32 protein-coding genes and 2 pseudogenes (1 of these 34 only partly in view) are annotated in these 48,581 nt (G+C 62.3%); 17 read left to right on the top strand and 17 right to left on the bottom strand.

Going from position 1 to position 48,581, the window contains the following annotated elements; translation table 11 throughout:
* The coding region (locus F758_RS0116955) for a transposase domain-containing protein (protein WP_024508977.1) at positions 1-231 on the top strand (231 nt) is incomplete at its 5' end.
* Positions 232-872: 641 nt separating this feature from the next.
* Here the strand turns inward: F758_RS0116955 and F758_RS0116950 are convergent.
* The 4 genes from F758_RS0116950 to F758_RS51415 all read right to left on the bottom strand — a co-directional run bounded on the left by F758_RS0116950 (position 873) and on the right by F758_RS51415 (position 6,173).
* Complete coding sequence (locus F758_RS0116950) at positions 873-4,217, bottom strand: AAA family ATPase (RefSeq protein WP_198026511.1); 3,345 nt, start codon at positions 4,215-4,217, stop codon at positions 873-875.
* Positions 4,218-4,363: 146 nt separating this feature from the next.
* A complete protein-coding gene (locus tag F758_RS0116945; RefSeq protein WP_198026510.1) occupies positions 4,364-5,236 on the bottom strand; it encodes a polyprenyl synthetase family protein in 873 nt (290 codons plus the stop codon).
* A 72-nt stretch (positions 5,237-5,308) separates the two neighbouring features.
* Positions 5,309-5,833: a hypothetical protein gene (locus tag F758_RS0116940; protein WP_024508974.1), complete on the bottom strand. Its 525-nt coding sequence runs from the start codon at positions 5,831-5,833 to the stop codon at positions 5,309-5,311.
* A 16-nt stretch (positions 5,834-5,849) separates the two neighbouring features.
* On the bottom strand, positions 5,850-6,173 hold the full coding sequence (locus F758_RS51415; protein WP_024508973.1) for a hypothetical protein: 324 nt from the start codon (positions 6,171-6,173) through the stop codon (positions 5,850-5,852).
* A gap of 69 nt (positions 6,174-6,242) precedes the next feature.
* Between F758_RS51415 and F758_RS0116930 the strand changes: the two genes are divergently transcribed.
* Positions 6,243-7,862, top strand: coding sequence for an FAD-dependent oxidoreductase (locus tag F758_RS0116930; protein WP_198026509.1), 1,620 nt, complete (start codon positions 6,243-6,245; stop codon positions 7,860-7,862).
* Positions 7,863-7,910: 48 nt separating this feature from the next.
* Here the strand turns inward: F758_RS0116930 and F758_RS0116925 are convergent, their stop codons facing one another.
* Complete coding sequence (locus F758_RS0116925; protein WP_157450043.1) at positions 7,911-8,891, bottom strand: hypothetical protein; 981 nt, start codon at positions 8,889-8,891, stop codon at positions 7,911-7,913.
* A gap of 2,016 nt (positions 8,892-10,907) precedes the next feature.
* Here F758_RS0116925 and F758_RS0116905 point away from each other — a divergent pair.
* The 3 genes from F758_RS0116905 to F758_RS0116895 are packed head-to-tail and all read left to right on the top strand — an operon-like array spanning position 10,908 to position 13,771.
* Positions 10,908-11,804, top strand: coding sequence for an efflux RND transporter periplasmic adaptor subunit (locus F758_RS0116905; protein ID WP_024508970.1), 897 nt, complete (start codon positions 10,908-10,910; stop codon positions 11,802-11,804).
* Between the two features lie 9 nt (positions 11,805-11,813).
* The gene (locus tag F758_RS0116900) at positions 11,814-12,539 is read left to right on the top strand and encodes an ABC transporter ATP-binding protein (RefSeq protein ID WP_024508969.1); all 726 of its coding nucleotides are present in this window, start codon (positions 11,814-11,816) and stop codon (positions 12,537-12,539) included.
* The gene (locus F758_RS0116895) at positions 12,536-13,771 is read left to right on the top strand and encodes an ABC transporter permease (protein ID WP_024508968.1); all 1,236 of its coding nucleotides are present in this window, start codon (positions 12,536-12,538) and stop codon (positions 13,769-13,771) included. The genes F758_RS0116900 and F758_RS0116895 overlap by 4 nt, the downstream gene beginning before the upstream one ends.
* Before the next feature lie 39 nt (positions 13,772-13,810).
* Here the strand turns inward: F758_RS0116895 and ftsZ are convergent, their stop codons facing one another.
* The 9 genes and pseudogenes from ftsZ to F758_RS44105 form a co-directional block, all read right to left on the bottom strand.
* Entirely contained in the window at positions 13,811-15,067 is a 1,257-nt protein-coding gene (ftsZ, locus tag F758_RS0116890; RefSeq protein WP_024508967.1) for a cell division protein FtsZ, read from the bottom strand.
* A gap of 164 nt (positions 15,068-15,231) precedes the next feature.
* Positions 15,232-15,582 carry a hypothetical protein gene (locus F758_RS44115; RefSeq protein WP_051386920.1) on the bottom strand — a complete coding sequence of 117 codons (351 nt, stop codon included), beginning with the start codon at positions 15,580-15,582 and terminating at the stop codon, positions 15,232-15,234.
* Positions 15,583-15,735: 153 nt separating this feature from the next.
* The gene (locus tag F758_RS0116880) at positions 15,736-27,996 is read right to left on the bottom strand and encodes a filamentous hemagglutinin family protein (RefSeq protein ID WP_084305462.1); all 12,261 of its coding nucleotides are present in this window, start codon (positions 27,994-27,996) and stop codon (positions 15,736-15,738) included.
* Between the two features lie 271 nt (positions 27,997-28,267).
* The gene (locus tag F758_RS0116875) at positions 28,268-29,239 is read right to left on the bottom strand and encodes a FecR family protein (protein WP_035722304.1); all 972 of its coding nucleotides are present in this window, start codon (positions 29,237-29,239) and stop codon (positions 28,268-28,270) included.
* 22 nt (positions 29,240-29,261) lie between these two features.
* The gene (locus F758_RS0116870; protein ID WP_245286513.1) at positions 29,262-29,789 is read right to left on the bottom strand and encodes an RNA polymerase sigma factor; all 528 of its coding nucleotides are present in this window, start codon (positions 29,787-29,789) and stop codon (positions 29,262-29,264) included.
* Between the two features lie 20 nt (positions 29,790-29,809).
* Positions 29,810-30,499, bottom strand: a complete 690-nt coding sequence (locus F758_RS44110) for an STN domain-containing protein (protein ID WP_024508963.1) — start codon at positions 30,497-30,499, stop codon at positions 29,810-29,812.
* 248 nt (positions 30,500-30,747) lie between these two features.
* A complete protein-coding gene (locus F758_RS52795) occupies positions 30,748-30,873 on the bottom strand; it encodes a hypothetical protein (RefSeq protein WP_283805864.1) in 126 nt (41 codons plus the stop codon).
* A pseudogene (locus F758_RS0116860) lies at positions 30,870-31,199 on the bottom strand (aspartate racemase/maleate isomerase family protein); the annotation flags it as partial. The pseudogene F758_RS0116860 and the gene F758_RS52795, both read right to left, overlap by 4 nt.
* Positions 31,196-31,639: an amidohydrolase family protein gene (locus F758_RS44105; RefSeq protein ID WP_024508961.1), complete on the bottom strand. Its 444-nt coding sequence runs from the start codon at positions 31,637-31,639 to the stop codon at positions 31,196-31,198. The gene F758_RS44105 and the pseudogene F758_RS0116860, both read right to left, overlap by 4 nt.
* A 240-nt stretch (positions 31,640-31,879) precedes the next feature.
* Between F758_RS44105 and F758_RS0116850 the strand changes: the two genes are divergently transcribed.
* The 3 genes from F758_RS0116850 to F758_RS46535 are packed head-to-tail and all read left to right on the top strand — an operon-like array spanning position 31,880 to position 33,857.
* Positions 31,880-32,764, top strand: a complete 885-nt coding sequence (locus tag F758_RS0116850) for a class I SAM-dependent methyltransferase (protein ID WP_035722252.1) — start codon at positions 31,880-31,882, stop codon at positions 32,762-32,764.
* Positions 32,761-33,450, top strand: coding sequence for a glycosyltransferase family 2 protein (locus F758_RS0116845; RefSeq protein ID WP_024508959.1), 690 nt, complete (start codon positions 32,761-32,763; stop codon positions 33,448-33,450). The genes F758_RS0116850 and F758_RS0116845 overlap by 4 nt, the downstream gene beginning before the upstream one ends.
* On the top strand, positions 33,447-33,857 hold the full coding sequence (locus tag F758_RS46535) for a DUF2304 domain-containing protein (RefSeq protein WP_024508958.1): 411 nt from the start codon (positions 33,447-33,449) through the stop codon (positions 33,855-33,857). The genes F758_RS0116845 and F758_RS46535 overlap by 4 nt, the downstream gene beginning before the upstream one ends.
* Positions 33,858-33,889: 32 nt before the next feature.
* On the opposite strand, the gene F758_RS0116835 is transcribed toward F758_RS46535, so the two are convergent.
* On the bottom strand, positions 33,890-35,587 hold the full coding sequence (locus F758_RS0116835) for a hypothetical protein (protein ID WP_024508957.1): 1,698 nt from the start codon (positions 35,585-35,587) through the stop codon (positions 33,890-33,892).
* A 547-nt stretch (positions 35,588-36,134) separates the two neighbouring features.
* Between F758_RS0116835 and galE the strand changes: the two are divergent.
* The 5 genes and pseudogenes from galE to F758_RS0116800 all read left to right on the top strand — a co-directional run.
* Positions 36,135-37,111, top strand: a pseudogene (galE, locus tag F758_RS47850) (UDP-glucose 4-epimerase GalE); the annotation flags it as partial.
* Positions 37,112-38,093: 982 nt separating this feature from the next.
* Positions 38,094-39,008 (top strand): ABC transporter permease, encoded by a 915-nt coding sequence (locus F758_RS0116815; RefSeq protein ID WP_024508955.1) that lies wholly within the window; start codon positions 38,094-38,096, stop codon positions 39,006-39,008.
* Positions 39,005-39,892, top strand: coding sequence for an ABC transporter permease (locus F758_RS0116810; RefSeq protein WP_024508954.1), 888 nt, complete (start codon positions 39,005-39,007; stop codon positions 39,890-39,892). The genes F758_RS0116815 and F758_RS0116810 overlap by 4 nt, the downstream gene beginning before the upstream one ends.
* Positions 39,892-40,872, top strand: a complete 981-nt coding sequence (locus F758_RS0116805) for an ABC transporter ATP-binding protein (RefSeq protein ID WP_024508953.1) — start codon at positions 39,892-39,894, stop codon at positions 40,870-40,872. Before F758_RS0116810 ends, F758_RS0116805 begins: the two co-directional genes overlap by 1 nt.
* Positions 40,869-41,879: an ABC transporter ATP-binding protein gene (locus tag F758_RS0116800; RefSeq protein WP_024508952.1), complete on the top strand. Its 1,011-nt coding sequence runs from the start codon at positions 40,869-40,871 to the stop codon at positions 41,877-41,879. Before F758_RS0116805 ends, F758_RS0116800 begins: the two co-directional genes overlap by 4 nt.
* On the opposite strand, the gene F758_RS0116795 is transcribed toward F758_RS0116800, so the two are convergent.
* Entirely contained in the window at positions 41,858-43,384 is a 1,527-nt protein-coding gene (locus F758_RS0116795; RefSeq protein WP_198026507.1) for an ABC transporter substrate-binding protein, read from the bottom strand. The genes F758_RS0116800 and F758_RS0116795 overlap by 22 nt on opposite strands.
* A gap of 253 nt (positions 43,385-43,637) precedes the next feature.
* On the opposite strand from F758_RS0116795, the gene F758_RS0116790 reads away from it, so the two are divergent.
* The 3 genes from F758_RS0116790 to F758_RS0116780 all read left to right on the top strand — a co-directional run bounded on the left by F758_RS0116790 (position 43,638) and on the right by F758_RS0116780 (position 46,107).
* Positions 43,638-44,051: a hypothetical protein gene (locus F758_RS0116790; RefSeq protein ID WP_024508950.1), complete on the top strand. Its 414-nt coding sequence runs from the start codon at positions 43,638-43,640 to the stop codon at positions 44,049-44,051.
* A gap of 68 nt (positions 44,052-44,119) precedes the next feature.
* The gene (locus F758_RS0116785; protein WP_035722291.1) at positions 44,120-45,349 is read left to right on the top strand and encodes a YcaO-like family protein; all 1,230 of its coding nucleotides are present in this window, start codon (positions 44,120-44,122) and stop codon (positions 45,347-45,349) included.
* On the top strand, positions 45,346-46,107 hold the full coding sequence (locus tag F758_RS0116780; RefSeq protein WP_024508948.1) for a TfuA-like protein: 762 nt from the start codon (positions 45,346-45,348) through the stop codon (positions 46,105-46,107). Before F758_RS0116785 ends, F758_RS0116780 begins: the two co-directional genes overlap by 4 nt.
* A 31-nt stretch (positions 46,108-46,138) precedes the next feature.
* Here the strand turns inward: F758_RS0116780 and F758_RS0116775 are convergent, their stop codons facing one another.
* Complete coding sequence (locus tag F758_RS0116775) at positions 46,139-47,224, bottom strand: hypothetical protein (RefSeq protein ID WP_024508947.1); 1,086 nt, start codon at positions 47,222-47,224, stop codon at positions 46,139-46,141.
* Positions 47,225-47,718: 494 nt separating this feature from the next.
* Here F758_RS0116775 and F758_RS44090 point away from each other — a divergent pair, with 494 nt between their 5' ends.
* Positions 47,719-48,581 carry the 5' end (the start) of an adenylate/guanylate cyclase domain-containing protein gene (locus F758_RS44090; protein ID WP_084305456.1) on the top strand. 2,467 nt of this gene lie beyond the right edge of the window, so only the first 863 of its 3,330 coding nucleotides appear in the window; its start codon is at positions 47,719-47,721; its stop codon lies beyond the right edge, outside the window.

The raw sequence follows: 48,581 nt of genomic DNA, 5'->3' as shown, positions 1-48,581 counted from the left end.
GGATTGGCTCTGGGCAGAAAGGCCTGGCTGTTCGCGGGATCCGACCGCGGCGCGCACCGGGCCGCCGTCATGCTCACCCTCATCATGACTGCGCGCCTCAACGACGTCGACCCCAAGGTCTGGCTCGCCGACGTCTTCAGACGCATCGCAGAAATCGCGCAATCCCGCCTGCACGAACTACTCCCGTGGGAGTGGAAAGCAAAAGGCCCCGCTGCGGCTCAGGCCGCCTGAAACCCTCGGCATCATCATAGCCGGCAACGACTATCCGCACGCCCGGGAATCCCGCGGTATTGGTCGTATGCTTACCCCCAAACTAGCCGAAATTGCACACGTTTGTACCCTTTTTGACCTCTCGGTGCACACGTAGCGCATTGGGGAGTGCACGCGACCATAGCCAGCTTCACTCAGTTGCCGTCCGGGAACTGGTGTGTCCAGGTCCGCCGCAAGAACCGGTACTTTCGCCGCCGCAAGGACGGTGAGGAATGGGCGTTCGACATCGAGCGGAATATCGATCGCAGCGGATCACCGAGACCAAAGGCTGCTGCACAGGCTCGTACGTTTGGCGACATCATCGGTCTTCATATCGAAGATATGCACGAGGTTGGCGCGATCGCATGCGGAGCGAAAGGCGCAGGTGCATTTCGCGCCTGTAAATGCCTTTCGAGCTTTGCGCCAAAGCTGGATTTGGTGGGGAGCGGCACAGTTGCAGTAGCGCCGCGCCTTGCGATCGCCGCTCCGACAGCAGCGATCCCCGAGAGTCGACATTTTGTGGTCCCCGCCCCCTGCAGAGCATGCGCCGATCATGCTGGAGCTATCCTGCCACGTCAGATCGCCTTAGCTACGCCCGCCTCGAGCAAGGCTGCGACGGCGCTTTACATACTGTTCAACACGTTGCGAGCCTGGCTCAGGTCCACGCTGTTGTGGCCGCTCGTAAACCGGCGGTAAACAGGCGCGAGCAGCGCGCGCGCGTCGTCAGACCGTCCGGCATCCCGCCAGACCCTTGCCAGACTTGTCGCGGTTCGCAGTTCGAACAGCCCCGCACTCTGCCGTCGCGCCGTTGCCAATCCTTTCTGGAACAACGCTTCCACCTCGGCGTGCGGCGCGCCTTGGGCCAACTTTGTGCAGGCTTGTACGCGAAATCCTTCCGCGTCGCTGTAATGTTGACCGGTCGCCTCCGCCTCCGCCGCTGCCTGATCCAACAAAGCGATCGCCTGCTCGTTTCGATGATTCTGCATCAGAATTTCCGCTTCGCTGATGAGGAACAATGGTTTCCAGATCCTAGTCTGCATCCTTCCGAGAATATCCGCACCGCGCCGCATCCGCGCCAGACCGCTATCCAATGCGCCTGTTCTGGCCGAGGCCCAGCCGAGAAGCGCCTCCGCGAAACCTTCCCAATAGAAGACATGATGGCGATTCATGATCTCAACCAGCTCTTCAGCGAGTGACATAACGGTGGCAGGATCCTGATCGACCATTGCTTTCATCGCGCAATGATGAATTGCATAGCAGCTTGTCGGGTAGTGCCCCCTCTCGCGAGCCTCCTGCAAACTGCGCGCGCATACTTCCTCGGCCTCGTCCAGACGACCGAGCTGCTGCGCGGCGATTGAATACTGCCCAAGGGTCGTGGGACGCGGAATCGTGAGATAGTTGCCAAGCGTCATCGCCGTGCCTGCGCGCTCAAATTGGTCTATCACCTCGAGGAACCGCTCGCGCGCTGTGACGAGTTCACCGCTCGCCAAAGCGACCATTGCTTTGATCCGAATCCCCTGTGCAGTCGATGTCGCATCTCCCTCACTGCGCGCCAACTCGAGAAAACTTTCAACGTACTCATGGGTGCGCGGAAAGTCGCAGCGTACCAAAGCGCCGCCCGCCCGGCCCCATAGGAAGCGCAACAACTGTCTCGTTTCTCCAAGGTCCTGACCAAGTTCAAGCAACCGGGCGTAATTCCGGTCCACTTCTGTCCCTGAATAGCCATGCGTCGCGTATAACGGTTCGATCAGGGCAATCCGTAGCGCGAATTCGCGGCGGTGGACTGATGAATTATCCGAAAGCTGCGTCAGGAGCTTCAATGCTCGATCGAACTGGCTGACCGCTTCGATGTTGTTGGACCGCTGCGCAGAACGTAAAGCAGCCCGCTCCCACCAATCGATTGCTTCAATAACAAGGCCTGCTTCGCTGAAGTGATGGGCCAATAATTCCGGCTGCACCTCCGCGATCTGGGAGAACCTGCTCTGCAACGTCTCTGCAATACGCTGGTGGAGCTTCTGACGACGGCTGATCAGCAACGTCGAATAGGCCGCCTCCTGCACGAGAGCGTGCTTGAAGGTATAAGTCACATCCGGGGGACTGCCTCCGGCGCTGATCAGGTCTGCCGCCTCGAGCAGCGTCAACGCGGCTTCAAGCTCTTTGGGATTGGAAGGCACCACCGCAGCCAGCAACTCAAACGAGAACTCACGCCCGATGGCCGCACCAATCTGGGCAACCGCTTTGCTCTCCGTCAGACGGTCAAGACGGGCAAGCAATGAATCCCGAAGTGTTACCGGTATGCTCAGCTCGCCCGGTCCCAGCTTATAGAAGTCGGCATTCGCGTCATACGTACTGGACTCGATGACGACCTTGGTCAATTCTTCAATGAACAAGGGCATTCCATCTGTCTTGGCGACGATCTGATCAAGGACCATCACGGGCAAATCTTTCCGCGCCACCCGCTTGACCAGCTCGTTCGACTGCTCCCGGCTCAGTCGGTTTAGACTAAGCGACGCAACCCGGTCACGACCGCTCCACGGGGGGCTATAGTCCGGCCGGTGCGTGATGACACCCAGGATTCGGGCGCCGTGGTGCCGGCCTAAACCGCGGGTGATCGCCTCAACCGTCGTTGGATCAATCCAGTGCGCATCCTCCAGAATCCATAGCACCGCCTTCCGCTTCGACAGGTTCACCAGCCAATCATCCAGCGCTTCAAGTGTCCGGCTTTTCATCTCCTCAGGCGGCGCTTCGTACCTCGGCAGGCGATCGCCAAAGGGTATCGACAGCAGCGTGGCAAAAAGCGCAATCGTTTCGGGCCGCACATTTCCGGACCTCTGTACCGCGGCGATGAGACGATTCAGCTTCTCGTCCGACTCCATGTTGATCGTCAGTCCAAGCCCGCGCTCGAAATTGGCGATAATCGGATGCAGCGCACTCGCGGTATGGAAGGGCGAGCATTGCAGACGGATGATGAAATGGCCATCGGCCGCAATCCGACTCGCAAAGGCCGCGCACAATCGCGACTTCCCGATCCCTGCTTCGCCCGACAACAAGATGATCTGACGCTCCCCTTCGCAGGCGGCCTGCCATCGCTCGAGCAACAGTGAAAGCTCATTCTCTCGGCCAACCGTTTCCGTCAGGTCGGCTTGGTGTTTGGCATCGAAGCGAATTCTGACCGCCGTCTCCCGCAGCGCGCGCCAGACCGGTCTCGGGCCCGGCAGACCTTTCAAATCGCACATGCCGAGGTACTCGAGCTCGAACATGCCTTCGATCAACCTGCGCGTGCTCCCGGCGACCACGACCCCGTCCGGCGGAGCAAGAGCCTGCAGCCGTGCGGCCAATGCCGGGGTTTCTCCAACAACCGACTCTTCCCTAGCGGCGCCCTCACCCAAAAGGTCACCAACCACAACAAGGCCTGTCGCGATGCCGGTCCGCACACGCAGCGTCACATCGGGCAGCGTGACCAGCCCTGGCACAACTCGGCTGAGTTCCAGGCCAGCGCGTACGGCCCGTTCCGCGGCGTCTTCCAGGGCTGCAGGATAGCCAAAATAGGCGATCATTCCGTCTCCGGTGTATTTGGCAATGAAGCCGCCAAGAGACGTTACGACGTTCGCACACGCGTCGATGTAGACACCCATGACCCTGCGCAGATCTTCCGGATCGAGTCGAGCGGCAAGGGTCGTCGACCCAACCATGTCGCAATTGAGCACGGTCAACTGTCGTCTCTCGGCGTCGAACCGCGTTCGCACCGACTTCTCGGCGGCGTGTTCGGTCCCCTCCCTCCCCAGCAGCGCGTCGATCGCCTTCAACAGTTTCTTGCGGTGCCCAAGCGGTACACCAAGCCGCGTCAGGTCATTATCCGTCAGGTCGGGCAGAACGTCGGGGTCGATCGCCTGCTCGGAAAACAGGGCTCGATACTGGCCAAGCCCAACTCCTTCAAGCCACGTATTCACATCCAGACTCTGGATCACACTGGGTGCTCCAGAGGTCTGTCGTTCACTTTCCCGCTCCGGTCCCGGCAATGCTCCACCTCACCGCATTCGCAATGCGAGTCCAAAGATGAGCGTGCCACTTGGCTGAGGCCTCTTTCAGTCCCACGCAAAGGCCTGTACGCAATTCAATAGCGGCTCAATTGCCGAGTTTGCTCGATAAGGGCGAGCAATGGCAAGGGGTTGGAGGCGAAGGCTCGCGCCTCGTTCCTAGCCTCTTCGGCGATTTTGTCGAGATAGCTCTCTGCTTCGGGCAGCTTGGCCACAAAATACCTGCCCAGCTCTGCCAATTCCCCTTCCTGCGGCGAGCAAAATATATTGGCCACTCCCGGATCGCGGATGGCCAGCGCAGCTGGCAATGTCAGGATGCCGTCGCGCAAGTCCTCCTCCCCGCCGCCTCCGAGTGCGGCCAGGCCTTTCACATCACCGACATCGTCGCAACCATGATAGAGCAGCCCCAAGAGGCCTCCGAAGGTCCGCAGCCGGCCCGAGCGATCGCCTAAGCAGGCGCACACTTCGAACATCGAGCCGGTGTCCTCGCCTGCGATCTTGCGCCAGTCCTCAACTCCCAGCGGCTGACGCCGAAGCCGCCACTGCATGCACTCAGCCACGCCCAGCCTCTTGAGCAATTCGGAGAATAACGCGATACCCGCCAGATCGTCCTTCAGCTGCAGATAACCCTCTGCCACGATGTAGCCCGAAGTCATCAGAGCCGATAGTTCGCCGAACTGGATGTGCATCGTAGCTCGCCCCCTTCGGGTCGGGGAACGATCGACGATGTCATCGATAATAAGGGAAACGTTGTGAAACAGTTCGATCACCAAGGCCGATTGCATGATGCGCTCGGGGATCGGTCCATCGTGCACCGCACGATAACAGGAGAAGATCGTCAACGGACGAAAGTATTTTGATCCGGTCAGGAACTGCCATTTTAGCGCTTCGCGCAGCTCCTCGCTGCAACCGTCAATCCAGCGTGCAATGCGCTCGCGCAGCTGCGCCATCTCAGCCTCGAAGCCAAGCCGCGCGATGACAGATTGCGTCGATTTCTCTTGCATGTTTGTAACGTACTGCCTTTAGATTTTGCTGCGCCAACGCCTGCGGTAGGGTCCGGATTGGTCGGATGGCTGAAAGCTCTGCGCTAAGCTTTCAGCTAACATGCCGAACTCGCTTTGCAGGAGGCGCGCCTCTTTAGTCGCCAAGTCCCCCACCTCACGCAGCAGTGCACGCACCTCATCGACTTCGACGAGGCGCTCCGATCCAGCCACGCTGCCATCGATCCCCTCTCCGCCCAGGGCCTGAATTGACCTCGCCTGATAGTTTCCAAGAATCTGAGCCAAGTTGAGCCAATAGCTGATCGACCTGTTTGTGGCGATCATCGTTGCGTGGCCCATCGGCAGCACGAAATCAGTGATCACTGAACCCCGTTGACCGCCCCGGGGCAAATCGGCCGCCGCTCCGCCACCTGGGTTGACAAATCCCTGCCGATTGGCGGTGGCTAATGCCAACCAGGCATCCCGCATTGCAAGGAAAAGTCCGGTGACGGGGTCGCGGTCCGATTGGCCGCGATCCGAATCGGGCATGTCTTCTGCTTTCGACATTTTGGCTCTGCAATCCTCAAACTACGCTGCGTCGTCCACGCAAACCGTCATATCGCGAAAGAAACGACAGCATCGAAATCCGCGGCAAACCAGCAAGGGCACGGCAGAAATCTGCCGACCCTGGGAGCAAGTGTCCGGTGATCTCAGAGCTAGCGCCCGGCTGCGTCGGCCTGACGCCCACGCCTTTGGGCCGAATTTCCGCGGCAAATGTTGCGGCTGCTGCCTGATACTGCTGCGCCAACAGCGAGGTGCAGCGAGCGGTCACATCAGCAAACGCGCCCAGCGCTGCCGATTGGGCCAAAAGCATCTCACCTAGGATTGTGCGATAGCCTGCCTGCATCCGGGCAATTCCGTTGATTTGCAATCAATGAGAGGCGACACTCTTAACTCCGCACAGTTCGAGGCCAAGATGCCAGAAGTAACAATTGTTGGCTCCGGCTTAGCCGGCATCTCCGCAGCCACCAGGCTCATGGAGCAGGGTTTCAACATCACGCTATACGAACAAAATAATTTCCTCGGCGGCAAGCTCGGCGCCCACAAGGACGACGACAAACCGGACCCGCACGAGCATTGCTACCATATGTATCTGAATTGGTACAATAATTTCTGGAGGTTGATGACCGAGATCGGCGCCATCGGCAAATTCAAGCCGAGCCCTGTCATAGGCTGCCGCCTTCCGGGCGACAAGCAGACCCAAACCCGGCCATATCTCACCAATCCCGGATCGCCTGCGACGATCATAACCAATATGCTGAACGGGATCGCGTCCCCCGCGGACCAATTTCTGTCGGCCTATTCGCTGCTCGATCTCATCGGCACTCATTCGACATCTGGCGATGTGCTGGAGCAAACCTCTGTCAGCAATTTCTTTCGAACCAGAGGCTACGCCAGTGAGGGTTCACTGGCAGCCTCTGCTCGCACGTTGGCGGAGGCCTTCGCTTCTCCGAGCTACCTTTCGTCGGCACGAAGCTATCAGAGCCTGGTCAAGTACGGATATCGCCAACCAACACCTTCGCTGTGGCTGCTCACGCAGAACACCAACGATGCGATTTTCGAACCCTGGAAGAAATACCTCGAAGCACGTGCAAAGGATCTTGGGCGTGTTCTCAAAATTCAATGCCTGACGCGGGTCGAAAAGCTTCATTTGACTGATGGCCAGGTGAGAAAATTGACGCTCGGTAAAATGCCCGACAACGTGACGACCGAGCGGGGCAAACAGCGGAAGCCGACCAAGACATGGGAGGTCGAGCTTCCCGGTGATCTGGTCCTCGCCGTGCCGCCGCGCGCGCTCGGTCGCCTCGTTAGTCCTGAAGTCGCTCACTGCGCGCCCGGGATTGAAAATGTCCGCCTCTTGCGATCGGAGCCAATGATTTCGCTCGACGTGTATTTTAAGCGAAAAATCACCGGCATAACCGATAACATCACGCTGCTCCTGGACTCGAACTACACACTGAGCTTTCTCGACAACTCACAGGTTTGGAAAGATCTCCCTGCGGGAGGCACTGCTCTCAACATCATTGCTTCAAACGCCGATCTGATTGCCGATTACCCGAACCACGTCATTTTGGATATCATGCTCAAGGAGCTGCAACGCTTCCTCGATTTCGAATTCGACCCTGCGACAGGTGACCAGAACTTGCGCAACGACGATGTAGATTACAGCCGCTGCCATGTTCAAACCAATGTCGGCGAAGAGCTCTTCGTCAACCAGGTCGGCAGCTGGGAGCATCGTCCAAAGGCGACTTGCGAAATTCCCAACCTCTTTCTCGCCGGTGACTTCTGCCAGAGCTTCGTCGATGTGGTCACGGTAGAAGGCGCTGTGGTGACTGGGCTGCTTGCGGCCGAGGCTTTGCGCCGCAAGCATGGGATTGGCGCGCCGATCGAGATCATCCGGCCGGAGAGCTATCCGGCGTTTCTGCCCGCGATGCTCGCGGCGGCTCTACGCCCGGCGGCCTTTGCGGCAAAGGCGGTCTCGGTGGCCGATTCCATGATGCGCGCACAATTTTCCAGGATCTTCCCCAACGGCTGAGCCCTGCACACCCGGGCTCACTGGGGCAGTGATAGTCAGGCAAGATAGTCAGGCAAGATTCAACGGCCGGGGCGCACCGAACACGGCGGTCTGCCGCTCCGTCCAGCCATTTGCAGCCGGCAGCCTGTCGGCGATGTCGAAACCGCGCAGCGTCTCGCATAAGCAAGGGGCTTTGCCGTCGCCGCACAGGCACTCGCCATCTCCCGCCGCGCCTAACTGCAGCTTCACCGATCCGCCGATCTGCGTCCCCTCTCCGCTGCCACTTTTCGTGGTCAAAGCCCAGCAGGTCCGCCCATTGCGCTGGGAGATGGAAAAGATCGGCTGATCCGACGACCGTCCAATACCGAACCGCGGAAACGAGACCGACAGCACCTTGCCATTCCTGTCGGACAAGCCGAATAGCGCCTCGTCCGCGGCATAGCGAACCGCGAGCTTGGGGCACAGGATCTTGTCTAACCCCCATATGACGCGCGCCGCCTCTTTGGTGAACTGCTGCGTCACGACAATCGCCAAGTAGTAGGTGAACAACTGCCTTGCGGGATCGCCGTTCGCGGTCACCGTCAACGCAACAACAAATTCCGGATAACAGCCAAAATCACTGTTGCGATAATCTACTCCGATAATCGTGAGCGGCGTCCTCCCGCCGCCGGCGTCGAACGCCGACACGAACTCGTTCGCCGTGCCCAATGCGCGGTTAGCCATCTCGGTCCTCACGAAATACATCGCCCACCCCTGCGAAGCGTCCAGAACCCGCGCCGGCATCGCGAAGGGTTTGCCGTCGACTTCGAAATGCTCGTGCTCGCCTTCAAGCCCCGCGTCCTCGGCCCCAATGTACGGCTCCAAATGCGCATGTGAGCGCCGCGTCAAATCCATCGCCGTCTTCTCGGCAACCGACGGCGCTATCGCCGCCAACTCGCTCAAGCAATTCACATAGCCGCTAGCCAAGCCTCGCAGCAACTGCGCTGGCGGCGCGGACGCCATCACGCCCTGGACGAAACGCTCGGCCTCGCGCCCAAAGCTGCGACTCACGATTGTCCACCATTGACCCCATGCCTCCGCGCCGAAACGAAACGCCGCCTCGCCCAAGGTCAACAGACCCTCACCGCTCGATCTCGGACGATGTCCTGAAGGAGGAGGAATAAGCGACATGCGGAAACTCCTGGCCAACTCCGATCGAGCGATCAGCTTGCGGCTAACGTGACGCGCCAATGGAAGATATCGCGACAAAGCCGCTGATGGAAAACGGGAGCGGCATCGAGGTGACCTCCCATATGGGACAAAGTGCTGGAGTAAACCTGAACGAGGGTCGCCACGTAATCAACTTTCGATTGATCAAGGACCTCAGTCGAAGACGTCCGAGATTAAACAGTAAAGATTTGCGCGGAACAATGCGCGTAGAGGAAAGAAAAAATGCCTTCGTATCGGCGGCTTATAGCCCTGGCGCGCTTAACGCTTGGTGCGCTCGGAGGGCGGTTGCATTTGCTGCGATTTCAATGGTTTAGAGAGGCGGCAATGGAATCAGGTGCCTTTTTCCGCCTAGGAGCGCATTTGTAGGCGCCCAAATCGGGCTCCTTCAGAACAAGTTTGGCACGAGCCGCTGAGAGCCCATTTAGTTCGGCTGTACAAAGCTCATGCCGTTTCAAGCGCCTGCACCCGGGACCTGTCTGATCCAGATCAAGTCACCATTTGGCCAGTACGACTTTGCGGTACAATGAGCGCGGCAAGCCAGGCGAGCGGGCTTCTCCGGGCGGCACTCTTCAGTGTCGTGATAAGTTGACGTCCGCGACATCATCCGCTCTTGAGGACTCTCAATTGTTGAAGCTGATACGGATCGAAATGGCAACGCTTCTGCAACGACAAGTGCGTCAGTCAGTGTCGGCCGACCGACGATGTCGTCGCTTGTCGATGTAGATGTCGGCTTCGCCATCTACTCCGGACGCATTGCCGTATTGCTGCGCGACCTTTCTGACTCCGAAGATCTGTGATGACGGCCGCGCCAGCCGATCATTTCGCTATTTGGTCAAAGGTCCGGCGGTGATCGCTCAACAGAGTCAGCCCGTCACCCGTTCCTGACTTTCTTGTCAGAAACTAACAAACAAATACATGCGTCGATAAACTTGCCTTCAGCGATGCGCTGGTTTGGTTTGAGCCAAATAATTTTGAGAAAATTTCACGTGCCGCCGGAACGTGGAGGGACGAATTGCATCTAAGGATAGCCAACGACGCGGGGCGGATGAGGTCAGCGTCAATGGAAAGGAGTCAATTCCAACGAAGAGAAATATCAAGGAGCAGCTGATGAGAGAGCTCGCAATCGCTTTGGCAACCAGTACGTCATTACTTGCATGGGGCTCAGTCGGGTACGCATCTGACCATCTATTTACGGCCGTAGGCGCCGGCGGTCTGACCACTTCTAGCCAGCCGTTTTTGAACGGGACAAATAATCCCGGGAGATCGGGCCTCATCGTTCCTGGTCAAGGGAGCCCGCTTTCAGGTGCAGATCATACGACACCCGCAGTGGAAGCCGATAACTTGCTCACACATCATTTCACACAGCCAAACATGAACGCAAATCCCGGCAACGGCGTCCTGAACACGCCACCGCCGGTCACCCAAGGCAAGACGGCGCCATCGAGCAACAGTCCGCATACGGCTGTTTTCGTGCCTTGACGGCTCAAAGCCGAGACAAGTGAACAGCGCCGCTTGGTAATGATTTGGCGGCGCGATCAAGAAGGCTATCAGCGCAACGCATCCGGGCTTGTTTTCCGGCGTTCGCGACAGCCGGCCTATGTGCTTCGGAATTCAAACGCGCGGCAAGGCCGCGCGTTTGTCCGGGTTTGAACATCGATCCCGGCGGAGCCCGGATCGACCACGTGCTAACCCCGTTGACGCGTTACGCACGTGAGTTACGGGAGGTTAGGCCCATTCGATTCGACACACAGCCCAGCATTTGTCGCAGACTCATCACACGCGCGTCTACTGGTGTCCTGGCGCTCGCTCTCGTGTATCCGCTGTGGGGGCCGGCAACGCCGGGACAGGAGCGCGGCGATGATCTTCGTTGCATCGCCGCTACGCGCGGCGACATTATATGAGGAGTCCAGGGCCGCCGTCGGAAGCGCAAAGGCTCACCAGAGCGAGGCGCTGCGTGATCTCCAGGTCAAGGCGACGTTAGCGAGAACCGGCGGCGTTTCCCTGCGCGACGCCGAGCACGCGCGGGCGAACGCAGAGGCTCTAGACGCGGAGCTGTCGGCTGCGAAAGCCCGCGAGCAAGTCAACGCGGCCGGAATTGCGCTCGCTCGTGCCTCCCTGGAGCGGGCTCGGCTCGACCTACAGCGAACCACGATCAGATCTCCTATTGATGGCGTAGTCATTCGGCGTAGCGTCGAGCTTGGCCAAACCGTCGCCGCTACCCTGCAGGCGCCTACGCTATTTACGATCGCGCGCGATCTGTCGGACATGCGCGTCAATGCTTCGGTCAGCGAGGCGGATATCGGCGCGGTAAGAACCGGACAGCGGGCCCTGTTCAGCGTCGACTCGCATCCGGGTCGTACATTCGAGGGCCGCGTGCTTGAGATACGCAAAGCTCCGCAAATGGTGCAGAACGTAGTAACCTACACCGTCATGATCTCGGCGCCCAACCCGGATGGGCTGCTGTTTCCTGGGATGACTGCAGATACGAGGATCGCGATTGAGGAGCGGCGGAACGTAGTTGTCGTCCCGAATGCAGCGCTGAATTTTCGCCCGAGAGGAGCCGACGCAGCAAAGCCCGAACCCGGTAAGGGAGTGGTCTGGGTGCGCAGATCGGCAGGTCATCTGGACCCTGCAACCGTTTCTTTGGGCGCGACGAGTGATTCGCTCACCCAGATCGTGTCCTCCGACATCAACGTCGGCGACCAAATTGCAGTCGGATATCAAAGCAAATCTCATGCGGTATTTGGCCAATAGGCTGCACAGATGAAACCGCTGGTCGTGCTCGATCGCATTTTCAAGGAGCATAGGCTGGGCGGCCAGGCCGTCCAGGCCCTCGCTCGGGTATCGATGGAGATTCATCGCGGAGAATTCGTCGCCGTGACAGGGCCGTCGGGGTCTGGAAAATCAACGTTGCTATCCATTCTTGGGTGCCTCGACCGTCCCTCGCGAGGCGACTATCTCCTCGACGGTGAAAAGATTCTCCAGCTTCCCCGGAGGCGTCTCGCTGAACTGCGAAACCGCCGCATCGGCTTCGTCTTTCAGAGCTTCAATCTGCTACCGGATTTGACAGCGCTCGAGAACGTTGGGCTGCCGCTATTCTACCGCCACGAGCGGCTGCGGAATGCCGCAGCGAGAGCCAGGATGGCGCTAGAGCAGGTTGGGCTTAGCGGGCGAACTGATCACTCGCCCGCGCAGCTTTCGGGCGGCGAGCAGCAGCGCGTCGCCATCGCGCGCGCCATCGTCAACGACCCCGATCTGCTTCTCGCCGACGAACCTACCGGCGCGCTGGACACGGCGACACGTGATATGATCCTCGCGCTCTTAGTCAAACTCAATCGCATCGGCCTGACCGTGCTGCTCGTAACCCACGACAGCGAAGTGGCCGCGCACGCGCAGCGGACTATCAGGCTACGAGACGGACAAATCGTCGGCGACTCGGGAATGGCCATCGGGCAACGCCATAGCATTTCCCTGGAGGCGGTCCGATGAGGTCATTGAGCTACATCCTTTTCGCCGTCCGCTCGCTGCGGGCTCACCTGATGCGTTCCATGCTGGCGGTTATCGGCATCATCATCGGGATCGCTGCCGTGTCGGTCGTGGTTGCGCTGGCGGAGGGTGCGCGCGCGGAAGTATCCAGACAGATCGCATCGCTTGGATCAAACCTGCTGCTTGTGCAGCCCGGCGCCCAGGTTACCCAGGGTGTCCGCCGGCCCGCCGGGAGCAGCCTTTCACTCACTGCGGGCGACGCTGTTGCCGTCGCGCGCGAGGTCCCGGAGGTAGTGATCGCCGCGCCATTCGTGGGCGACCAAGAGACCGTCATCTCCGGAGACACCAACTGGTCAACTCTCCTGGCCGGAGTAACGCCCAACTTTTTCGATGCGCGCGGCTGGACGCCGGCGGAAGGGCAGTTGTTCCGTACCGAGCAGGTTGCCTCAGCCGCAAAGGTGGCCGTCATCGGCAGGACTCTTGCACGTGAACTATTCCACGGCGGCGAAGCATTGGGCCAATTCGTCCGCATCGGACGAACCTCTTATGCCGTGATTGGAGTGCTCGCAGAGAAGGGGCAAGACTTTACCGGTCGTGACCAGGATGATGTCATGTTCATTCCACTGTCGTCCGCGAAGAAATTCACCATCGGCCGCGCACAGGCCAACCCGGATGCTGTCCACACGATCCTGGTGAAAACCGAGTCGGCCGACACGATGGGCGAAGCAGGATCCTGGATTAGCCGGGTTCTACGACAACGCCATAAGATTGCGGAAGGCAAGCCTGATGATTTTCGCGTTCAAAACCTGGTCCAAATCGCCCACACACGAGACAAGACTTATCGCCAATTCACATTACTCGTTTCCGCGCTCGCGGGAATTTCGCTCCTTGTGGGCGGCATCGGGGTCATGAACATCATGCTCATTGCCGTCTCCGAACGAACAAATGAAATCGGGGTTCGACTTGTTGTAGGTGCGTGCCCAGCAGATATCCGCAGACAATTCCTCTTGGAGGCAATCCTGCTATGCGGCATTGGCGGCCTGCTCGGTCTTGCAACGGGGTACGTCGGCGCGCGGGTCATCCCATTGGCGCTTGGTTGGCCGGTTGAGTTCAACGAGGCGATGGCGGTGATCGCGCTCGCGTGCTCGACCCTTATCGGTATCGCTTTCGGCTTCCTGCCCGCCGAGCGGGCTGCACGATTGGAGCCCTCGGTCGCGCTGAGGCACAGCGGATAGCGGCTGGCAAGCAGATCAGCCTTTCGCGATGTCGAAGGCTCAGTTAGCTCTGCAGCCCAAAAAAGCCGGGATATCGATAATGGCTTGCTCGATTGAATTGCGTACAGCGGAGGAGCGACCGTACGGATCGCGGCCCCGTGGAGCCGCATGGCCCGCATATTCCGAAGTCAGCTTTGTCGGCGGCCCTTGGGGGTGGTGGCCCACTGGGCGGAGCGCCGGACTGGTCAATTGCGTTGATTGTGGCCGCGGCGCACTACTCTCGGCGATGCCACCGTCATTGCGCAACCTGCGGGCGAGTTCAGCGAGTGACCCTGCTGGTTGCGTCTGGCGCGTCGCGCCAAGATTATCGATGCCGGTTGCCACCACCGAGACGCGGACGATACCTTCCAGGCTTTCATCGAAAGTGGCGCCGACGATGACATTGGCGTCCTCATCGACCTGTTCGCGAATGCGGGTCGCGGCTTCGTCGACCTCGAACAACATGAGATCCTTGCCGCCGGTGATGGAGATTATGAGACCACTGGCGCGCTTGATCGAGGGGTCCTCGATCAATGGATTGGAAATGGCGCCCACAGCGGCATCGAGCACGCGCTTCGCGCCGGCAGCCTCGCCCCTGCCCATCATGGCTTTGCCCTTCTCGCGCATTACGGTGAGAATGTCGGCAAAATCGAGATTGATCAGACCTTGCTTGACTATAAGGTCGCTAATGCAGGCCACACCCGAATAAAGCACTTGATCAGCCAGAGCGAAGGCATTGGCGAAAGTGGTCTTCTCGTTCGCCACCCGGAACAGGTTCTGGTTTGGGATGACCAGCAGGGTATCCACCTCCTTGAGCAGTTCCGCGATGCCAGCTTCGGCAAAGCGCATGCGGCGCTGGCCCTCGAAGTGGAATGGCTTGGTGACTACTCCGATGGTGAGGATGCCAAGCTGACGCGCAGTTTTGGCTATAACAGGCGCTGCCCCGGTGCCGGTACCGCCGCCCATGCCGGCAGTGACAAACACCATGTGTGCGCCGGTCAAATGATCCTGGATCGTATCAATTGCTTCTTCGGCTGCGGCGCGCCCCACTTCGGGCTGCGCGCCGGCGCCCAGACCTCGGGTTACGTGGGCGCCCATCTGGATAATGCGCTCGGCTCTCGAACTGGCGAGCGCCTGTGCGTCGGTATTAGCGACGATAAATTCGACGCCTTGCAGCCCGGATGCGATCATGTTGTTGACGGCATTGCCGCCGGCACCGCCGACCCCAAACACGGCAATGCGCGCCTTCATCTCGCAAATATCGGCAATGTTGGCCATTTCTGCCTCTCGATTTCTCTGGCGAGCAGGGAACCAGATACGGACGACTATTTACCCGCCTTGCGGTCTGCTGCCACTGTTTCCACGGCTAGATGGGCGAGTCGGCGTGCAGCTTGTCCGTGACCATCAACCGAGGCACCTCGGCCAACGGTCAGCAGAGGAACTTAAAGCTGCGCCGCAGCCTCCTTGGCCGCCGTGGTCTCCGCAGTCGCCTGCAGCAGCTCAACCATGAGCCGATCGGCGCGCTCACGCTCGAAATCGGCCCGGTGACCGGCTGTCGTTGCTTCGAGTCGCGCGGTCTCCGCCTGCAATGCCACGATCTTTGCCGCCAGAACGACGTTGCCTGGTGGTCGTGGCGTATGCCGTATCTCTGCGAGATCGACGCTCACCGAGGATTTGCCATCGTTCGAAAGTGCGCGCCTTAACCGGAGCCGCCTGGCAAGCGAACGAGCAGCCTGCGGCGAGAATGTCAGGGGCGCGCCAAGTACGTCATAGATCGGTGTTTCAACCTGCATCGGCTGTTCTCCTGGAACGAACCGGGCTGTCTCCTAACCGGAAAGTAACCGCAGGCTAGGCCGCGATGGTTAAGGGATCGTTAACAGTGAGCACGAATCCCCCACTTGAGCGGACCGCCGCCGAGCATATTTCCAAGAGGCACCAATCAATGGCTACTGGACCAGACGTTTCCGCTCCTCCGAAGTGAGCTGATCGATCGCATCTTGGTCGAGAGAGCCTGCGCCGATGACCTGGACCGGGCTGTCCGGATTTTGCGAGCGGCGTTGATTTGGATCGCGATCGCGACGGTCCTGCTCGTCCGATGGGTTCGCACCTCCGCCGCCATAGCCTAGCACCTCGACGATGATGACCGAGGGCTGGCCGTTGTTGTTCGGCTGTGTCGGCGCGGCGGCCTGCTGGGTCGCCGCGGTGGTGTTGGCGGAGAGTGAAAGCTGGCCGGTCGGCGCCGCTACGGTCGGAAGGCCGGCTGCGGTGCCCTGCACCTGGATGTTGGCGGCGTTGACGATCTGCAGCGCCGCGAGGTTGATGTTGCCTGATACGCGGATGCCGGCTTCGCCCGCGTCGATGGTGCCGAGCGGGGCGATCAGGTCGACATCGCTCGGCGGCGTGCCCGGGATGGTCGCGAGCGCGGCAATGCCGGCGCCGCTCGCCGGTGTGGCCGGCGATTGGCTGATGTTGCCGTAGTTATCATAATTCAAGAGCGGCGGCGTGAAGATCGTGGTCGTCTTCGAGCCGCGGCCGGCGTTGATGTCGCCGGTGGCCGACCAGGCGAGAATGTTGCCGCCGAAGGTCGTCATGATGCGGCTCTGGCCAAGCAGAATGCTGCCCAGCGAATAGATGTCGATGTCGCTGTTGCGTCCCTGCGTGATCAGGCCGGCGCCGGCGCCCGGCGTCACGCCTTCCACGCCGACGATGGTCTGCCCGCCCGGATCGAGGATCTGGATGGCGCCGCCGAACTGGGTGTGGATACCGGCATCAGCAAGATACGTATTGCCCAAGGCATCCTTCGTGAAACCGCTAATCATCGTAAGACCACCGGCGTAGGTGATCGGGTTGCCATGCGCATCCTGATCCGGGAACAGCGTCGCGATCGCCTCGCGGCCGCGCAGATAGCTCCTGAAACGCGGGCTGCTGGCGTCGTTGTACTCGCGGCCACCGAGGGTGAGCTCCTCATAGAAGATCTGGCGCACGAACACACCCTGCTGCTCGCTTGGCAAAGCGAGGAAATAGGCGAGTGCACCCGCCGGGCTGCCGGTGTAGCCGAAGCGCTGCTGCAACCACGTCAACAGCTCCTGGTCATAAGTCTTCACCACCTTGCCGCTGCCGGCGAGCGGGGTGCCGTCACCCGGAAGCTGATTGGCCGGATCGAAATAGAGCCTGGCGAAATCGGCATAGTCCGGACCCTTGGCGCCGACTCCGGTCAGCACCGTGATGCCGGCGCCGCCCGCGTCGTTGGCAGGATTGACCACATCGCCCACGCTGGTCAGCGAGCCGTAATAGCCCTGGTAAAGATTGCGCCCGGCCTGCACCTGAAGAAGCCCCGGACCGAGGATGTCGACCGACTGGTAGATGATGTCGCGACCGGCTTGCATCAGCGAAATGCCGTTGGGACTGGTGTTCAGGAATACGTCCCGCACCCCACCCGTGCCAATGATATCGCGCCCGGCGATGACCTCGAACGGCTTGGCCGCGAGATACCAGGTGCTGTGGGCAGGCGTGAAGCCCAGGGCGAAGCTGGAAGTCTCCGTGACCTTTTGGCCAAGTGTGAGATCGTCGATGTCGACGCCGGCGTAGACCAGCGCAGGCTGGGCGTCCCCTTGATGCAGATTGGAGACCGGCATGTCCTCGCCGAAGGCAATCGGGTTGAAATTATTGTTGCGGAAGGCCGCATCCGGCGCGGCGTTCGATCCCGACGATACACCGCCGGTTGAGAACACCGGATGGAACGGCGTCGCCAGCGTGCTCATATCCGCGCCCGACATCGCCACCACCTGGCCCGACCCATAGATCGAGCCGGCCGCGAGCAATTCGAGCTGGCCTGAGGGCGACGGGATCATCTCGAGAGGCAGGCCCGTCGAAGCCGCGCCGGGTTCGCCGAAACGGATATCGCCATTGGCGGCGGCCACGATCAGCGTGCCCGGATAAAAGCCGTTCGCATTCTGTATATTATTCGAGGTGCTCCCGGTCAGCGGCGCCACGTCGCCGCCCGCGGCGTAGAGGCCGATCGCGGTGGCCGGCGTCCACAGGGTGAAATTGGTATTGCCGCCACTGACCGCAACGGTCCCATTGGCCTGCGTATAGGGGCCGCCATTCACGTTGACCGAGGCCGCCATCCCGGCATCGCTCGCGCCGCCGAGCACGAGGTCACCGCGCGTGGCGATGTCGACCGTGCCGTCGCCCGGCGTGAAGGTCGGGCCCGGCGTGGCGATCGAACGCTTGATGGTATTGACATCGAGCGTGCGCGGATCGACCGAGGTCCAGGATGCGCTTCTGAAATCCTGTGCCAGCGCGCCGATCGACCCGGCATTGACGGTGATATCTCCGCGCAGATCGGTGACCGAGCCAAAATAATCGGAAGCCAAGTTCGACCCACTCAGGGGGTTCATGGAATTGAGGGTGCCCCCGACGCTGAGCGTCAGATCGCCGCCGCCGGTCTCCAGCAGCGTCCCGTCCGGCAACATCCGCCCGGTCGAGGCCACCGCGAGATCGAGCCCGGTCGAGGTAGTTGTGTTGCCGCCATTGGTCGCGCCAGCATTGCGGCCGGCGATCACCGTCAAATTGCCGCCGCCAAGGGTGCCGATGCCCTGGAAGCCGACCAGCGAATAGCCGGACGCGGACGAGGAAGTCTTGGCCCAGCCGCCGAAATTGATCCACCACGCCGTCGGATCCGGCGACGAGCCGCCACCGCCCTGGCTTCCGAACCAGTTGCCGATCCGGTCGGAATCCACCCAGCGGATGGAATTGTCGGCCATCTGGATATAGCCTGTGACATCCTGCTGCGCTGAGAGCAGCAGGTCGCCGCCATGCTCCGGATACCAAGCGTACGCCGCGCCGCCGCTCGTCTTTCCGATCAGATCGTAGGAATTGCTGCCATCAGAAGACAGGATCGGCGCCGATTGCGTTCCGGCCGTGTAAACGCCGTAGGGCGTGGCTTCGCCGAAGCTGCCGCCGGCGAGCAATTCGAGGCTGCCGGTGCCGGTGCGAAGTACGCTGAAGGAGCTGCCGTTCAGCGATGCGTTGTAAGCTGAAGCATTGAGCGTCAGATTGCCTTGACCGTTGAGCGCCTGCGTCGTCCGAAGCACGCGCTGATCGGCGGCCGCGAGATCAGCGCCTGCAGCCACACGGATCGAGGCCGAGAGCGAACCGGCCGGCAGCATGGACGCGGCCGGCGAGGTCGCGGCGGCCGATGGAATTGCGGGCCTCGTCACAATGGCGACGGTGGGCATGTTGGACGCTTCGAATGCGAACCCGTAGCTGTTGCTGGCGCTCAGGATCGTGCCCGCCGGAATCGTGTCTCCGGGATTGTAAGAATGATTGTTGCTGTCGACGAGATTGTTCCAATATTGAAACGTCCACCAATTATAGAAAGCATCATTCGGAATGGTCCAATCATTCACGACATAGACGTCCGTATTCTGATCCATCCAATAGGTGTAACCGTTCCTTGTATTTTGTTGGAAATACGAGGAGTTCGTGACGTCAAAGATCGTATAGGTAGCCGGCGCTGCCGGCGCGGACTTGAACCCGTCGGAAATGCTTCCCTGGATGGTCACGTTGCCGCCTGCGCGGATGACGAGGGCCATTGGCTCGCCGGCACCGTAGGTCGCCGACATCGGCTGGCGATCCGCGCTCGGTCCGTAGCGATATCCCGCGAGATCAATGTCGCCCGAAGTCGAAAGGTCGCCGCTCGAGGTAATCTCGACGCCCGGCCGCAGGTGGAAGGCGGAGCCGTAAGCGGTGAGGCCCGCGAGCTTGCCCGGCAGACCTGCCTGCTGACCTGCAGCACCGAGCGCCGCGTTGATGAAGGCCGTGCTCGCGGTGTCGTAGCCGTCGAGCGTCGCCTGGCTGATGGTGCTGCCATCAGGCAGGTCGTAGGTCCAGAACGCATTGAGCGCGATGCTGTTCGCTCCCCTGATCGTGAGCGAGCCCGTGGCGTTGATCGCGATGTTGCCCGATGTCTCGCCGGTGCGTGGGGCGTTCAGCACGACGTCGCCATAGTTGACGATTTGCTTGCCTGACGCATGATCGACGTTTTTCGGGTCGATCACGCGCAGGTCCATGGTCGCGCCGGAGTCCAGCTGCAGCACACCCTGCACCGTCGTCAGTTCGACATGTCCACGATTCTCAGCCTCGATCGGCTGGCCGTAATAGTCGACCTGCAGCACCGTGCCGTGAGCGTCGAGCACGGCGGTTGGATCCAGGATCAGGTCGTTGAGGGCGGACAGCCGGATCGTGCCCGGGGCTGGGCCCGACGCCTCGATGGTGCCGTTGACGTCAAGCGAGCCGCCGTCCACGGAGACGGTGACGCTGTGCGCCCTGACGCCATCGCCAATGGTTAGATTGCCAGTCTTGATATCGAAGCTGCGCGCATCGAAGAAGCCGCCCTGGTTCAATGTCACATTGAGCCCGGCAAAATCGGCAAGCGTGCCGGCGGTGACGCTGAAGTCGCCGCTGGTGTTGCTGCCGGTCGCGCTGCCCACGAGGCTGCCGCCGACCGCGACGTTGCCCTTGCCCGCGCCGATGGTGATCGAGCCGGCATTGGCATTGATCGCGGAGACGTTGATCACCGAGCCTGCGGCTTGCGTGAACCCGCCCTGCGCGCTGTTGAAGATCGCCGTGCCGCCGAAGCCGTAGACGGTCGCCTTCTGGATCCTCGAGGGCCGGCCGGAGAGGTCGACGCGGCTGGTGCCGCCAAGGGTGATGTCGTTGGTCGCATTCACCACCAGCTTGCCGCTCGGCAGCAGGATGGTGCTGGCGATGGCGACGCTGTCGCCAGTCAGATCGATCTCGGCGCCGGCGATCGTGGAGGTCGCCGTGCTCGGCGCGGACCCCGCGGGCACAGTGAGGCTGAGCGCGCCGCCGGCCGTGTAAGCCATGATCGACTTCTGCACCCCGGTCAGGAGCGGCGCCGACAGCGTCAGGTTGCCGCCGCTGCCGCTTTGGCCGAATATTGCGCCGGCCGCGGTGCTTGGCGCCTGGTAGACATAGAGCGAACTATTGCCGGCGGAGACGATCTGCGCGTTTGCGGTCAGGTTGACATTGCCGAAGCCGTAGATGACGCGGCTGGGCGTGGTGGTGTCCAAAGAGACAAACTTGCCGAAGTCGATTTCGCTCGCGACGAGATCGAGCGTGCCTGTGCCCGTGCCGAGCCCACCGGCCGCAAGCGCGGGCGGCGTCGCGCCGGCAATGCCATTCCAGGTGATCTTGCCGGCGGCAATGGTCGCGGTATCGCCTGCTGTCCCGTAGCCATAGATCGCCGGCGTGTTCAGCACGAGATCGATGCCGGTGCCGGTGGCATCGAGGCCGGTCGTTCCGAACAGGTTGATGGAGCTCGCAGCACTCAGCGTGATCTTCTGCAGCGCGGGCGCGGCATGGGTGGGATCGCCGTTGACCAGCGTGTCGAACAGAGCCTGATTGAACAGGAAGCCGGTCGGCGCGCCCGCCGCGGCAATCGTGCCGCCGTCGCCGATATTGATGCTGCCGACCGCGAGCGTGATGTTGCGCGAGCCGAAATGCGCGGATGGATCGATGCTCGACGCACCGTTGGTGGCGAAGGCCAGCGTGCCCTCGGAATAGAGCTGTGAGCCGGCCCCGATGGTGATTGTGCCGGAGCCGCCGTTCGAACCGAGAAAATCCAGGTTGCCGTTGGACAGCGCCAGCACCGTGGTGCCGAAGCTGGTGGTGTAGCCCATGCCGAGAGAAGTCGAATCGAACGGCGCAGGCCCCTGGCCGATGGTGCTGAGCGTGACGTTGTTGCCGATCGTGATGTTACCGCCCACCAGGAACAGCTCGCCGGCAGTCAGCGTCACACCGTCGCGGAGGAAAAGATCGCTCCCGCCCTGAAAGGTCACCACGCCGTTGACGATGCCATCGCGGCCGTTGATCATCAGCCGCGGGGCATCGATCGCATCGAGATCGGCTGCGCGGACCGACACGCCGGTAAAGCCCGACGTCGGGGCATCGACGTAGATCTCACCGACACCCTGGGCGACCAACTGGCCGGCAAACCCGCCTTGGCCGGCTCCGAACAGCGCCGTCCCGTCAAACGACAGCGCGCCGGTCGGCTGCGACGTGGAGGTGGACGGGATCTCGAACTTCACAACCAGCGTCTTGCCGTCCGCGGGCAGCAGCGGCCGCGCGCCGCCGAACTGTGTCGCAGAGGCGATCATGAAATCGCTGTAGCTCTCTTCGTTGTATTGCGAGTATTTGCGCACGGCCGTGCCGGGCGTGATCAGCACAATGGACGGCAGCGCGCTTTTGATGCCGGTGTTGGCGATCCCGGTATAAGCCGCAGTTGCGTAGGTGCCGTTGCCGATGGGTCCGGTGCCCATCTGCATTCTGCTGGTCGCGCCAAGTTCAACGCGATAGGCCCCGGGCAGCAGCGCGTAGTTCGACGGCAGCAGCGTATAGGTGCTGGCCGGCAGGCCCGGCACGCCGGCGGGAATGGTGATCTGTTGCCCGATGGCCGGATCGCCGGCGCCATTTTCCGGCGCGACGGGCGCATAAGCAGAGGCATAGCCCGGAACGATGGCGTAGACCTTGTCGGTTGCCTTGCTGACGGGCGTCGTCGGATTGGCGTTGGCGAGCGGCGTATTGAGTACATTGACCGAGCCGCCGCGACCCGAGATGAAGCCCGCGCCGGCTAAATTTCCTCCACCCGACAGGTCGAGCGTGGCGCCGCCCTGAACGTTGATCGATTGCCCATCCAGCATGATGCCGGAGACCGGCCAGCCGTCCGAGGTCAGGTTGGTCAGTCCCGTTGGACGAACACTCGACCCGTTGTAGCTGTAGGTCACGCCATCGATGGTGCCGCCATAGGGTATGATCATACCCGCCATCGAAACCGATGTCAGGCTGCCCGGCAGCACGTCGAGCCGTTGCGTCGGAATGCGATTGTCGAAAGGATTGTTGTTGCCGAGCACGACGGTGCCGAATGGCGCGCGAACGATGCCGCCCTGCTCGACAACAGGCGCGGCCAGCGTGAGGCTGCCGAACACGGACAGCGGTGCATCCGGGATGGTGTCGGTGCTGCGGCCGATGGTCAGCGTGGGCGGCTGGTCAGACTGCGCAGCCGTAAAATTGTTCTGCCCGGCGGTGACGATCGCGACAACGCCCGTGGCCGGATAGAGTTGGGCGGCGATCAGGTCGAGATTCCAGTCGGTCGAGAGCCTCGTCGTCTGCCCCGCGCCGGTGGCGAGGAAACGGATGTCGCCCTTGCTCACGAACCTGATGTCGGCAAAGCCGGGGGCATACATGCTGTTCGGCGCGGATGCCGAGAACAGGATCAGCCCCTGAATGTCGATCTGGTTGGCATCGGCCTCGAAGGTTGCCGCGGTCGGGATCACCGCCGCCGAAGGATTGTGAATGCTGCCGCTGTTGGTGCCATCAGGAACAGTCGCCAGCGGTTCGCGCAGGAGGATATAGGGTGCAGACAGCAGCACGTTGCCGGTCGGGACCGGTGCGGAAGGATCGGGCGTGCCCGGTACGGCCGGCCCCGACGTGAATGCAGCAGCCGTGAGCGCAATGCTTTGGCCAAGCGTGAGCGACACGTTGCCCGAGAACTGGATGTAGTCGCCCGAGCTCAGCGACAGCCTGCCGAAGCCGCCGGCCTTGACCATATCGGCGCTGACCGTGGCCTGGCCGAAGACCAGCGACGATGCGTCGGTCCCCGGGGCGATATCGGCCGGTAGTGAGGAGTCCGGTCGCGCCTGCGCCACGGTCATCACACTGGGAACGAGAACGTTCGCCGGCACGATGTTGTTGGGAAAGCTCTGCGTGATGAACGATGGCGTGATCAGCGAGATCGAGAGGCCGCCGCCCGCCGCGCCAAGTCCGCCGGCGGCAGCGTGCATGCTGCCGTCAAGATAGAGGCCGCTCGACGAGCTAAGTGCGATGGAGCCGCCATTGCTGGCAAGCGTCAGCGCGGTACCCGACGCAGTCGGCGACGTTCCGGCAGCCGAGTTGACCGTAATGCTGGCGCCGTCGGCGTCGAGTTCGGCGCCCGGGCGGAGGATCACGAAGGCCGCTCCGCCGCTGAGACCGATGCTGCCGCCATCGGTGACCATCCCATAGGCCCGGCCCATGATGTCGGAGGCCGTGTGGGTCTCGCCGGAAACGTCGACCTTGGCATTCGCGCCGATCCACACCGACAGGCCACGGCCGTTGCCCGCCGAATCAAAGTTGCGCAGTGCGTCCGTGCTGTTGTCGGTTTCGTTGACCAGGCTGATGTTGCCGCCGCGCGCGGTCAGACGGCCGTCGATCGTGATCTGGCCAACGGCATCGAGCTTGATGCCCTGTCCTGGATCGACGCTGATCGAGCCGCCGTCGGCCACCACGATCGCGCCGCCGCCGACGACCGCGCCGCCCGCGTCCCTGACCACGGAACGCAGCGTCACGCTGGCGCCGGCGCGCTGCGTCAGTGTGGCGGTGATCGGATTTTCCGTGAATAGCGGCGGCAGCCAGAGCGACATCGCGGACGCCGGATCGCTGCCGGACCGCGCGGCATAGCTGTTCGCCGTGAACTGATAGACCGGCATGGTCGGCGCGATGCTGGCGCCGGAGGCCACCACCAGGCCCAAGCCGGCGTTGATGTCGTAGCTGGAAAAGCCCGCGCTGAAGAACGAGGGACCGAGGCCCGGCGCCGGCGTCACGGCAACGGTCTGCGTCAGGACAGTGCCCGCCGGCATCACAGCGCCAGCGGCGTATGTCATCGGCCTGGCCTGCACCGACCCGGCCGCGTAGGTGACAGTGTAGGGGTAGACCGGAATGCCGCTCGGGAAGACATTGGAAGGAATGACGGCTCCCGCCGGAATGTGGCCCGTGCCGCTCCAGGCGGTGATGACGGTGCCCGCCGGGATCACGCTGCCCGGCCCCCAGAATTGCGTCTGGCCATTACTGTCCCGGCTCTGGAGGGCGTCCATGCCCTGCGGCACGGTCCAATCCGCACCGGTTGGCGCGGTCGGCACGGCGGCTATCGTGACGTCGACCGGGGTGGGCACGTCGTAGACCAGCGTTGTATGCGGCTCGATTAATGCAAAGGGCAACGGCTGCCCCGCCGGGATCGTGAGTGGCTGGGCCAGTCGCAGCGCGACTGGCGCCGTCGTGCCGGCGGCCAATGTGCCTCCAGCGAACGACGCACTATCACCAATGACGACGGCTCCGGGCGCGACCAGGTTACCAGGCGAGGACAGCGTGAGCGTGCCGCCGCCGTTGACGCCGTAGGCGCGGATCGTGCTCCCCAACGTCAGAGTTGCGCCCGCTGTAACGGCACCGCTGAAGGGATCGGCCGCGATGAGGGTGACGTTGCCGCCCTTGCCGCCTTGGGTCTTGCCGTTGGCGAGGATGGCGCCGCCCGAGGAGACATCGATGGTGCTGCCGCCGGTGAGCGTCAGGTCCCCCGTGGAATCGAAGGTGACGTCGCCGCCGTTGAGGAAGCCAAGACTCGACTGGCTATCAGGATCAGTCAGCGCGTTGACCCACAAGCCGCGCGCGTCGATGGTGGCGCCGGCCTCGAGCGTCAGTTCGGCCCCGCCGGCCGGTGTCGCGAGCAACACGGTGCTGTTGTTCGCGCCCTTGAGAATGTTGCCGACGCTGACGCTGCCTGAGCGTGCGGTGATATCGGCGGCGATATCGACGACGGGTGCCGTGAGCTTGATCTGCGCGCCCGGCGCAAATTGCAGCGGCGCATTGACCGAGATCTTGTTGCTGGTGTTGATGTTGAGGCCGCCGAGGCCGAAACCGTCGAGCGTCGGCGCATCGAACCAGGCGGTGTTGACGCGATCGGCCGGAAGCGCGCTGGTGGGATCAAGGCCCGCGGTAACCGGCGCGACATCATCAAACTTCACGTCAGTCGCATAAGCATTGGCAAGGCCATAGCCGTTGTACTGGCCGAGCGCGAGCGTGCCCGGCAGCGGGCCGGTGTTCTGCGTCAGCTTGTAGCCGTCGGTGACGCCGGAGGGTCGCGCATTGATCTGCTGCTGACCACTAATGACGTTGGCGACGATCGTGCCCTCGAACAGCGCAGTCGGGGTTGACAGATTGAGGCTGCCGGCATCGCGTCCGACGATGTAGCTGTCCTGCCAGACCGCGTTTCTGTTGCCGAGCGGGCTGAGATAGACCTCGGTCAAGGCCTTGTCCAGCTTGCCGTCGACGTAGTGCAGAACGGTGAAACCGTTGGCCACCGCGCTATAGGTCAGGTCGGATGGCGCATTGTTGATGTTGTAGATGTGGCCGTCGCTGCCGAGCAGCATCGTCTGTTGCAGATAGCCGCCCTGGTACTGCACCGAGCCGCCGGAGATGTTGAAGGTCGAGCCGGTCTGCGCCACCACCTGCGGGGCCGACAGCGTGATGCTGCCGCCGACCGCGGTCCACTCGCCGATCTTGTGGCCAGTATTGTTGAGATAGCCGGACACTTCGAGCAGGCCGCCGCCGGTGTAGTAGCGATCGCTGGCGTAGCCGCCGGTGCCAGCCGGCACCAGGGTGAGATCGCGGGCGTCGACCCAGACGTTGGCGTTGAGCAGCGTGCCGGTATCGCGGTTCGCCGGGGAATCGCGCAGCTCGTTGCCCTGGATGTTGACCGAGATGTCGTTCGCCGACATCGGCAGCACCACGCCCTGCGAGCCCGAAACGTCGATCGTCGCCCCGCTCTCGGCGAACACGCGCTGGCCCGCGTAAACCGCGACCTGGCCGCCTTGCGCCATCGTCTGCGAGCCGCTCTGGAAATCAACGAGACCGCCGGTGACGATCTCGATGCGCGAGAGATCCTTGCGGTCGGCAAGCATGGACAGATTGTCGAACTGGCCCACCGCTTGAGCGTTCGGTCCCGATGCGGCGATCAGCCCGTCGCGCTGCGAGTTCAGCGCCGTGGCATTCGGATCAAGACCCGGCAGCAGAGCCGCAACATCGGCCGTTTCCGGTAAGACAGCGGAAAGGCTGTTGCCGGTCAGTGTCACGCTGCCGGTCGCATCCGAAGCCGAGTTGAGGAGATGGATGGTACCGCGCTGGTTGACGGACGTGGTCGAGAGCAGCAGGCCGTCCTGCGCAATCGCGTGGCCGGCCAGCGTGATATCGCCCTGCCGGGCAAAGACGACGCCGCTGTTGTCGACGACGCCGCTCAGGCTGCCGGCATGATTGACCGGCGCGATCTCGTTGCCGCGCGTGGTCGAGTACTGATTGGAGCCGGTGGTGCTATAGCCCTGGCGCAAAATGAAGTCGTCGCCGGCGGCGAACTGCGCCTGCCCCATCGGCGTGACGACGACGCCAGCGTTGTCGACTTCGCTGCCCATCAGCAGCACGAAGCCGCCGCCGGAGGTCACCGACGAAGGCGTGGCGGTCGAGATCTGCGCGCCCGGTTCGACGATGACCTTGCCGGTGGCGCCGGTGAAGCTGGGCGCGTAGGTGCTCCCGGTCTGGGCGGAATAGATGCCCTTGCTCAGAAACTGCTGGTTGGCAATGTCGGCGGTCGACGCGATCAACGAGCCGACATTGATCTGGCTCGCGCCGCCGAGGATGATGCCGTTCTGGTTGATGACGAGCACCTGGCCCTGCGCATTGATGTTGCCGAGGATCTGGCTCGGGCCGAGATTGCCGGTGACGCGGTTCAGCGCGGTCCAGGTGCTGGCCTGCTGGTTGAAATTGACCGTGGTGTGCGCGCCGACATTGAACGTCGTCCAGCTCAGGATCGCCTGCGGCGCGGTCTGCTGGATGTTGACGTTGGTCTGGCCGCCGCTCGTGCTCTGGGTCGGCGCGTTGGCGCCGCTCCAGGTCGCATTCGGTGCGACTTGGAGGCCGGCCGGCATCAAGCCGTTCGGCACCACGACCTGCGGCAGCGTCCGCGAGGCGCCGCTGGCCTGCGCCGCGCTGCGGGCGGCGGCCTGCACCGCCTGCATTGATTGGAGCGCGCGCGTCAAACTGTTCTGGGTGCGCGTGGCCGCCGCGGCCGCCTGCTGTGCTGCTGCGCTCGCCGCATCGCTCGCGATCTGCGGCGCCGACGTCGCTCCCGTGTAGAAGCCGAGTGGCCGCGCCAGCGCACCGTTGCTGCTGGTCAGCACCAGCGCCATCAGGCTCGTGCCGGCCAGCCACGCCCTGCGGGTCGCCGAGCCATGCCTCGGCGGCCAAAGCGGCAAAGCGCGCGAGCGGTCACGGCGCGAGTGATGGGCGCGGCGGGCGCGAACACTTTTGTCACGAGGGGACATCGAATTTCCTCTTGAAACTTGGAGCGTCGAGTTAGCGGCGGGCGACGGCGTTGGCTGGCGCACCCATCGCGGACTTGAGGTGTTGGGCGCACGCAATTCGAATGTGCGGACAGTGGAGCAGTCCGCAGCCGCCCGCCGCAAGCCAGTTCACAAAAGCACCCATATGCGTCCCTCGTTATCGCCCCTTAAGACCGCTCGGGGCGCGAGGGACTGAACCAGCGTCACAAAAAATTCACGGAAATTAACGACTGGCGGAATTCGCGCGCAGCTTTCAGGAAAGAATGAGCACGCCGCCGGGAAGCGACGTGACCCGCGGGCCATAGGCTTCGCGCACCAGGGCGATCAGGTCGTCCAGGTGGTCGAGCGAAATCCGGGCTTCGACGCGACGCTTCCCCAGCGCCTCGTTCATCAGAACGATGCGCCCGGACCGATATCGGTTGACCTCCTCGATGACCTCGGACAGGGGCGTTCCCCGAAACACGAGGTGCCCTTCGCGCCAAGCCATGACGACGGTCGGATCGATAATCCTCTCGGAGCCGAACCCGCCGTCCGCATAGGAGATCTGTCGTCCCTCGCCGAGCGAAACCGATTGCCCGGAATAGTCGATCCCGACCGAGCCACGATGGCAGGTCACCGTTGTTCGCAAGCCGTCGCAACGAACGTCGAATTGAGCATCGCTGCCGTGTATCAGGCCTCCTGCGGAGCTAACGATCAGCGGCTGCGAAAGCTTCTGCGCGACCGTGATCGCGGCTTCTCCCGAGAGGAGTTCAACGCGCGGCTCATCGCCCTGGTGACGGATATTAAGGCTGGTGCGGGTATTCAGATCAATGGAGACGCCGTTTTCAATGGCGATCCGCTGTCGTTCGCCAGTCTCGGTGCGGTAGTCGGCAGCAAGTTCATAAGCAGACGGCCATAAGTTCAAAGGCGGCCGCATCGCCAAATAACCGGCCGCAACAATGGACGCGGCCATGCTCCCACCGAGGAATGCACGCCGTCCCAGCGCTGGCATGCCAGCGCTTTTCGCTTGGGCAAGAGCCCCGGATTTCACCATTGCCCGCGCGACCGGGCCGAGCCCCTCCCACAGCAGGTTCGCCTCGGCGAAAGCCTCCGCATGCGCAGAACTGCGGCCGCACCAGCGCCTCAACGCATCCGCATCGGCCGGCGTCGCGCGGCCCGACGTCAGCCGGAGCAGCCACTCCTGTGCTTCGCGCTCGAGCGTCTCGCGTCCGGGCTCCTCGGTCATGGTCGGGTCGCCTTCGTGCATCCTAATCCTTAGACGGTTTCCGGGCTCCGGGACCGAACCTGCGGATCACCTTTCTGTTCAGGCGCTGCGAACAATGTTGCAACGCAAAGAGGAGCTCCTTTTCGACCATCCGCGGCGAAATGCCGAAACGGTGCGCGATATCATCATGTTTCATTTCTCTGACGCGGGCGAGCAGGAAGATCTCCTTGCGACGCGGTGTCAGTTCATTCAACGCATCTTCCAGCGAGGCCATGTCCGCCCGCGCTTCTGCGATACGCTCAGGATCGAGCACGTCATCCACCATATGGCGCAGGGCCGCGATCTCTGCGTCGGTCAGCTTGCGGTTTTCCGCCTGCTTGCGATCAGCCGCAACGTTGAGCGCCATGCGAAACAGATAGGCTCGGGGACGCTCGACCAGTCCAACATCGCCGATACGGTCGATCCGAAGCCAGGTTTCATGCAGCACTTCCATTGCGAAGGTATTGGAGCCGAAGCGCCGACGCAAACGCGCCAGGAAATTCTGATAGCCGGACTCCAGTATCCGGCGCATGCGAGTCCTGGTTGCCTCTGTCATGGATGCAGAGGGGACTTGCCTGTACAGCTCCGGCTCGCCGCCTTCTGCTGCAATATCACGGTGAACGGCTGCGGCAATTCCCGCGGCGGCACCGCGACGCTGGCATTTGTCAGAACAGCCGTAATGGCGAGATCGCGCGCCTCATCGCCTGTCGAGCCCAGCAGATGTAATGCTTCAACGGCGCCGCGATCTCCGATCCATATCTGAAAAGCGGCGCGGTACGGCCCCGGACGGATCTCGTCGTTACGGCAGAGGGTCCACTCAAGCGCTCCCTGCAATTGCGAGAAGTAGATGTCGTATTCGACGCGATGCGCATTTGCCGGCTGCGCCATCTGGCTGGTCTCCTGCGACGCGCGGCCTAGCGTGAACGCATTATCACCTGAATAATGAATCGAGAACCCTGTCCCGGCCAAAATAATGCGCAACGCGTCCGACGGTGACAATCGCCCGTTGACCGGAGATGATTGCAATCCGCTGACGAGTTGTTCGTCCACCAATGCGGTCATGCCGCTTCTGTCCGCAAAACTGATGAGAGCGCTCGCCAGAGGCTGGGCCGGAATGTCGAAGCTGATCTTCCCACCCTGCGCACATCCCGCACGCAGGGCCAGCAGGGAGCAAAGAAGGACAATCAGGCCACGGCACGGCAGACAGGTCCAGATCGATCCGGCAATTGCCGCCTTCGACATGGATGCGAGCCGTCCTCATTTTCACAGAACTGTCACGATAACACCGCGGAACCTTAGATAGTCCCTATGACACGCGGATGTCAGATGCGCCGTGTCGGCGCGGTCGCGTGGAGGTGATCGCGCAGCGGTCCTCCGGAGGCGGCGTTTGACGAGAGGGACTCGCCCCCTCTACCTGACCCTTTGCTTATCCGAATCAGTTCAGACGGAGCTAGCGTGGGTCTGTCCAATCCATCATTGTGGCAGGTCGATCAGGCGACCTCGTCGCCCTGCGCGGCCGGTGTATCAACGCCGGGGTCGTCATCGCGCAGAGCTCGAGACGGATCAATGTCCCGTGGAATGTCGTGCAGCAGCGTGTGTCCTTGCGCCAGGCTCATGCGTGGACGCTCGCGGTGCGACGCGCCATGGCCTGATCGTCGAACGCGCCCGACAGTAGCGCGCCTGCACCGGGCACCCTGGTGCTGAGGTTCAAGGCCTTGAGCATGGCGTAGGTCGTGGCGACCGCCGCCGTGATCACGGACTTTCCGGTCCGCGCCTCGACCTCGGCGATCGACGGTAACGACGGCATTTGCACGCATGCCGACAAGACAACGGCATCTGCGTCCTTCACGTTCATTGCTTCGACGATCCCGGGGAGCTTCGCCGGATCATGACGTCCGACCTGGATGTTGTCAGGGATTTCGAGCGCCCGGGAGTCGGTCACCACCGAGCATCGCCGGGATTTCGGTCTCCTTCGTAGTATTCGAGCTCGGCACGATCTGACCGATACGAAAGACTCCCTGCATTGTCGTATCTCCGAGGGATAATCAGCCTTGTTTCAGGATGCGTTCCGCATTTCGTGAGCAGACCCGCTCCCGGGGTGTCATCCGACAGTGGAGCGCTTTCGATGAAATCGGCCGCAACCGCCGTCGACTCGTACGGACAGTCGACGGAGAACATGACGGCGTCGTTGCCCATTTCCGCGAGCGCGCAGGCAAGCGCCGCTGGAGAGCAGACCCCTGACGTGGTGATGACGATGTTGCGCCCGAAATACTCGGACGGCTGCGGCGCCAGTTTCACGTCGTGCGAATAGACAGCGAAGCGGCTGTCGAATCGCCACCGCAACATCGGCAGCCCCTCAGCAACGGAGCAAGGCTGCACCATCTGAATTCTTCTGAACGTGAGCCGCTGGGCGGATCAGGCGACCCGACGCATGGCTGTTGCTTGCTCGCACCCTCGGATGACCACCGCCTCACCATGCAACCGGCGAGAGTGTGGAGCATCCTCTATTTCGCAGCTGCCAAGCAGCCTGCGACACGGTGGCCGCTCGCCGAGCGGAACAGTTGGGCACCGGAGGCGTTTTTTCGCACTGAAAGAACGCCATTGGGCGGGACGCATGTGCAGATGCGCAACGACCGACCTCCGGTTACGCTTAACTGTCCCGCATGCAGTCGGGCGACGCCGCATCGGCTTCTTTACGTCAAGAACGGCTGCGACATCCTCCAATGTCGTGACTGCAGACTGGGGCGCACCGAGGCATCGAGGTTCGATCCCCTCGCCTATTATGACGAGGGCTACTTTTCCGGCCATCGGTCCGACGGCTACGCCGACTATCGCGGCGCCGAACCCGTGCTACGGCGCGAATTCGGCCGCATGGTCAACTTCATCCAGCGCCGCAAGCAAGGCTGCCTGCTCGAGATCGGTTGCGCCTACGGATTCTTTCTAGATGAAGCGCGCCGCGCCGGATTTGAGGTGAGCGGCATCGAGCCGGCGGAGGCGGCTGCTGCGCATGCTGGCGATCTCGGCTTGAACGTCGTTTGCGGTGTGGTGAGCGAAGCGACTCTCAAGTCGCTTGGCACGGCGGACGTCATCGTCCTCCTCGACGTCATCGAGCATCTGCCCGACCCGCGGGAAGCCCTTGCGCTGCTTGCCGACCATCTCCGACCGGACGGAATCATCGTGCTGACGACCGGAGACTTCGGTTCCTTGGCGGCGCGGTCGACAGGCGCGCACTGGCGCTTGATGACGCCTCCGCAGCACCTCTGGTTCTTCAACCGCGACAGCATCGCGCTTCTCGCCCGTTCGGTCGGCCTTTGCGTCGAGAGTTCCGATCACCCCTGGAAATTCGTGCCGTTCTCGCTGATCGCCTTCCAGGTCGGTCGCATGCTCGGCCGCAAGATCGCGGCCAGCCCGACCGGCAACCGGTTCGCCATTCCGGTGAACCTGTTCGACGCGATGCGCGTGGTCTTGAGCAAGGCGCCCCCAAATCCGGATACGAGCCTCCCATGACCGGCCGGATTCGCAATCCCTGGGTTGTTGTCGCGGCGTACAATGAAGCGCCGGTGGTCCGTGCCGTCGTATCCGGCATTCGCCGTGCCGGATATGCGGTCGTCGTGGTCGATGACGGCTCCGGCGACCGCACCGGCGACATCGCGCAGCTCGCAGGTGCAGTCGTCATCCGGCATCCGATCAATCTCGGACAGGGCGCTGCGCTGCAGACCGGCATCGACTACGCCCTCGCGCAGCGTGCGGATGCGCTCGTCACGTTCGACGCCGACGGCCAGCATTGCCCCGCGGCGATCGCGGCGCTGCTCGCGGCGATCGAGCAGCCCGGCATCGATTTCGCGCTCGGCAGCCGCTTTCTCACTGGCGCGACCGCAAACCTGCCGATGTCGCGCCGGATCTTGCTCAGCGCCGCGCTCTGGTTCACGCGCGCGAGCACCGGACTGCCGGTCACAGATACCCACAATGGCCTACGGGCGATGACCGCCCGCGGCGCCCGCGCGATCTCCTTGCGACAGAACCGAATGGCGCACGCGTCCGAGCTCCTGCACCAGATCGCGCAGAGCCGCCTGCGCTTTGTCGAGGTGCCGGTTAACATCGAATATAGCGCCTATTCGCTGGGCAAGGGTCAACGCATCAGCGATGCGCTGACCATCCTGATCGATCTGTTTGCGCGGAGGCTCTACCGATGATCGCACAGTTGTTGCTGACTGCCCTTCTGACGTTGGTTCTAGTCTACGCCTGGTCGGCGCATCGGACGGTGCCGATCATCGGCCTGCTCGCGAGCGGCGCTGCGCTCGCCGGCCTCTACTTCGTCTGGGTGCAGGAGCACGCTACAGCACTTGCGGCCCTCGTCGGAATCGGCCGCGGCTCCGACCTCGTCGTTTATATCTGGGTCGTTATCAGCCTGCTCATCGTGCTCAACTTGCATCTCAAGCTGCGGCTCCAACTCGACATGATCACGCGCCTGGCGCGCGCCGTGGCGATCGATCGCGCCAATGAAAGCCGGCGTGAGGCAGGCGCCCCGCGAAGACGTCGTCCGGTCCCGTTGAACCGAAAGGCCGAGGCGCTCCCGACCGAATTGCAGGCGAAGAAGTAGATGAGATTGCCAAGTCGGGGCGGGATTTGACCTCACTCGCCGAGCCCGCGACGATTGGCGTAGATTTCGGCGAACGGGCGGCCAAACCGCGTGACTTCATCAACCAGCACGGCCGTCGTGCCGACGGCACAAGGCCAACGCTCGGTGGCGATCAGGTAATCGGCCTTCTGCAGATCGGTTTCGACAATCCAGTTGCGACGGAACATCACGCCCGCAAATTGCTCGCGCCAGGCCAGGCACACCAGCACGCGCGGTGGATCGCCGGCGAACCGGCCTTCGGCGTCAATTCGATGCTCGAGGCGGCGCAGCGCCTCGGGAACCGCCATGCTCCAATAGTCGAGGTCGAATCGGCCGTGGGCGCCGGCCACGCCGCCTGCCAAACCGTTCATCGCGATATATTCGAGCGGATGCAGGATGACGAGCGTCACCACGATGGCAGCGGTGTGCGCGACCCCGACGGCCACCGGCACAATTGGGATGCGTCGCAAGAAGGGCAAGAGGCTCGCGAGCCCACGCGCGGCCACGATGGCGAGCATTGGGATCACGAACAATATATGGCGGACTCCGTCATAGAGCGTCGAGCCCTGCAGGATGAGCACTCCGACAGGCCCGAAAGCCGCCATGCTGACGACCAGCACCGCGCGCGATTTTGCAAGCTCAGCCGCAAGCGGTCGCAGTCCCACAACGCCAGACCGATGTAGGGCGCCGAACGTGGCGCGGGTCCACGACCCAGCAGCCCCGATCCAGACCGCCATGCCGAGCAATAGCAACGCCAAAAAGCCCTCAGGCAAGCGCGCCAGGAGCTGTCCGGGGATGTACCAGGCGGGCACGTTATCGGTGAACGTGCGCCGGCCCCAATTCTGGAATTCGAACGAGGTGTCGAGCTTGGCAAAATGCCTGTAGGCCTCGAGGAATTGTGTGAATGGATTTCCGATCTGCAGCCATGGCCAGAGTGCAATCGCCGTCAGCCAAGCGATGAGGATAACGAGCAGCGTATGCAAGGCGATCTGGCGCAAATTGCCATGGCCGGCGCGGCCATGGCGCAGCAGCGCCTCAAGCGCGCACAGGCTCATGCCGCCGACGAGATAGGCGTGCGTGATCACTCCGCCGGTGCGGGTCGCGATGGCGAGGCCGGTGGCAAGGCCCGTCGCCAGGGTCAGGCGCCAGCTCGGCTCCTCCTGCCGCACCATCAGGACGATCGCGAGCGTCGACCAGGTCATGACGAACAGGAACGGCACGTCGATCGGGGCGAAGAACAGGCTGCCGTACAGGAAACCGGTCAGCAGGCAGAGGGCGAGCGCCGTCAACCCAGCCCAGTACCCGACCGTGAGCCGTGCGATCGGCACGACGGCGGCGAGCCCAGCGAGGCCGAACAGGAAGGTCATCGCATGCCGGACCGTGATCGGGTTCGCGAGCTCAAGCCGCTGCACGGCCGCGACGAGCATCTGAAACCACGGTCCATACATCCACAGATAGTCTTCGACTGTCTCGAACTGAGACCGGTCCGCAAAGCCGCTCGTGTACCAGGCAAGCGCCTTGGGGCCGTAATCGTCGGTGTTGAATTCGTCGGTCGACACACCGTAATCGGCGGCGGTCACAAGCCCGATGACCAAGGCCAAGCCCAGCACAAGGAGCACGAGCAGCGTCTCGGCATGGCGAGCAAAAAATGCGAGGCCGAGTTTCGGCCACGCAATCCCGGAGCCGTCGTCATCGACCCGTTCAAGCGCCATGCATTGTCCTTAACTGGTTGCATGACAACGCACTCGTGCCGCTCGAAATGTGGCGGGAGTTCGCGCGGAGGAATCGCCAGCCAATTGAAGGTATCGAATGGGGCGCGGTGGCGAGCGTTTGGCAGCCGTCAACCTTGCGCACCTTGATCTGTCGGAGGCGAGCAACGCCTAGAATAGCATCGCTGCGTACCACCAATGCGATCGAGCGGCTGCACGAGGAGTTCAAGCGGCGGATCAAGACGCACATGTCCTCCCCTCGGCCAACCCGCGCCGGCCGGCATCACATCAGCGACATCACAACCAGCTCACTCGAGAACGAACCCCCAGCGTACCTCAAATGTTGTCTTGGCATGGGCTTCGATAACGCGCCTGAAGGGAACATTGTTCCGAACTTTCAAATCACGTCGCGCGTCGTTTCCACGGCGGCGCACGATCGCGAGAAACAGCAGTGGATCCTTAATCCCGATCCCGAGACTTTGTGCAGCACTTCACCAGAAATCACTCCTTTGGCGACAAAAAGAGAGTTCATTCTCCCTGGGCGATAGCAATGGCCATCCTTATCACCGGAGGTGCCGGATACATTGGGAGCCACATGGCGTACGAACTCGCTGATCGTGGCGAACAGCCCGTCGTGATCGACGATTTTTCGTCGGGCTTCGAATGGGCAATACCATCCGGAGTTCCGGTTTTCGTTGGCGACATCGGGGATCAGCGGCGAGTTGCGCCGCTGATCGCGAAGTATGGGATTTCGGAGATCATTCATTTTGCGGCGTCTGCCGTCGTTCCGGAGTCGGTTGCCGAACCGCTTCGATATTATCGCAACAACACGACAAATTCCCGAAGCCTGTTCGAGATCGCAATCAGGAGTGGAGTGCAGCGTTTCATCTTCTCCTCGACGGCTGCGGTGTACGGGAATTCGCCGGCAAATCCTGTCACGGAAGAGACCCCCGTTGCGCCCGTATCACCTTACGGCTCATCCAAATTCATGGCCGAAACAATGCTGCATGACGCTGCACGCGCTCATGGCCTACGCTACGTCATCTTGAGATATTTCAACGTAGCAGGCGCAGATCCTGCTCTGCGCACTGGGCAGGCAACGCGAGGGCAACGCATCTTATCAAGGTTGCAGCGGAAACTGCCGTCGGTCTGCGAGAAAAGATGCAGGTTTTCGGCACCGATTATCCCACGCCTGACGGGACCTGCATCCGCGACTATATCCACGTGAGCGACCTCGTAAACGCTCATTGTCACGCGCTTTCATACCTGCGCGGTGGTGGAGAGTCCCTGACGCTAAATTGCGGCTACGGTCGCGGCTTTTCGGTCTTGCAGGTGATCGACGCCATGCGGCACGAATCCGGAAACGACTTTCCCGTCGAACCTGCCGCCCGCCGACCTGGGGATCCGACGGAGATCGTGGCGTCGGCGGAACGAATGCGCAATCTGCTGGGCTGGCGCCCCCAATGGAACGATCTTTCCCTGATCGTCCGCCATGCGCTCCTTTGGGAACGCAAACTATTGGCACAAGGTAACGCAAGACTTCCCTCCAGAGGGGTCTCAGCTGGTCCCACTCCGTCCCATTGTCGGCAGGGTAAGGCGGACAAGCGTCCACTGCGCGGAAGTTCAACATTCATCCAAGAACAGGTGACGCGCCGGCAATGAGCCTGGTGATGGAAGCTGTGCCATGCCTCGTTGAGCGGTGAGCAATCAGTCAGCGAGAATGTCGTAGAACATCGCGGAAACTCGCAGCATGGCGGTCCCAAGAGGAATCGAACCCCTGTTTTGGCCTTGAGAGGGCCACGTCCAAGCAGTTTGCTTCGCGCGTAAGGTGATGGACAAGCACGTCAGCTACGGAAGGACCACCACGTACCAACTTCGGCTCGCGCCATGGGGACCGCTATGAGCCGAGTGACGTGTCAGTGTCGCACGCACTCTACTACAAGCTCCCAACCGGGCAGTCTCGCTTGCATATTGCTGCATCAAGGTGCGTTCGGCATGGCTTGGTTCATCGTGGTGGGATGCGGCTGACTGACCAAGGGGGCGCTCCGATGGGCGCAGCGGTTTAAGCTATCGGCGAAATTTTACGTGAATGTGTCACACGCCGGTCGTTGACGAGTTGGCACCGGCACGGACCGTGTGATCTCGGAAAATCAATGCCCATTCCGACAAATTTGGTCGTCCAACGTGACCAAGAGCCGTTCATCGCGTCAAATCGAATCGCCTCGATCTCCTCATGACCAGCGTTGCCTTCGATCATAAGCGCAACCGATCGCTTTGCGCTGAAGCACCTCAGCCTTGTCGAAAAATTGGAAAGAGCGAGACCAACAACCAACCCAAGATGAACTTGACGAGCTCTTTGACCACTTCGAAAGCAGTCGTCGACAATTTATGCCAATGGACCGTATCGCTCAGTATGCCGTTCGACAACTATGCGCCAGGGCGAGATTTGCCGACCCGAGGTCTGCATCTCAAACTTGCCGTAGTCCATCGGCTGACGTAGTTGTCGACAATGCTGTCGTTTATCCTCCGTAGGCTGTGGCTGGCCGCGCTGGTTTGCCTCACCGTCCTGGTCGTCAGCTTCACGCTGACACACCTGTCCGGCGATCTGGCCGCGTCGATCGCAGGACCAAACGCCACGGCCGCAGATATTGCGATCATTACCAAGAACTATGGCCTCGACCGGCCGCTGGTGGTGCAGTTTCTCGATTGGGCCAGCCACGCCGCCGAGGGCGATCTCGGCCGCTCCTACCTCTTTCACGCTCCAGTTTCAGGACTGATTCGCGACCGGCTTCCAGTAACGCTGACACTTGGCCTGACCGGCCTTACCATCGCGCTGCTGATAGCCCTGCCGCTCGGCATCCTCGCCGCAGTGCGTGAGGGCTCGGCGATTGACCGGGGGATCATGCTGGTGGCGCTTCTCGGGCAGGCGATGCCTGGCTTCTGGCTCGGCCTGGTCCTGATCGTCGTGTTCGGCCTCGACCTGCAATGGTTGCCGATATCGGGCATCGACACCTGGCAGGGCTATATCATGCCGGGATTCGTGCTGGCCTTCTCGGCCATCCCTGCGCTGATGCGTCTCACCCGGTCGGGGATGATCGAGGCGTTGTGCGCGGATTACATCCGCACCGCGCGCGCCAAGGGTCTGAGCCGGTCGATGATCATTCTCAAGCACGCCTTGCGCAACGCGGCCATGCCCGTGGTCTCGATCACAGCGGTGCAGCTCGGCTTCATGCTCGGAGGCTCCGTCGTGACGGAATCTGTGTTCGCGCTGCCGGGCCTCGGCTATCTCGCCTGGGAATCGATCACCAAGAACGACTTTCCGGTGGTTCAGGCCGTCGTGCTGTTCCTCGCCATCATCTATATCGTAGTGACACTGCTGGCGGACATGTTGAACGCGCTGCTCGATCCGAGGTTACGAGCATGAAAGCGGCTCACGACACTTACGCCCCGTCGAAGCGCTGGCGGCTGCCCACCTTTGGCCACTTCGCGACGCTGCTCGGAGCGGTGATCGTGGCTACCGCATTCCTGGTCGCGGTCTTCGCGCCCTATTTGACGCCGCACGATCCCTTTGCGCAGGATTTGAACCTGCGCCTCATTCCTCCGATATGGATGGAGGGCAGCCAGGCCACGCATCTGCTAGGCACCGACCAGATTGGGCGCGACTACCTGTCGCGCCTGATCTATGGCACGCGCATCTCCGTTCTGATCGGCGTGCTGACGGTCGTCACGTCCGGCATCATCGGCATCACGCTTGGCATCCTCGGCGGGTTCTATGGCGGGCGGATCGATGCCGTCGTAATGTTCGTGATCACCTGCCGCCTCTCAATTCCGCTGATCCTGGTGGCGCTGACGGTGGTGGCGCTGGTCGGCAGCTCGTTGACCGTGGTGATCCTCACGCTCGGGCTGCTGCTGTGGGAACGGTTCGCCGTGGTGGCGCGCACTACCACCATGCAGGTGCGGAACCTCGATTATATCGCCGCCGCACAGGCCGCCGGTGCCTCGCGCGCGCACATCCTCTTGCGCGAGGTGCTTCCCAACATCGCCAACCATCTTGTGGTGGTGGCGACGCTGGAGATGGCGCTCGCGATCCTGCTCGAAGCGGCGTTGTCATTCCTCGGGCTCGGCGTTCCGCAACCTCTGCCGAGTTGGGGGCTGATGATCGCCGAGGCCAAGGAGTACATGTTCTTCAGCCCGTGGGTGATCGTGGCTCCCGGCGTCGCGCTGTTCATTCTGGTGCTCGGCATCAATCTGCTGGGTGACGGGCTGCGCGACATGCTGCGCGCCGATTTGCGGCAATGGCGCTCGTGATGCCGAATGCAGTGCTGAGCATCGCGAACCTGCGCGTATCGTTCCCCCGGATGGAGGCGGTGCGCGGCGTCTCGCTCGCGCTCAACCGCGGTGAGGTACATTGCGTCGTCGGCGAGTCCGGGTGCGGCAAGTCCATTTCGGCGCTGTCGGTGATGAACCTGCTGCCGCGCGGTGCGGTCCGCAGCGCCGATCACATCCGCTTTCACGAGCACGATCTGCTCGGCATGTCGGAGCGGCAGATGGCCCGGCTGCGCGGCGACAAGATCGCGATGATTTTCCAGGAGCCGATGACGAGCCTGAACCCGGCCTACACGGTTGGTTCGCAAATGGCCGAAGTGTTCGAACGCCATCGGCGGACGACGCGGCGGCAGGCTCTGGACAGGGCGGCCGAATTGCTGGCCCGCGTCGGGATCACCGCGCCGGGCATGCGCCTCGCGCAATATCCGCATCAGCTCTCCGGTGGCCTGCGCCAGCGCATGATGATCGCCATGGCGCTGATGTGCGATCCGGAACTGCTGATCGCCGACGAACCCACGACGGCCCTCGATGTCACGGTGCAGGCGCAGATCCTGCGCCTGCTGCATAAGCTGCAGCAGGAGATGGGCCTGGCCCTGCTGCTGATCACACATGATTTCGGCATCGTGGCGCGCATGGCACAGCGTGTCTCGGTCATGTATGCCGGAGAAGTGGTCGAGAGCGGCCCAGTCGAGCAGATCTTCAAAGCGCCGACACACCCCTACACGCGAGGTCTGCTGGACTGCATTCCCGTGCCCGGCGTGACCAAGGCGGGCGAGCCCCTGGGCAGCATTCCGGGCGTCGTCCCTCGCATAGCGCCGGGCTTTTTGGGTTGCGGCTTTCGCGACCGCTGCACACTGGCGACGGCCGAATGCGCCGAGACCATGCGCTTGCGCGATGCGGGCGCCGATCACTTCTATCGCTGCAGGCTGCCGCCGAACTGGAAGCAGGGCACCGCGCCATGACGCACGCGATCGAAGTGCGCAACGTGTACCGGGAATTCCAGCAACGCAGCAGTCTCGGGCGCGCGCGGGGCGCGGTGTGCGCCGTCGACGGTGTGACATTCTCGGTTGCCGCAGGCGATGTGCTCGCCGTCGTCGGTGAATCCGGCTGCGGCAAGTCGACGTTGGCCCGCTTGATCATGGGGCTGTTGCCGCCAAGCTCCGGCGAGATCCTGGTCGATGGCCGCAGCCTCGTGTGCGTGGACCGGCGCGAACGCGCCCGTCTGATCCAGCCGGTGTTCCAAGACCCGTTCTCCTCGCTCAACCCGCGCCAGCGCGTGCGCGACATCGTCGGCCTGCCGCTGGCATCGCAAGGCGACCTGCCGAAGGCACGGCAGAGCGACCGCGTCATGGAGATGCTGGCGCGGGTTGGAATTTCCACCGAGATGGCCGAGCGGCTGCCTGGCCAACTCTCCGGCGGCCAGCGGCAGCGCGTCGCCATCGCCCGTGCGCTCGTGCTGCACCCACGCATCGTGGTGTGCGACGAGCCGACCAGTGCACTCGACGTCTCGGTGCAGGCGCAAATTATCAACCTGCTCGCGGAATTGCGGCGCGAGCTCGGGCTAACCTATCTCTTCATCAGCCACAATCTCGCGGTCGTCGAACATATCGCGACCGAAGTGGCGGTGATGTATCTTGGCCGGATCGTCGAGCACGCGCCGACGCAAGATTTGTTCCGGCAACCGATGCACCCCTATACGCAGGCGCTGTTCGCCTCCGTACTGACGCCGGATCCGGCGCTGGGCGTCCCCGATGTAGCTCTCGGCGACGCCTACCCCGATCCCACCAACATCCCCTCGGGCTGTCGTTTCCACCCCCGCTGCCCGAAGGCGTTTTCGGAATGCCCGGCAACTGAGCCGGACAACATCCGCAAGGATGGCCGTCTTGTCGAATGTCTGCTTGCGGTTGACAACCAGACGAGAGCAGATCGAGGAGACGGTTCGGTGGCTCACTTCCAGCTCGACAGGTAGAAGCGCGGCAGATCGTCCGGGAAGCCTTGAAAGCTCAGTTGTTTTGAAAAGGCGACGTAACGGACGGCACTAAACAGCGGCACGAACTCGGCCCGTTCGGTCGCGATCCGGATGGCCTCGCTGTAGGCGTGGCGGCGCACTTCCGGATCAAGCGTCGTTCCGGCCTTTTTCAAGAGCTCCTGCACGTCGGAATCGCGCGCATAATCGTCCAGCCCGCCGCCGAGGAAATAAGGCATGAAGGCAGAGACGTCGTTGATGGAGTTGCTGCCCCAACTGCCAGAATACAGCGGCGCCTCACCCGCTTCCGCCTTCTGGATGGCGGCGCCGATCTGCAGTTGCTGGATGCGCAGGTCGATGCCGACGGCCTTGAGGTAGTTCTGCAATGCAGCGTTGATCTGCGGCGTGTTGTAGGAAATCAGCTCGGTATCGAAGCCATTCGGATAGCCGGCTTCGGCCAGAAGCTGCTTCGCCCTGGCCGGATCGTAGGGGTATTTGACGGCCGCCGATACGTCGCAGCCGAACTGGCTCGGATAACACGGCGTGTCGATCACCTGAGAATCGCCCTGGATTAGCTGCTTGGCCATGGTTTGACGGTCGATCGCCGAGAGGATCGCCTGGCGGACCTTCAGCTTGGTCAGCGGATTATCGGTGCCGGTGCGGCCGGCCGCATCGATCGTCATGAAATAGACCCGCATCGTCCCGAAACGCAGCGCTTCCAGATTCGGCATCCTTGCGATATTGGCGAACTGATCGGCATTGTAGCCCCAGATCCAATCGGCCTTGCCGCCGAGCAACTCGGTTATTTCGGTCGTGGCGTCCGGCACCTCATGGATCTTGATGTAGCGGATCGCGGGCCGCCCTTTGGGGCTGCCGGCGTAGTGGCCGTCATATCGCTCCATCTCGATGTGCGTGGTGCCGTCCACCTTGGTGATCTTGTAGGGACCGGTGCCGATCGGGGCGCGGGAGAAGGCGTCGGAACCGACCTTCTCGCGATAGGCCCTTGGCCAGATCGGCGTCACCATGGCGAGGTATTCCATCACGGCGGGCGACACGCCGGTCAGTTTCACCCGCACCCGAAAGTCGTCGAGCTTCTCGGCGCCGGCGAACGACGAGTAGTAGGCGGGAATCGCCACCCGTTTGTCGTGGATGATCGTGTTGATCGTGTACACCACGTCGTCGGCGGTAAAGGGGTCGCCGTTCTGGAATGTGACGCCCTGGCGCAAGGTGAAGTCGATGGTGGTCGGATCCACCTGATGCCAAGAGGTCGCCAGCGCAGGCTTGATCTCCATCGTCACGGGATCGCGATAAACGAGGCAGTCGAAGGCCTGGAATGCCACGACCATGCCGGTGCGCTGCGAATTGTAATAGGGATCGACGTCAGGAATGGCTTCGCGCCAGGTGATGCGCAGCGTGTCGGTCGATTTTTCTGCAAACGCCGGCGCCACCGTCGCAAGCGTCATGCAGACCGCCGGTATCGCGTTACGAAGCCAAATAACCAATCGCATCTGTTTAGCCCCAATTCCGAAAAGCAGGGGTCGAGGAAAGACCAGCCCGGCAGCAGAAGCAACCCGCATGCCGCTGGATACGGGTTGGTGCCGCAGGTCGCTTGGTCTTCGAGGACCGACCGAGCGACCGAATGGGCCGCTTCGCGGGCCGCCGGCCCCTCGGCCACGCGGCATTTGAACCAGCTCACTTGACTCCGCGATACCGAGCCGTGTTCTATTCAACTCCCACATCCTGCCCGTGTGAGGGGGTCACATGCCGCGCGCGAAGCTGAAGAACGTCTGGTCGCACCTACCTGCTTGGGGAGCGCTGTTGCTGGGTTTCGGAACGCTGATTGGCGACGCCAGGGCGGACAGGCCTGCACTCGGGCCATCCGGAACGACGCCAGAGCCGTCGAGTCGATCGGCATCAAGGGCGGACGAAGTGTTGGTCAGGATCGACGGCGAGAAGATCTACATCTCGCAGGATGGCGACAGGTTCGAGGAATTGCGCCTGGGCGATAACCCCGAGGCTGCGTATTTGAAGACGCTTTTGCGCCATGAGGGCGCTGACGGACGCTCGGTGTCCGTTCCCGTCGGCTCGATGATCGTCGCAAGCGGCGGCGGGAGCGGCAAGGGCGAGAAGCCCAAGCATTCGCGGGCAACAGGCAATATCGGAAGCAGCAAATGATCCCGTTCTTGCAGCAACGCGACCACTAGGGACCGCCCTCTCCCATGGAGCGGCCGGATTTCGCCAACTTGGCGAATGGCCTCCATGGCCCGGTGCTCAAATCGTTCACGCATGGAACGCATCGAACGACCGCGCCGGAAGAGACGCTGGCGCGCGTAGCGCCGGTGGCACGGCAGATCGGCATCACCCGTCTGGGCAATGTGACGGGACTGGATCGGATCGGAATTCCGGTCACCGTCGCCGTTCGCCCGAATTCGCGGTCATTTTCGGTCTCGCAGGGCAAGGGCCTCGGACTTCCCCAGGCACTGGCCTCGGCCATGATGGAAGCGATCGAGCTGTTTCATGGCGAGAACCTCACGGAGCGCACGGTGGTCGCGAGCTTCCGCCGGCTCTCGGCGGAAACCCGCGCGGTGTCCCCCGACTTGCTCTGCGGCACCGGCATTCCGCTTCCCGATCAAGCCGAGATTGCCTGGATCAAGGGCTATGATCTGCTCGGCCGCGAGCCTTGTTGGGTGCCCTGGGAAGTGGTGCATACCGACTACACGCTGCCGACCAGTCACAGCGGCGAGCACTTTCTGTCCGGTACCAACGGATTGGCGTCCGGCAACCATCTCGCTGAAGCGATCAGCGCCGCCATTTGCGAGCTCGTCGAACGCGATGCCGTCGCCCTGTGGCATGCGCAGGACGTGCACGCGCGATCGCGCTGCCGGGTGGATGTCGCCTCCATTACCGACGATGATTGCCGTGGCCTGCTTGACCTCTACGAGAGGGCAAGAATCTCCCCCCGGCTTTGGGACGTCACGTCCGACCTCGCAATGCCCGCATTCATTTGCGACATCCCGGCTGCGACCGACGATCCCTCAGGCGGATTGAGACGATATCGAGGAGCCGGCTGCCACCCCAATCGGGCCATCGCGCTCGCCCGGGCCCTGACCGAAGCTGCACAAACCCGGCTCACCTATATCGCCGGTATCAGGGACGATCTCCTGGACTATACGGAGTCGGCAAGGGACAGACTGGGTGCAGCCCTGCTCGATGCGGCGTCACAAGCGGCCGAAGCACGCTCCTTTACGGACGTTACGAGCTTCGATGCGGATGACGTCACGGCGGACTTGCGGTGGGAGCTTGACCGATTGCGCGCGGTCGGCGTGGAACGGGCGGTCGCGGTCGATCTCACGCGTCCGGATCTTGGCATCCCCGTTGTCAGGATGGTGATCCCCGGCCTCGAATGGGATTGCACTCATCCCCGGTACGTTCCGGGCTCTCGGGCGCAAAGCGCCCGCGGTCGCGCCGAATGAGCGCCGTCATCTTTGCAGGGCCGTCACTGCCGCCGCACGTGCGCCCTCATGTGGCGGGGTTTGAATGGCGGCCGCCGCTGCGCCGCGGCGATCTCTATTTGGCCGCTTTGCAGCGGCCGGCGCTGATCGGCATCATCGACGGATATTTCGAAACCGTGCCGACGGTCTGGCACAAGGAAATCCTCTGGGCGATGGCGCAGGGCATCCATGTCTACGGCGCCGCCAGCATTGGAGCGCTGCGGGCGGCAGAGCTCGCCGAATTCGGCATGACGGGTATCGGTCATATCTACCGGAAATTCCGCGCCGGCGAATTGACCGATGACGATGAAGTAGCCGTTCTGCACGGGCCCGCTGAGGTCAACTATGTCCAGGTCACCGAGGCCATGGTGAATGTGCGTGCAACCGTCGACCGCGCGCGGAAGTCCGGCATCGTGGAGCCGGACCTCGCATCCGCCCTCGTCGAGACCGCCAAGTCGCTATTCTATAAGGACCGAACCTACGAGGCGATCCTGAAACGCGCGACCGGGCGCGGCCTTGCGCAAGCGGCACTGGATCGCTTCGCGGCGTGGCTCCCTCGCGGACTGGTTGATCAAAAGCGCATCGATGCGGAAGAGATGCTCCACGCCATGATGGGCCATCTCGAAGGCGGCGTGACCCCGCTTGAGGTAACTTACCAGTTCGCTCACACCTTCGCTTGGGAGGAGGCTCGCCAGCTCATCGAACGGGCAAGCGACGCGGCTTCGGACCCGCCCTCCTGAGTTGGGTGTCACATTCTCCGGGCCGCGTTCGTCATGGCTGACCCGTCAGGAACCCGAGCGCGCGCAAACACTCGACCTTCTTTGCCAAGACGTCGGAGTTGAGCAAGTCGGACACATTCACGTCCTGGCCACCCAGCCGAAATTCGATGGCCTGATTTGGTGTCGCATCGGCCAGCACTTTGTATTTGTACGTTTCAGCCACATCTTCGATGGGATTGGGAATCGCTGCAGGACTGGTGAATTCGTGGCTGCTGTACACGCTTCTAATCACGTCGTTTGCAGCCCCAACCCTGCCTTGCCGCGCCAGCGTTCTCAGTCGGCTCAGGCTGACATCAGGATTTTTCGGCCTGTTGTTGTATTGCTCGCCAAAATCGACCCATCGCCGCATGTTCTGATGAAACCGGCGCGAATCCCACGATGCGTTGATGAAGGCATCTTCGAAGCACGCGCTTTGCGGTGGACCGCTCACCTCCCGTCGCGGGTGGGCCGGGTCAACTCCATCCCCGTTGGAATCGGCGAGCAGGATGTGGCCGAGTTCGTGGGCTAGTCCGGCCAGAACCGTCAGCTCCGGATCGGCAGGAGCGGACGATCGCAAACGCAGCAGCCGCGCTCGATCAAATCGACCACGGAGTTGCACAAGCCTGTCCACCGTCTCGTTTTCTGTTTCGGCGACTGATTTCCTGGTCGCCAGCTCGGAGTCGGAGATGGCGAGATAAACGCCCTTGCCCGGCGGGCGGTCCGCGCCTTCCCAGAAGCCCCACCCCCATGGCCCCCAAAGGTTCGCCTTCGTCACGAACAACTGCGTCAACCGACACAGCTTGCCCTTCATGTAGTCCGGCGCCCGGCTATACGCCTTTGCCAGCACCTCCTTTTGCTGATCGGACACCTTGCGCTTGTCGCAAGCCGGGGGCCGGTATCCCCCGTCCATGCCAGCCCTCCCTGGATTATAGGAGGTGTAGCAGGCCTTCTCCGCAAACTTCTTGCCATCCGGGTCGCTGTCACACGTCCCTTGGAAATGACTGACAGGTGGTTCGGTTGGCTTAGGCCGCTCGGCGGCCTGCACCGAATAAGCCGCAATCATCAGAACGACAAACGTAAACAACGTGTTCGACTTCATCGCCACGCCTCCAATCCTCCCCGGGGTACCCGTCCGATAAGATCGGCCCGACACCCGGATGTGTTCTAGGGGCAGCCGATGATCACGTATTTGTGGAATTAGCCGCCCTGCCCTCTCGCCTATTCAACAACCACGCCGTGTGGGAATACAAGCCCAATTTCCTCATTTGCCGGTCGCCTGACGTATCGGCTGGATAGGCCTTTGACTTGTGGCCGGCGCCTTCTTGCCGGCATAACGGGCAGCATCAGCTTGCAATTTGTACCACCCTGGCGCCATAAAGTGCTGTTACGGCTGCGGCCGAGTGAATGCTTGCGTGGGTCTCCAACCGGCGCCGGCGCTCGAATTTCATTTACCGACGTATTTTTTTATTATGACGATAATCCTTCAAGGCTGCCTGCCGCAGGCACGTCCCACCACTGGAGCGCCAAACTGGCGCAGATGGGCACTGAACGGCGCCCGTGCTATCCTGATCCGCCAGGTCTGTAAGGTGTGGTATGGAGTGCCCTAACTGCCGCGCAGACGTCTCAGAACTTGCCAGGTTCTGCAGCCAGTGTGGATCGGCATTGGTGCTCAGCTGTCCTTCCTGTGGCAACAGCGAAGCGCACGGCTCGAAGTTCTGTGGCAAATGCGGCACGAGCCTCGCGGGCTCGGGCGGGGCTATTCGAAGTCCCGAACTCGCGCCAAGCCTGCCCCGAGCAGCGCTCGCCGAGCGTAGCCACCTCACGATAATGTTCTGTGACCTTGTCGGCTCGACGGCGCTGTCCGTCCGTCTCGACATCGAAGACTTTCACGAACTCATCGGCGCTTACCACAAGCGCGTTGCAGAGATTGTGCCCCGGTTCGGCGGCTTCGTATCCCGCCGCGTCGGTGACGGTGTCCTGGTCTATTTCGGTTATCCGGACGCTCATGAAGATGATCCCGAGCAGGCCGTGCGGGCCAGCCTGGCTTTGATCGAAGGCATCGGGCGCATTGAGAGCCCGGAGCCGCTTCAGATCAGGATTGGCATCGCCACCGGCCTCGTGGTGGTGGGTGACCTGATCGGATCGGGAAACGACGCGGAGGTTCTGGGCGAGGTACCCAATCTGGCCGCCCGGCTGCTTGCTCTGGCCGAGCCAAACATGATCATGATTGCCGAGAGCACACGGCGACAGATCGGGTCGATTTTTGCGCTGGAGGACCTCGGGTTCAAGGAACTCAAGGGCTTCACCGAGCCTCAACGCGCTTGGCGGGTGCTGGGCGAGAACCGCTTCAAGAGCCGTTTCGAAGCCCTGCGCTCGGCTGAGACACCGCTCGTCGATCGCCAGGAGGAAACCGAGCTCTTGCTTCGGCGCTGGGCACAGGCAAGAGCCGGCGAAGG

Source organism: Bradyrhizobium sp. ARR65 (genome assembly GCF_000472385.1).
Taxonomy (GTDB): Bacteria; Pseudomonadota; Alphaproteobacteria; order Rhizobiales; family Xanthobacteraceae; genus Bradyrhizobium.
Note: the sequence above shows the minus strand (reverse complement) of the source record. Positions and strands in the feature narration are given on the sequence as shown.

Bases quoted from the DNA above. Each gene is read 5' to 3' on its own strand.
- F758_RS0116880 (WP_084305462.1), bottom strand. From the start codon at position 27,996: ATGTCCCCTCGTGACAAAAGTGTTCGCGCCCGCCGCGCCCATCACTCG.
- F758_RS0116900 (WP_024508969.1), top strand. From the start codon at position 11,814: ATGAAACCGCTGGTCGTGCTCGATCGCATTTTCAAGGAGCATAGGCTG.
- F758_RS0116795 (WP_198026507.1), bottom strand. From the start codon at position 43,384: ATGCGATTGGTTATTTGGCTTCGTAACGCGATACCGGCGGTCTGCATG.
- F758_RS0116805 (WP_024508953.1), top strand. From the start codon at position 39,892: ATGCCGAATGCAGTGCTGAGCATCGCGAACCTGCGCGTATCGTTCCCC.
- ftsZ (WP_024508967.1), bottom strand. From the start codon at position 15,067: ATGGCCAACATTGCCGATATTTGCGAGATGAAGGCGCGCATTGCCGTG.
- F758_RS44115 (WP_051386920.1), bottom strand. From the start codon at position 15,582: ATGCAGGTTGAAACACCGATCTATGACGTACTTGGCGCGCCCCTGACA.
- F758_RS44110 (WP_024508963.1), bottom strand. From the start codon at position 30,499: ATGTCGAAGGCGGCAATTGCCGGATCGATCTGGACCTGTCTGCCGTGC.
- F758_RS0116945 (WP_198026510.1), bottom strand. From the start codon at position 5,236: ATGGCGCAGCTGCGCGAGCGCATTGCACGCTGGATTGACGGTTGCAGC.
- F758_RS0116930 (WP_198026509.1), top strand. From the start codon at position 6,243: ATGCCAGAAGTAACAATTGTTGGCTCCGGCTTAGCCGGCATCTCCGCA.
- F758_RS0116800 (WP_024508952.1), top strand. From the start codon at position 40,869: ATGACGCACGCGATCGAAGTGCGCAACGTGTACCGGGAATTCCAGCAA.
- F758_RS0116815 (WP_024508955.1), top strand. From the start codon at position 38,094: ATGCTGTCGTTTATCCTCCGTAGGCTGTGGCTGGCCGCGCTGGTTTGC.
- F758_RS44105 (WP_024508961.1), bottom strand. From the start codon at position 31,639: ATGGTGCAGCCTTGCTCCGTTGCTGAGGGGCTGCCGATGTTGCGGTGG.
- F758_RS0116870 (WP_245286513.1), bottom strand. From the start codon at position 29,789: ATGCGCCGGATACTGGAGTCCGGCTATCAGAATTTCCTGGCGCGTTTG.
- F758_RS0116850 (WP_035722252.1), top strand. From the start codon at position 31,880: ATGCGCAACGACCGACCTCCGGTTACGCTTAACTGTCCCGCATGCAGT.
- F758_RS0116775 (WP_024508947.1), bottom strand. From the start codon at position 47,224: ATGAAGTCGAACACGTTGTTTACGTTTGTCGTTCTGATGATTGCGGCT.
- F758_RS0116940 (WP_024508974.1), bottom strand. From the start codon at position 5,833: ATGTCGAAAGCAGAAGACATGCCCGATTCGGATCGCGGCCAATCGGAC.
- F758_RS0116835 (WP_024508957.1), bottom strand. From the start codon at position 35,587: ATGGCGCTTGAACGGGTCGATGACGACGGCTCCGGGATTGCGTGGCCG.
- F758_RS0116780 (WP_024508948.1), top strand. From the start codon at position 45,346: ATGAGCGCCGTCATCTTTGCAGGGCCGTCACTGCCGCCGCACGTGCGC.
- F758_RS46535 (WP_024508958.1), top strand. From the start codon at position 33,447: ATGATCGCACAGTTGTTGCTGACTGCCCTTCTGACGTTGGTTCTAGTC.
- F758_RS0116845 (WP_024508959.1), top strand. From the start codon at position 32,761: ATGACCGGCCGGATTCGCAATCCCTGGGTTGTTGTCGCGGCGTACAAT.
- F758_RS0116905 (WP_024508970.1), top strand. From the start codon at position 10,908: ATGATCTTCGTTGCATCGCCGCTACGCGCGGCGACATTATATGAGGAG.
- F758_RS0116875 (WP_035722304.1), bottom strand. From the start codon at position 29,239: ATGACCGAGGAGCCCGGACGCGAGACGCTCGAGCGCGAAGCACAGGAG.
- F758_RS51415 (WP_024508973.1), bottom strand. From the start codon at position 6,173: ATGCAGGCAGGCTATCGCACAATCCTAGGTGAGATGCTTTTGGCCCAA.
- F758_RS0116790 (WP_024508950.1), top strand. From the start codon at position 43,638: ATGCCGCGCGCGAAGCTGAAGAACGTCTGGTCGCACCTACCTGCTTGG.
- F758_RS52795 (WP_283805864.1), bottom strand. From the start codon at position 30,873: ATGAGCCTGGCGCAAGGACACACGCTGCTGCACGACATTCCACGGGAC.
- F758_RS0116895 (WP_024508968.1), top strand. From the start codon at position 12,536: ATGAGGTCATTGAGCTACATCCTTTTCGCCGTCCGCTCGCTGCGGGCT.
- F758_RS0116810 (WP_024508954.1), top strand. From the start codon at position 39,005: ATGAAAGCGGCTCACGACACTTACGCCCCGTCGAAGCGCTGGCGGCTG.